Genomic DNA, 49,313 nt, shown 5'->3' on the forward strand with positions numbered 1-49,313 from the left:
ACTCACCGCGTTTTGCGCGCGGCATGAGGTGAAGCGCTTGCGCCTTCAGGTAGCGGTCGAATCGAACCGCAGTCGCCTCAACTTGACCGTCCTCGAACACACGTCGACGGACGATCCATTCGCGACGGAAGGGGGAGTAGTTCATTACGTTCGTGTCATTCATCGCTTGCCTCAATCACGTTGATCAGGGGTCCCCTTGCGCGGATGGCTTGGGGAGTAAGTGTTCCTGTCGTGCCTTGTCTGGCGAGCGTTTCCGAGGACTTATCGTTAAATGCTAGTGATACAAGTCTACGGGCGCACTTCGTGCGCCCGCCGTCCTCGACCCTGCGGGCGGCGGGCGCTCGCAGTGCTTCCTAGCTGTTGTCCGTAACCCTTCACGAACACGGCGGGCGATAGCGCGCCGTGGACGACCGAAAGGTTTGGCATGAAGGCCAGAATGCAAAGGTATGAGGTGACGGCGGACGCAGGAGGTAATACCCGCTGCTCGGTCACGCAAGCCGCGCTGAGCCGCGCGACAACCGCCCGGACTCCGCAAGGCACGCATACGCAACCCTCTCTCCGGGTACGGCGCTGACACTCCCGACGCTAGACGTCCTGAAAGACGACCGGCTTACGGAAGTACAAACGTCAACGAACGAACCAACGGCTCAGGTTGGGTTACGACGGTCTTACCTGCTGGGTGAGAAAGGGAATTTTTCGGATGATGGCCGCAGTACGACGATGGACACTGCCCGCGATGGGATCTTGGCCAAGCTCTCGTATAAATGCCCCAGCAAACGCCCTTGAGCGCGAATTGACTTCCAGCATCTGTAGCCGGAAGGGGTGATGCCATGTACTGAACACAATCGGGAGCCACGTATGGAAGCGTGGCGCGAATGTGGGGCTATTAAAGCAGCGCGCGAACGCACCGTATATGGGGAATTTCCGATTGAAGCGACGGGGAGGGGACTGATGGCGTGCATGGCGAAAGGTTTGGCGTGAAATTGAAACAGCGAGCGTGCATGAGGAGGACGCGATGCTGTAGAGACAGCCGAAACATGCGGGGGGCCATGCCGTTGGCAGAGTTGTGTGAGCTGCGGGGCCGACGATTATGCGTCGAGAAAGTCAGCCTTCAGCTTGTGGCATTCACAAACGAGTTCGACTGTCATTTCCCCAAGCTCTTCGAAGATTGCGAGCAGGAATCGGTGGGGTATTTCGTTGCCGGTGTCCGTGGTCGTGCACGTCGTGAGGGCAAGGATGCGTTCGGAGAGCGTGTTGAGTTTGTCGACGGAAGCGTGGACTAAGGAAGCTGCGGGGAGATGAAGCGTCATGCGGGGCACCTCTAACTAGCCAATCTGAGATTCCCGCCACCCGCTGCATTGCGCAGGGGTGGGCGGGCACTGGACTAGGTTTGCGAACCGCTGATGACTCGGATTTGGCGGCACGCCCGAAGGCGTCCCAATCCAGGCCCGCCCATTGAGGCAGGAAACGCATAGGTACGCGCACACAGAAGCCGCAAGAATCGCGGCTGTGTGCCCGAGAGATCATCATTCGGGTCGCAAAACCCGGTCGCGTTTGGGGCGCGACGGGAACCAGATTACCGATCCGACTTTGAGGGCACCACGCGTTCGGAGTCGCATTCTAGGTCACTCGTTGAGATTCAGAACATTCCGATGCCTCAATAGGGATTCTCCTTGGTCGACCCGGACGTGATGAGTGCCCAGAAACGAAAACGGAGCCGAAAGGCTCCGTTGACTTGTGCGCGCAGGTGACTTTATCCGTACCGTTTTACCAGCAGCCCGCTACCAATGAGACCAGCGATCGTGGCAATCACCGTAGTGGTTACGCTGGGAGTCATAGTCGCTACCGCGAGGCTTACCGAAACTGTTCCCGCGAGAACAGAGGCGAGTTTTATTAACCCGCTCGAAGCCTGTGGCCGACGTTGATACGGAGTGCTGCGATGTCTGAAGCGAGTCTTTGGAATCTTGCGCGCTTTCGCTGAGCTAGCTGCAAGCTTTTTCCGTGCGGGTGTCGCGTACATGATTCGCTCCATTCATTTCTTCGAGTGCTGACGACGGCTCGCATGCTAGCAGTCGATGCGGAGGTAATGGTGCCGCGATGCATGGGGTGCGCATGCGGCAGCGGGTACGTCGAGCGATGTGTGCTGTGTTGTTTGCCTTGATGCTGGTGACGTCACCGCGTGCGTGATTTACGCTCGGCTCGAAAGAGGGCGGGAGCTATTCTCGAAAATTTGAGATCGAGCCCAAGCAAACCCGTGCCACTGTTTCGTATCCGAGCGGGAACAAGAATTATTGGAGCGCCCAAGTTGGGTGGTTTCGTACCTGATCGGGAACGAAATGGTAGCGTGCATAGGGTTTATCCGATTTCGTTCCCGAGCGGTAACGAAATTTGATCAAGAGCGGCCTTATTGTTATATCGTATCCGCTCGGGTACGAAATATGAGCCAAATCGACTATCAGACTATAATGTTCCCGAACGGGAACGAAATGAGGTGGTGGCGATGACTGACGAACTCATCAATGGTGCGGAATCTTTGGGCCGGACGATAAGGCTCGCTAGGCTTCAGCAGGGCTTCACGCGTGACGCCTTGGCGCTGGCGACGGGCCTGTCGCCCAAGTTCATAAGCCAAGTGGAGGCAGGCAAACCGACCGCGCAGTTGGGTAAGGTGCTCCACCTCTTGAGTGAGTTGGGCGTTTCAATACGTGCCCAAATTCCAGAGCTCTATTTCGAGCCTTCGAACACTCGTATGTTGAGAGCTGCGGAACGGCTGGTCGCTAACCAATCGCCCGCTGATGTTGCGTCGAAAACGCGAAGAGCTAAAACGAACCAAGAGACTTCAGCCGCCCCCGAGACTGAGTCCTCGAAAGACGTGAAGAGGAAAGTTAAATGACGGAGCGCTCACTGAAGGTGCTTTCCAACGGACAGCACATGGGAACCCTGACCGACACCGACGGTGTTTGGTCGTTCGGGTACGCCCCGGAATGGCTTTCATTCGGGCCACGCTTTGAGTTGGCGCCAGCATTCCCCCTGAGCGAAAAAGTCGTCGTTGACGGCTCTAGTCAGCGACCGGTGCAGTGGTTTTTCGACAATCTTCTACCGGAAGAAGCCATGCGTGTTGCGCTTGCGAAGGAGGCAAAACTAGAGTCGGAGGATTCTTGGGGGTTATTGGCGTACTACGGACGCGAGTCCGCCGGATCTCTCACGTTGCTTCCCCTGAGTGAGAGCGACGACACCGGCGGTCGGCGTGAATTGCCATACGATTCTCTTGAAGCTCGTATTCAGGCGATGCCCTATGCTCCGATCACCTCCGACGCGCCAAAACGAATGAGTGCGGCCGGTGCCCAGCAAAAGTTGTTGGTGATTCTCGACACCGAGCATGGCAACCAGCTTTTTGAGCCGGAAGGGAATGAACCATCGACGCATATTCTCAAACCGGACATGCGCCACACCGGGTATCCGCATTCGGCTGTTAACGAGTTTTACACGATGCGTTTGGCCAAGGCGGTCGGCCTTCCTGTGCCGAATACGTACCTATTACGTGTCCCGTCGGCATGCTACGTGGTTGAGCGATTCGACCGAAATTTCAAGACCAGCCCTGTGCAGCGAATCCACACTCTCGATGCACTGCAACTCCTGACTCGTGACCGCACGTTCAAGTATCACTCGGCAAATGCTGAGTCTCTCTCTGCATGCATTGAGCGTCAGAGCGTAAAGGCTCTCAGCAGAACCGCCATATACCGATGGGCAGTGTTCAACGTGCTGGTAGGAAATGGGGACAACCATTTGAAGAACGTGTCGTTCTTTTCGCTGCCAAGTGGCTATGCACTGGCGCCGTTCTATGACTTGCTAAGCACGGTGGCGTATCACACGCCGGAAAACCACGGCTGGAGCCAATGGCCACATGTTGAATTGGCGATGCGAATCGGAAAGGCTACACATTTCGCTGACGTGACCCGAGAGGAGCTTGTGAAATTCGGCGAAGTGCTGTCGCTCAATGAGAAGCAGGCGACCGTCATGCTCGACGACGTCATTGCCGACGTTCAAGGGCAAGCAGAACCTCTTCGTGCGTCTATTGAGAGTGAACACAACCTATCTGGCGGAGAGGCTCGATTGCTTCGTACGATAGTCAATATGCCAATCAAGGAAATGACAGGGCGTTTGCGGGCGTGACGCTTCGCATCACACCAACTCTCGGACGGTCATGGCCAAGGTTGCTCTGTTTTCATAGCCTATTGGCCCTATTGAAGGGGGCGGGTCACCGCCCCCGCTAGCCCTCATTTGAGCACAAGCAACGCGGCGTGGGGGGGGGGGCACACAATGCGCAACTAACCCCTGTCAAGCTATCGAGATGAGCTACCAAAGTTAAACCGTCGCTTTGGCGATGCCTCGTACGACCTACCCCGCTCCTTGAACTCGATGACTTCCATTCGAGCGCCGTACAACCGAAGCAAGCGACGTACTGAATCTCCCAACGTCTTGTCGGGAATTGCCTCTACCAAGCGATTAACAGGGATGGGGGGGGCGCCAAATAGTGCAGCGTGCGCGGGCGGATTTGTAAACTCCTGTCCGACGCGACCTGCCACACCGTCGTTCGCATCTCTAGCGATGAGCCCGATGTCGATGGTCAAATGCTTGCTAGCGATCCGAAGAGCTTCCGCTAGGTCGATAGATACCGCTCGTCCGGTATTTTCTTCATTAGTTTTTTTGAGGGCAGCAGCACATACCCGCTCGGGAGTTCCATAAAGTGAGGTCGGGATAAAGATTCCTTTCTCCACTCCCTCCGAACTTTTCATTCGCTGAATCACACGAACGATTAGGCCAAGGACTAGCGCCCGGACTGCGTCCAAGGAGCCGTCCTCGTAACGTAGTCGGATAAGACAAACGATGGCCATCGTCGCAGCATCTTCATCACCCTCGCTAAGAATCTCGGCCAGCGTGGATATGAGCTCCTCATTGGATACCTGATTCTGGGCGGCGGGCGTACGCCGAAGACCAATAATTGCCACGTCCGCTGCCGACATTCTGACGGCTGGAATGCGCAGTATCTTAGCGGTCAGTGCTGTATCCGCCGCGAAGTAGCGGAGGTACTCCGTAGATAGTGGGCCAGCGCTTGCGCCCAGCGTTTCGTGCCAGCGATCAAGATACTGGCGATCGGGCCCAGCTTCAAGAAATTCTCGGATGTCAACAGTCAGTGCGTTAGCTAGTTGAACGTGTTGCTCGGCTGACGGGGTCCACTCTCTTGCCCGTTCCGCAACCAAAAACTCTTGGAATGAGCGATGCGCAAAAAATAGAATTCCTGCGTCCTTTTCCTCCGTTAACGTCGAAACGAGATACTCGGCGAGTTTTGTTTCCGGATCGATAGACTTTCCGTCAGGCAACCCATCCAGCAAAGCGCGAGGGACCTGATCGCGGTCAAAAAAACCTTGACCATCCCCCGACTTCGTCCAACACCACCACGCCAATTCCTTCTGAAATTTGAGTCTATCAGCAACGCCGATATCTCGACGTGCTTGTTTTTCTTCTACGTCTCTTTCAATGAGTCGTCGCATGAATTGAGCGTAGAGCGTGTGTTGGGTAAAGCCTCGAAGATCGAATGTCGGGTCGGACGCGAGTTCCGCAACGATCTTTGCATGCACAGGACGCCTTAGCAGATCCTCCGAAACCTCCTGCCGGATTTCTCGAAGACGTTGATCGACAAACTCTTCAGATGGAATTGTTTCGTTTGTCGTCGCGAGGTGCTTCAAATAGTTACGAAGAAATTGGGTAATTTCAGATTCATTGAAGAAATCGATTTCCACTTCCGTCCATTGTCGAAACGTGGGGTCAACAACCTGTGAATTGACTCCAAATCCACGGATACCTCTAAAAACGAGATCGCGCGCTTCCGTGGGGATTGCATTTGGTCTGCCAAGAATTAGTATTTTAGAGTTTTTTTGAATGAGTCTGTTAAATTCACGGAAGTTCGACCGAAAATCAGCGGCTGACATCGCGTGTTTCATCTCATCAAATCCGTCGAGAACAATTAAAAGTCTTCCCATCTGATTTAAATGTTCAAGCGTCCGGAATCTGAAGTCAGTTGCAGGTTGGCGGGAAGTGAATTCCTTGCCAAAAAGACCTTCCAGTTGAGTCTCGTGTACTACCTGACCAAGTCTAATTAGAACTGGCATCCGCTCAGTTGGGTCGGCGAGATACCGCCGCGCCTGCGTGGATACGAGTCTTTTGGCGAAGCTCGTTTTTCCTTTGCCGTATCCCCCCATAATAGCTAAGGGTGATGGCTTTGAATCGTAAAGCCAGTTTTCTATATAAGATGATGCGGATTGAGACTGGCCGACGAGTCTCGCTTCGACATAATATGATTCTAATTCATCCTCATTGAACAGCTCGCCAAGAATCTCAATGTACTCCCTCAACCCAAGGAGATCCGCTTCAAGTTGCCGATCTGTTTGGAAGCTGAGCCATCGCACAGAATCGACATAAGCGCGGGGGTCTGCTGATATGTCTTTCGAAGCAACTATGAGTACGTGATCGAGAAGTTTGCTTTCTACTAGCGGACCGTAGTCGCTATATATCGCGAGAAGATTATCTTTCGTCAAAGGTCTGCTGTAGTCTTTGCATTCAACGCCAAACGTAATGCGGCGACCGAACTCATTTCGAGAAAATACAATATCTACTTTTTTTGACCCCTTTCTAACTTCTGTCAGAACGTCTGGATACTTTGTTCTTAGAATGGCAGCGATGGCGTCGCGAAACTTGTCCCCGCGTTCAACCGTAGTTGGGTGATTCTGCATTCCCTCTTCTCCGGGTGATTAAGTTAATCTTTCGTTTTCCACTGTGTATGTGCCTCGAGCAGTGGCTATTTGTTGATGCATTGTAATATACAGATTTTTTGATTGCTTCAACGTAGAGGTGCTAGTGCCCAGTGCTACTGAAATCAGGAGGGGGCGTCGCCCCCCTCTCCAACTCAAGATTAATTGTCTGCTGGTCAACTTTGGGTGACGTGCACCGCAATGCTCGGATGCCCGCTGATTACCGTATTCTGCGTCGGTGCTAGTCTCGCAAGCCACAACCAACCAGAAAATCGATTCCCCATTTCGCGGATATGCGTATACCTCTTTAAGCTTGCCCAGCTTCGGTGGCCGGTTACGGCGGCTACGCGAGGTATCGACAGACCTTGCTCGAAAAGCCAACTGGTTCCTTCGTGGCGCAGGTCGTGAAATCTCAGATCCTGAATTTGCAGAAACCGGCATGCGCGTGTGAATGCTGCGCCGACGGCGTCGGTGGTGTAAGGGAAGATTCGGTCTTCGCCTTCGCGTCGTGGGATTGCAGACAGAATGCGCATTGCTTCCGGGGGAAGGTCGCACCAGATGTCGTTGCCGATCTTTTGTCCTGGGTGTTTCATGTCTCGAACGAGTATGCGGGACCCTTCCGCGTCCAAGTTCGACCACTTGATCGTCACGATTTCCTCCTGGCGTCGTGTCGAAAATATCGCGAACGGAACGATGTACTGCATCGGCGCGCTTTTCGGATGCCTTTTGCGAATCCCTACGAAGTGTTCTAGAAGTAGATCCAGCTCAGCAAAACTAGCACGTCTTTCCCGTTTGGCGGACTTGGCAGTATGGCCGAGGTGGGATAGCACTCGTCGCGCATCCCTCAAGGCTTGCTCAGACAACGGATATCCCCACGCGGGGCGCGCGACGTTGACGACCGCCCCGATGTGAGACATATAGTTGCTCGCGGTTTGAGGAAGTACGTCGAGGCTCTTCGCGAAATCAACGTAGTCGGTACTTCCCAACTGGCTGCAACGTTTCTCCCCGATAGGCGCTCGTGCGACGGCATTCAAGACTTGGGCCTTCGTTCGCCCGATTTTCTTAATCGATTCGTCGACGTACTTCTTAATCACCTCACTAAATAGAGGGTCGACCACCGCAGCGGCCTCTATGCCCCCCGGACGCGCCAACTCCTTCTCCCTCTTGACGATCCACGCCGCCGCAGCCTGCCTGCGGTCAAACGTCTTCGCCTCGGTATAGACCACCCGTCCGTCCCGCTTCAGGCGGATCTGTGCCGTATACCCTATACTTTTGTCCTTTCGTTCCCGTACTGAGATTGTTCCCATAGGTTTTCGTCGGTGCTACACGGCTTTTTTCGGTGCTACACCGTAGCACTTGGGTGCTAAAACGAGCCTAAACCGGGGCTAAAATTGGGAAATCCGGCACTACGCTTTTTGCTGTAATCGACTGTTTTGTAAGAGATTTTCAATGAATTTACCCTTCCGCCGCGTTAGCGTCGCACCGATGATGGATTGGACGGACAAGCACTGTCGTGTCTTTCACCGTCAGCTTTCGCGTCACACGTGGCTGTATACCGAGATGGTGACGACCGGTGCGCTGTTGCACGGCGACGTTGCGCGTCATCTCGATTTCGATGCCGTGGAGCATCCCGTCGCGTTGCAACTGGGCGGGAGTGAACCGCAGGATCTGGCGCGCGCGGCGAAGTTGGGCGAGCAGTGGGGGTACGACGAGATCAACCTGAATTGCGGCTGCCCGTCGGAGCGCGTGCAGCGCGGTGCGTTCGGTGCGTGTCTGATGGCTGAGCCGACGTTGGTCGCGGATTGCGTGAAGGCGATGCGCGACGTAGTGCAGGTGCCGGTGACGGTCAAGCATCGCATTGGCATCGACGACGTCGAGTCTTTCTCGTTCGTTGAGGACTTCGTGGGCAAGATCGCGGAAGCCGGATGCGCGACGTTCATCGTCCACGCACGCAACGCGATTCTCAAAGGCCTGAGTCCGAAAGAGAACCGCGAGATTCCCCCGCTGAAGTACGACTATGCCTACCGTCTCAAGCAAGTATTCCCGCAGCTTGAAATCCTGATCAACGGTGGCGTCAAAACACTCGATGAAGTCGAGCTGCATTTGCAGCACGTCGATGGCGTGATGCTGGGCCGTGAGGCGTATCACAACCCCTATGTACTCGCTGAGGTCGACGCGCGCTTTTATGGTGATGCGTCGCCGGTCAAGTCGCGTGAGGAAGTGGAAGATGCGTTGATCGAATACGCAGCCTCGCAAGTGGAGAAGGGGCAGTATCTCGGCGCGATCTCGCGTCACGCGCTGGGCTTATATCGTGGCGTGCCGGGCGCACGCGGATGGCGTCGCGTGCTGTCAGATCCGAAGCGTTTGAAGGCCGGCGTGAGTGCATTCGAAGAAGCGCGCGCTCAACTGCGTGCAGGCGCATTCTCCGAGCCTGACGAGGCACAATCGATTGTTGCGGCGTGACATATAGCGTCAAGAGGCGACGTTCGGTGACGAGCGTTCGCCGCGTGAGATGACGATGTCGCGCATCGATCGTGCACGTGAGAGAAGAAATATTTCGAAGAAGTGAAAAAAGAGTTGGCAACGCGATAAAAACGTCGCTATAATCTTGTTTCTGTTCAGCGAGCAAGTCAAAGCGCTGATCACGGCGGTGGCCGTAGCTCAGTTGGTAGAGTCCTGGATTGTGATTCCAGTCGTCGTGGGTTCGAGTCCCATCGGTCACCCCAAAATCCCCTTGTAGTTCTCAGCGTTACACGCACCTCATTTTCCCGTTCCGGGAAATTCTCCCGAAAGAAATAAAGTTCTCCGGCTCAGTCGATAGTCGACGTGTGTTCTGCTCGAACGACGGTCATCGCGTTTTTGCATGGTCGTGGGTTTCGCGCGCGTGGAATTCATCGCATCGGTCGTCACCACTCATACGTTCTCCCAACGCTGGCTCCACAGTTTTGGGCTTGCCTGGGACTAGCAGAAGGACCATGTGTCGCTTAGGCTTGACGGATTGAATCAGCCGACAAATGGAGACAACGCATGACCGACTCGACGCTTGAAGTCCGCGCCGCCACACCGGAAGATTTCGATGCATGGCGGCCGCTGTGGGACGGCTACAACCGCTTCTACGGTCGCTTCGACGCAACCGCTCTCCCGGAACACGTCACGCGCACGACCTGGTCGCGCTTCTTCGACGGATATGAGCCCATGCACGCGATCGTCGCCAAACGTGGCGAACACATGCTCGGTCTCGTTCACTTCCTTTATCACCGCAGCACGACAATGGAAGGGCCGACCTGCTACTTACAGGATTTGTTCACCGTCGAAGCAGCGCGCGGGCAGGGTGTGGGGCGCGCGCTGATCGAGGCCGTCTACGCGCATGCAAAGGCATCCAATTCGTTGCGGGTGTACTGGCACACACACGAAACGAACCTCACCGCCATGCGGCTTTACGACGGCGTCGCCGAGAAGCCGGGCTTCGTGATGTACCGCAAGAACCTTTGAATTCGCTCAGGACCGGCTGAGTTCGAACAGTTGGTCCCGCGTCAGGCGGGCGCTGCCGCTACGCAATCCCGCCCCGGCGGCAGCCACAGCCGCGAGCGTCGCCTTGTCTTCCGACGAAAGTTTTCTCGGATTCAAAGCCTCAGGCGGGATCGAGTACCACCACTGCACACCGGTAATCTGATTGCGGGATGCTTGCGTGTGCGTCAGCGGTGCTTTCGATGTATGCACCAGCGACGTCGATTTTTGCGAAAGGTACTTGTAAATAGTCTTCTGGTCCTGTTTGCCTGAGGTCTTGTTTTTCAGCGTATTCATGTCCTTGCCGTTCTCGATCAGATGCAGCACGCCGGCACCGTCGATATACGACACGTCGACATCCTTGGTCATTTCGGCGTTATCCGCATCGGTGTACTTCGAGCCGCTGAAGACTACCTCTCCCTCGGCAAGTTCGCTGGGGTGAACGTTGAGGATGGCGTCAAGCTCCGACGTAATGCCTAGAAAGGACAGTGGAATTCCCCCCTGCTTTGTGACGCCGTAGAAAGCGTCAAAGCGCGCCCCGCCAAATGGGCTGTAGTCCTTCGGCGTCCCTTGCAGATCGCTGGTGATCATGCTGAGCGTCGCGGCAATGCCGTGCCAGTCGTATGGCTGCCGGGTCTTGAAGGCTTGCCCTATGTCTACGACCCGACGGATGAACGCACTGGCTATCTCAGGCTCGAATTTCTCGACAAGCGCCAACCGGTAGCAAATCAGCAAGGCCTTTCTAGCATCGACAATGCCTGCGAGCGATTCGCTCAGCGGAATCATTCGCGCCGCAAAGGTCTTCCAATCACTTTCCCACGCATCCTCCGAAGTCGCCGACTGATACCTCGTTACCTTTTCCTGAATCTTCGGCGCGTCATCTTCGTTTCGTTTTTCTCGTGCCTCGGCCTTTGCGCCACGGATTTCGCTATTAATCGCGGCGGTCAGTGCCTTAATGTTGTGGAATTCGCGATCTTTCCAGGTGTCATCGATCAGCGTTCTCAGGGCGTTGGGCTCAGGGAACCGACGTTGATACGCTGTGACCGGCGCTGCTTGCGAGAAATCCTCGATTCCCATCAGTGTGGCGTAGCTCGTGGGAACGAATGTCTTGGGCTCTTCGGTGCTTTTGATCTTGACGCGCTGAACAGGCGCTGACGCTGCCGAATCGCGGCGGGCGATGGAGAGTTGTCGTGGAGCGCTGTCGCTAGTTCCCTCAGAAATGGAGGGATGCGCCACGTCGGTCGATAGAGAGGACGAAGTACTTGCGAGGCCGACGGCTGCAGCGCGGCTTCCCATCGCGTCTGCCTCGGCTTCGAGGCCGACGTCGTCGTTCAGGGATTGGCCGTCGGCCATCTGCATCGTGGGTTTTACGCGGCCCTGTGCCTGTTGCACGACGTGCCATGCCTCGTGCGGCAGATGCTGCTCCTGACCGGGCGCAAGGTGAATATCGCTATCCTGCGCATACGCATGGGCCTGCATCTGCGCAGGCCTGGACGAGTTGTAATGCACACGGACATGGTCCATGGCCTGGCCGGATAGTGACTCGATGCCTTGTTTGAGCCCGATGGGTAAACCGTTGCTTCGATCCGATGCCGAGGCAGTGCGCTGGACAGGTTGATGTTCCGCGGACGTGTCTTGCTGGCTGAACAAGGTCTGCATGTGCTGACGTTGCGCGACCATGCGTGGACTGGTGTCGACCAGCGCCTGCATCGACGCCGAAGGCACAGCTTGCGAGCGATTGTCGGCAGGAAGATGGCCGTGGGAGGGCGTCTCCCGGGAGGTTGCATGTGATTCGGGCAACCTCCACTGCGCCTGCTGCGGGGTCTCTTTGTACGATCTCACGGCGTCATTCTCCTGCCCGGGCGGTGCACGCCCGGCAATAGAGTGGTGAACCAGCCTGGGAAGTCTCCGGATTCTCCCAATGCCCCCGATGCCAGGCGATTTGGGATGTCCGTTCAAATCGATGGCGTAGTATCGCAAAATCGATCAAAAGTTGTCACCGAACCGATCACGACGCCAACGTTTGATCTATATCTAATTCCACGCTCGAAGGGTGACGTCGGGCCGCACAGGGCCGTCCATAATGGATTTGTCATGTTTTCATGACCCTGTCTTCCCGGTGCCCATGGTGCCTCATGCGTACCGGTTTTGAAGCCCGCCTCCCTCAGGCGGGCTTTTTTTATGTCGGGAACAATCCGGGATATACGCTTTGCGTAACGCTACGATGTGCCCTATGAAATTCGAACGTGCTACGATTTTTTGCAACGCAGGGCGTTTTTCGACTTTCAGGACAGTGTGGAGGCAGCAATGAGTACCTTTTTGCACGGTGGCCTCGGCTTGGGCAGTGACGGCGAGTCCGTGCGTTTCAATGTGCATGTCGACGGCAAAGTCTGGACGTGTCAGATCGGTCGTGCGGCACTCAATCGCCTGTCCGGCGTCGATGCCGGGGGCGAAGCGCTATTCGATCAGTTCGTCGACGTCGAAGATGAAATCGTCGACCTCGCCGCCAAGGCGATTGCGCAGGGCGCTAAAGTCGAGCCAATCGAAGTCGGCACGCAATGAGCGTTTAATATTCCAACTGAACGTCGCAACACCTTGTCGCCAGACAGGCGACATCCCGCTAACCGGAAACACGGGGTTCTTCATGAGCTACGCATCGCATGAGCAGGTCTACGATTACCGCGCAGGCTATCGAATTCGCGTTCAGGCTTTCCAGAGCGAGTACGCCGGGCCGTGGGACTATCTGGTGCAAGTGCTGCGACACGACAAGCCGGAAGGGCCAGAAGTGCGCTCTCCCGACGGTCATCGCGACAACCGGCTCGACGCCGAAATGGCCGGACGCAAGGCCGGTGAGCGCATCGTCGACGAACTACTCGGTGACGGGGACGCGTGACCCTTCGCGCGCCCTTAGCCAGCTTCCGTCTCGCCACGCAAACGCCATATCCCGTCCGCCGAGACGACGGCGCGTCCGTCTTCTGCGAGCTTATCCAGATGCGCGCGCAGCGAACGTCGCGCAACACCGTGCCGTGTCGCTGGCACGTCCGCATAGACCACCGGCGTGAGCGTGTCGATGGTCGCAGGGCCGATGTCCGCGAGTGCCGCCAGAGTGCTCGCTTCCCGCGCAATCCGATGTGCCACCAGCCGCGCGATGCGCTGCGTCGGACGATCCATCACGAAACCATGCCCCGGCGCGAGCCACTGTGGCGCCAACGCGGCCAACTTTTCCAGCGATGCCAGATAGGTCGCCATATGGCCATCCGGCGGGTTGATGACGACCGTCGAGCCTTGCATCACGTGATCGCCGGTGAAAACCAGCTTTGCGTCGTCAAGCGAATAGCACAGATGATTCGCCGCATGCCCCGGCGTATGGATGGCGCGCAGTATGCGTCCGTCCGGCAGCGTCACTCCGTCGCCGTCGTAGAGGGAAACCTCCGGCACGAATGCCGTGTCTTGCCCTTCGTCATGACACGCTTGCATGCCATACGTCACAGCCCCTGTCTTCGCCTTTAACAACCGCGCACCGGGCGAATGGTCGCGATGCGTATGCGTGACGAAAATCTGTCGGATGACGCCCGGCGCTGCACGCAGGATCGTCTCGGTGTGCACGGGATCATCGGGGCCGGGGTCGATGACCGCCCATTCGTTCTGCGGCCCGCCGCCAATCAGATAGGTGTTGGTGCCGGGACCAGTCATCATCCCCGGATTCGATGCGGTGACGCGAAGCACACCGGGCATAAGCGTCACGACGTTTCCCGGCACGATGTCGTAGCTGCCGGTGCCTTGCTCCCGTGGATCGGTCAGCGTGAGTTCGGCCCACGCGGGCTCGTCCGGCGTGACGGGCCAGCGGCCGCGTTTGCCGTTGGCGAGGCGCGGCTGGATGCGCGGAATTTCGTGCCGCGCAGCCAGCATCGATGCCGTCGCCATCGCTCGCTCGGCAGTGCCCATACTTTCGAGCCACTGGAGCAGTTTTCGCGTGGGCGGCAGCAGACGCAGCTGGTCCGCGTGCGTCAGCGCATAGTGCGGACGCATCCACCGGTGTGCAGCAGTCTCGATCTGATCGACTTCGACCGATTGGCCTTCGGGGAGCATTGCCAGAAAGAAGCGCGTGTCGAAGCGCTTCGGCAACGCGAGCGGCGTGACCCAGTGACTCAGATAGTGCAGACGGTCGGGTGCCAGCCAAACGTTGGACGCATGGCACAACGATGCGATATCGATCTTGGCATCGTGCAGGGCGTCAAGTTGCGCGTGCATGTCGTCGAGAGCGGAGGTGTCGATGGGCAGACCCGTAGCGTCGACCGCGAACAACACCCCGGTTTCCTCGAAGCATTCGCGGATGGCCGCGACGTAGTAGTCGAGGCCATGATCGGTCAGTTGAAGATGTTCGCTCGCCGTGGCGTCGTCCAGACCGATGCACACTGCGTGCCCTTGCCGATCAGCCGCATCGACGACGCCGCCGGGAAACACGTAGGCATCGGAGCTGAAATCACCGGCCCGGACGGCGCGCCGTAACAGCAGCACTTCCAGACCACTCGGGCGTTCGCGTAATACGACGAGACTCGCGGCCATCCGTAGGGACGTTGGCGAGCGCTGTGAGGGCGGCTGGGTAGGAGAAGGATGCTGGCCGTCAGGCGTAGACGGTTGCGCTTCAGGACGATCTGCCATGAGACGTGCGCACTGAAGGCGCGCGATATCGGAAAGTCCCTAGTGTGCCATCGGAATAGAGACGCCGCAGGCGGGGCGATCCCCAACTTGCGGCGCGATGTGTATCAGGCTGCGTCGTTCGCGGCTTGCGTCGACACCATCGTCACATCGTGACGAGGGCGATAGTTCTGTGCAGACGGCATGCGCGCAGCGACCTCACGCAGCCATTGGGCGGTCAGCTCCGGCTGCGTGACGGGGAGCATGTGGCCGCCGTCGACGAGCGTGAGTTGCGCCCGCGGGCTCGCCACCGGCAGGGTCTCGCCGTGCTGATGGTAGTTGAGAACGCGGTCGCTGCGGCCGTAAAGCACATCGACGGGCACCGCCAGGTCGTCGTATCTTGCCGCGAGCCTGCGCATGTCCCGCTCCGCTGCAAGGATGTCGACGCTGCTTGCTTCGAAGTTGCCGGGGCGATAGCCCAGCACGCCGCCGCCGCGAATGAGGAAGTCCTCCGGCGCGTCTTCAGGGCCGAAGACATACGTGAGCGTCGTGCGGCCCGTCATCATGCCGACCGGCACGGCAAGCGTGCGTCCAACCCAGCGACGCCACCAGGCACTCCGGATGGCGAGTGCACGGAAGGGCGCAGGCACTTCGGATACTGGTTGCGTCAGCGGCGCGATCAGCGCGAGCGCGCCTACGCGTTGCGGATGGTCGAGCGCGAGCGCCAGCGATACCGCACCGCCCAGCGAATGCCCGACCACCAGCGGACGGTCCAGCGCAAGCGCGTCGATCAGTTGCGCAACGACGTTCGCCTGCCATGCGATGGAGGCGTCGTGTTGCGGCCCACGTGTGGAATAGCCGGAGCCGGGGCGGTCGACGAGCACCACGCGATGCGTGCGCGCCAGCGCGGCCAGCGGCAAATAAGCGAAGTTGCGCAATTGCCCGGAGAGCCCGTGAATGAACACGATGGCGGGGCCGTGTCCGAAATCGACGTAATGCAGTCGTTCGCCGTCGATGTCGATAAACTGCCCGTCCGGCGGCACGGCCGCTTCGGCGCGTCTGGCGACGCGACGCGTAAAACGCATCAGCACGAGCACTCCAGCGGCGAAGGCGATAACGAGGCAGGCGAGCAAGTAGACGATGAGCATGGTGTCGGGCCGAAGAGCAGGCAAAGAGGGATGCGTAAAACGTGCGCGTCGAAACGCATCCTAACAAGGTGTTGCGAGGTCCGACGATGCGACGACACGTTGCAGCGTTGCGCGCCGCTCGAAACGCATCGCGCCGTCGTCGACGCTGGCCCAGCGCATCAGTCGCAAATCGCGCAGGTAGTTCTGATAGAACACCCACGGCTTGCGTCCGCCTTGCCGGGGCAGCGCACCAGCAGCGCGTTGAATGTACCCCGACGTCAGACCGATGGCGGGCAACTCACCGTGCTCACCTTCACGCAGATAGGGCACACACGTGTCGGCGTCGTGCGCATTCATATGGTTGATCAGACGGCAGACGTACTGTGCGATCAGCTCCGCCTTGAGTGTCCACGAGGCATTCGTATAACCGAAGACCGACGCAAGATTCGGCACGCCGCTGTACATCATCCCCTTGTAGGCCACAGTGTCGGAGAGCGTGACGGGCTGGCCGTCGACCCGCAATCGCGCACCGCCCATCAGTTGCACGCGCAGGCCGGTTGCCGTCACCACGATGTCGGCGTCGAGCGTCTTGCCGCTTTTGAGCGTAAGACCGGCAGGGGTGAACGCCGTGATTTCGTCGGTGACGATTTCGGCACGCCCGCTGCGCAACGCCTTGAAGATGTCGCCATTTGGTGCGAGGCACAGCCGCTGATCCCACGGGTTGTAGCGCGGGGTCAGATCGCGCTCGACGTCGGCATGCCCCTGCGCCTGTTGCGCCGCGCGCTTGATCAGTACGCGGCGGATGGCGTTCGGCCAGCGTCGCGCTGCATTGTAGAAACCGAGCGTGATCAGCACGTTCTTCGTGCGCACGAGCCGGTGCGCGACCCCTGCAGGCAGCCACTTGCGCAGACGTTCGGCGACGCCATCGCGCTGCGGCATGGACAGGATGTAGCTCGGCGAGCGCTGCAACATCGTGACGTGCGACGCACTCGTCGCCATGCTCGGCAGCAGGGTGACGGCCGTCGCGCCGCTGCCGATGATGATGACGCGCTTGTCGCGATAGTCGAGATCGGCGGGCCAATGCTGCGGGTGGACCACGGTGCCGCCGAACGTCTCCATGCCGGGCCAGGTGGGCGCGTGGCCGGCGTCGTAGGCGTAGTAGCCGCTGCACATGAAGAGGAAGCGGCACGTAAGCGTCTCGGTGTCGCGATGACCGTCCTCGTGCGTGCGCTCGACGTCGAGCGTCCATCGGGCGACGCCGGAGTCCCAGCGCGCTTCGCTCACTTTGTGTCCGTAACGGATCACCTCGTCGAGACCTTCGGCGCGGGCCGTCTCCTTGAGATAGTCGAGAATCTCTCCGCCGTCGGCGATGGCCTGATCGCTCGCCCACGGACGGAAGCTGAAGCCGAGCGTGTACATGTCGGAGTCGGAGCGCACGCCGGGATAGCGGAATAAATCCCACGTGCCGCCCAGCGACTGACGGGCTTCGAGCATCGCGAATCGGGTGCCGGGACAGCGCTCGCGCAGATAGTGCGCGGCGGCAATGCCCGAGAGTCCTGCGCCCACAATGACGACGTCCAGATCTCTGCGCGTGCGCGACGTGCTGGCTATATCGGAAACGGTCGTGTTTGTCGTCATGACGAAATTCTCCGGCCGGAAATCTTCAGTTCGTGGATGATTCGGTCGCGGCGGCGCGTGCGCTCGCAGCGGCCGCAGACGGTTTGCCCGACATGGCCGAGCGCCGGTAGAACCAGACGACCATCGCCTGGTAACTTGCGCCGAGCAGGCGGGCGAGCTTGTCGACGCGGCGCGCGTCGGCGCCCACGAGTACGCGCCGCGCATTGCGCTGGATCCCCGCGAGCATCTGGCGCGCGGCAGCGTCGGCGCTCGTCACATCGATCAGCTTGTTGGCGCGACGGCGATGCGTTTGCGCGTCGATGCCGGTGAACGCGGCAATACTTTCGTCGATGCGCGATGCCGTCACGATATTGGTGGCGACGCCCCCCGGATGCACGCATGTGCACGACACAGGGGAGCCCGCTAGTTCCAGTTCCATACGCAGCGCCTCGGTAAAACCGCGCACGGCGAACTTGCTTGCGTTATAGGCCGATTGCGTCGGCATGGCGATGATGCCGAAGAGACTCGATGTGTTGACGATGTGACCCTCTCCGGCGGCGGTGAGGTAGGGGAGGAACGCTTGTGTGCCGTGCACCACACCCCAGAAGTTGATGTTCATCAGCCACTCGATGTCTTCATGACGTGCGGTCGCGACCGGTACGGACAACGACACGCCCGCATTGTTGAAGACGAGGTTGATCTTGCCGTGTGCGGCGGCGGTGTCGTGTGCCCACGCAAAGACGGCGTCGCGATCGGCGACGTCGAGGCGTTGCGACGTCACGCGTGCGCCGAGCGCACGACAGGCGATGGCAGTGTGCGTGACGCTGGCTTCGTCGATATCGGATAACGCGAGATGCGCACCCCGGCGTGCCAGTTCAAGGGCGAGCGAGCGTCCCATACCCGATCCCGCACCCGTGATGGCCGCCACCTTGTCCGTGAACGTCTTCATCGTGCTGTCTCCCTGTCTCCCTGCCTCCCCTGGGGGAGGCTTGTCGCGCGTCGCCATTTATGGTTTTGAGTCGTCTCGCGGCGGCGCTCGCGTTGCCTATAATGAGGTCACGCAAATTTGGTGTTGAGTGTCACCACTTTAGTTTTCCGTTGAGGTGATGTCAAATAGCGAAATGGAACAAGGACTCGAATCGAAGGATGTCGCGCCAATGGCCCGGGAGGGCGGGCGGCGCTATGGCGGGGTGGCACAGGCGCAGCGGGAACAGGTCCGCCGCACCGCGCTGCTCGACGCCGCCACCGAGGTGTTCGGCACTGTCGGCTTTCGCCGCGCCACCGTGCGCTCGGTGTGCAGTCTGGCCAAGCTCAACGACCGGTACTTTTACGCGGCGTTCGACAACATGGAGCATCTGCTGCGAGCGACATACGCGCATCACGCGCAGACGCTGCTCGAACGGTTGCAGACGGCCATCGCTGACAGCGCACCGACGCTCGACGCGCGGCTCGACGCTGGCCTGAACACCTTCTTCGCGTTCCTGCGTCAACCACAGGCGGCCCGCGTGTTGCTGCTTGAAGTGATGGGCGTAAGCCCGGAGACGGATCTGACCTATCAGCGCTATATTTTCGAATTCGCGAAGCTGATCCTCGCCATGGCCGAGACGCCGCCGACCGATGACGACGCGCAGGCACAGGCCCGGATCGTCGGGCTGGCGCTGGTGGGCGCGATGACGAACGCGGGAACGGCGTGGGTCCTCATGGGCTATCAGGACACGCAGGCGTGCATGGTGGCGAGCTGCCGTCGCGTGCTGCGAGGTGCGCTGATGTGAGTTGCCTGACCTGGCTGACTTAGCGCGCGACGGTCCGCTGCGACCGGTGCGCGGGGGGGGCATCGATGCTGCGAGGTGCCGCAGCGACGGCATGGCTCGCTACAATACGGCTTTCGCGTACGACGGCTGTGAAGCGGCTAAGGGCTTGTCGTCCCCCGTCGTCCTCCCAAATTTCTCACTCTCCAAAGGTCGCAAATGACCACTATCGGAACCCCGCTGTCGCCGAGCGCGACGAAGGTCATGTTGTTGGGTGCTGGCGAACTCGGCCGTGAAGTGCTGATCGCCTTGCAGCGTCTCGGTGTCGAGACGATTGCCGTGGATCGCTACGAGAACGCCCCCGGCCAGCAGGTGGCGCATCATTCGCGCACCATCGCGATGACCGATCCCGAACAGCTCAAAGCAATGATCGAAGCCGAGAAGCCCGATCTCGTCGTCCCGGAAATCGAAGCCATCGCCACGCCGATGCTCGAAGCTCTGGAGGCGGACGGCGTGGTGCGCGTGATTCCGACGGCGCGCGCCGCGCGTCTGACGATGGATCGCGAGGGCATTCGTCGTCTGGCCGCCGAGACGTTGGGCCTGCCAACGAGCCCGTATCAGTTCTGCGATTCGCTGGAAGAACTGCAAGCGGCTATCGACGGCGGCATCGGCTATCCGTGCATCGTCAAGCCGGTGATGAGCAGCTCGGGTAAAGGGCAGAGCAAGATCGACAGCCCGGCTGAAGTGAAAGCCGCCTGGGATTACGCCATGGCAGGCGGACGCGTGAGTCACGGCCGCATCATCGTCGAAGGCTTTATCGACTTCGATTACGAGATCACGCTGCTGACCGTGCGTGCACGAGGCGCCGATGCGCAGGTTGAGACGCACTTCTGTGCACCGATCGGCCATAAGCAGGTGAGTGGCGATTACGTGGAGAGCTGGCAGCCGCATCCGATGTCGTCCGTCGCACTTGAACGCGCGCGTGTCATTGCACGTGAGGTGACGAACAACCTGGGCGGGCAGGGCATCTTCGGTGTCGAGCTGTTCGTGAAGGGCGACGACGTGTGGTTCAGCGAAGTGAGCCCGCGTCCGCACGACACGGGCATGGTGACCATGATCACGCAGTGGCAGAACGAGTTCGAACTGCATGCGCGGGCGATTCTCGGACTGCCGGTGAACACCACGTTGAAGACGCCGGGCGCGAGTGCCGTGATCTATGGCGGCGTAGACGCCAAGGGTATCGTGTTCGATGGCGTCGATCAGGCGTTGCAGGTGCCGCAGACGGACATTCGCCTGTTCGGCAAGCCGGAGAGCTTTGTGAAGCGTCGTATGGGCGTGGCGCTGGCGTACGACGAGAATCTGGACGTCGCGCGCAGCAATGCCGTGGAAGCGGCGAGTCGGGTGAAACCGCGCGCCGTCTAAGCATCCATCCGGTTGCATCCCGTAACGAAAAAACCCCGCCTTGGCGGGGTTTTCAGTTCGGGCAGTCGCTAGGGTCTAGCGTGCTGCCCGAGACGCGTCGATCGCGTTTGCGACCGCTCAGCGAATCACAGACCTTAGATGGCCTGGATGTTGCTGGCTTGCTTACCCTTCGGTCCCATCTTCACTTCGAAGCTGACCTTCTGGTTTTCTTGCAGCGACTTGAAGCCCTTCGATTGGATTTCCGAGAAGTGAGCGAAGAGATCGTCACCACCTTCGTCCGGCGTAATGAAACCAAAACCCTTGGCGTCGTTGAACCACTTGACGGTACCAGTTGCCATTTCTTAAATCCTTAAAGTTTTCAAATGAGCGAGCGAGATGCTCAGCGAGCGCATGACATTAAAGCTGATCAGGTACAACCGAGTTGACGCAGAGGGCGACATTAGATGACACAAGACTCGCCATACAACGTTCATGCACCCGTTTTTTTACGGGAAAGGTGGGAAGGTGTCAAGCAGGGAAACTGTGGGATTGTTGATCCACGCCAGTTTCCAGCCGATTTTCGCTGCGTTGCGACATGCAATCGGTCATGCCGGACGGCCGGACGTCGTCCTAATCGCTGTTCTTTCCTATCGTTCCGGGATCCACGCTCAGTCACCTCGCTTTGTCGTAATCCAGATTCCGAATCATTGGGTTGCGCGTCAACGCGTTTTGCATTGTCGGTGGGTGACGGCTTCCCGTTTGCCGGGAAGTTGGGATGGTGAAGTGAGAAGTGAGCGATGTTTGCTTGCGTTTCACTGAACGTCTTAAGCATTCGATAAATACCCCGTCCGAGAGGGCGCATGTGGCGTGGGCACAACGGGGGAGTGACTTCGCCACGTGTCACCGGATCGTCACCGTGCTATGCGTGCGGCGCTACCTCCCGATAAGTGGCGATCAGACAGGTGTCGAACGCAAAGCGGTCGGCCGACCGCCCGGAAATCCCATGTCGGTCGGTTGAGGGTTTTGTGCGTCGCGACACGGTTGTCGTAGAAAGTAGGTATTTTCCCTAGTCAGACAGAAACCGCACGCCATTGCTCGCTTTCGAGACGTCAAAATAGATTCTCATTACCCTCAGTTTTGGTAAATGCCTGCCGTTAACGGCCTCATGGTCGCCTTACGACGGCGTTGCAACACGCGCATTTGCGAGGCCATCATCGTGGGGCAAACACGCTAGGCGGCCGCGCAGTGCCGCGTGTCTTTCGAGACCTTACGTGGCAACCAATCAGGCACCGACGCTCGACTCTTTGCAATCGCTGCTGGCGACCGTCCAGCGCAACGAGCGCTCGCTAAAACGTTTTCAGGACATCGAGCTGGCACTCATGGGCGCGCCGGACTTCGGTCAATTCCTGGAGGTGGTGCTCAATCGTCTGCGTCACGACTTCGACCTGTCGGGTGTGCGTCTGATGCTCGCTGAGGTCGACGATACCCTTCGCGATCTGATCGACACGGCCGAAGGCATCCGCGCCCTCGACGGCGGTCTGTGCATCGCGCAGGACGCCGGGACGTTTTCCGCCGTCTGCGGCAACGGTCAGCTCTGGATCGGCGCACCGCGGGAGCGACACGCGGCGCTGTTCGGTGCGCGTGCGCCGGCGAGTGCCGTCGTCATGCCGCTGGCGCGTAACGGACGCTACATCGGTGTGATCGCACTGGGCAGTCGCGACGCACGCCGCTTCGCCCCCGACATGGCCACCGACTTTCTCGAACGGTTCGGCGCAGTCGTCGCCGTGTGTCTCGAGAACATGTGGAACCGCGAGCGCCTCAAGCGTATCGGTCTGACGGACCCGCTCACGGGCTTGTCCAACCGTCGCTACTTCGATCAGCGTCTTCGAGAGGAAGTCATTCGGGGCGCGCGCTATGGTGCACCGCTCGCGTGCCTGCTCATCGACATCGACCATTTCAAGCGTGTCAACGACAGTCACGGTCATGCGACCGGCGATCGCGCGCTACGTGCCGCAAGTGTCTGCATGCGTGCGCAATTGCGGGTGACGGATACTCTCGCGCGATACGGCGGGGAAGAGTTCGCCGCACTCCTGGTGCAGACCGAGCAGAACTGGGCGGGGACGGTGGCCGAGCGGGTGCGCCGTGCGGTGGCGCGGCTGGAGGTGCCCGACGACGACGGGATTCTCGTGCCGCTCACCATTTCCATTGGATTGGCCAGCGTCGATCCGCGTGACATCGCCGATCCGGAGTCGCTGCCCATGCGCCTGCTGGGCGCTGCCGACGCCGCGCTCTACGCCGCGAAGCGCTCGGGACGCGACCGCGTGGTCGTCGCCCCGACGGCGAGCCTGCGTTAACCGACCGAACCTTACATCGATCCGATCCGGGTCGTGTCGGGCTGTTATCGAACGCTGAACCAGCCGATCAGCAACGACACCGTCACCACTGACAGAACTGTCGAAATCAGGATGGCGCGCGAAGCGACGGCCGCCTCGCGTCCGTACAACTGCGCCAGCATGAACGGCCCGGTGCCGATGGGCAGTGCCGACAGCAGCAACGCACTGTGCGCCCAGATCGTTGGCAGATCGAACACGCGAAACGCCAGAAACGCGGTAATGGCGGGCTGAAAAATCAGCTTGAGTCCGACGAGGCGTCCCACGGCGCGCGCGATCCGCGGCTCTTTCGCCACCCCCGAACTTTGCGCGAGGAACATGCCGATGGCGACCAGTGCGCAAGGGCTGGCCGCACCGCCGAGCAACGTCGTGAAGTGAAGTGCGGGGGCGGGTAGCGTGATGCCGAACGCCGCGAATGCCATACCGGCGAACGGCGAGACGACCAGCGGATTGCGAATGAGCGCACGCGCAACGAAACCCGCGGTGCGACGCCAGTTCGGCGTGGCTTGCAGATCCGTTTCGATGATCCCGATGGAAATGGCGAAGAGCACCGTCGCCGTGAGCAGCATGGCGACAACGACTGCTGGGACGCTCGCTGGACCGAACGCTACGAGGCACAGCGGCAGCCCCATGAAGCCTGCGTTCGGGTACGCCGCGCCCATGCCCTCAATGCTCGCGTCGGTCAGGCGTCCGCGTACCGTCCGGTCGAGCAGAAACGACAGCGCGAAGGTCGCGGCCATCCCGCCCCCGAACGCGCCCAGAAAACCGGGATTGACGAGCTCGGCCCACGTGATCTGCGCCATCGACTGAAACAGGACGGCGGGCAATGCAAGATAGACGACGAAGCGATTGAGCGCATCGAGCGCGGCATCGCCGAGCCAGGCCCGGCGGGCGCAGAGATACCCCAGGAAGATCAGCCCGAAGACGGGCAGGGCGGCGGAGATAACGGCTTGCATGGGTTGCTTCGTCAGTCCATCAGTTCGATTGCGCGAGACGGATCAGCCATTCGCGACGCGCATTGCCACCGTCGGCTTCCGTGTGTTCGCGGGCGGCGGTTTCGGCACCGTTGGCATCGCCAGCCGCAATGCGCGCGACGATTTCCCCATGCTCATGCCACACGACTTCTTGCATCGGCATCGCGCCCAGAGTTGCGGCCATCGCGCGCATGATATGCGGCCACTGCGGGGCCACCGTCTGTGCAATCAGCGGGTTGCCTGAGGCGTCGTGCAAAGCCGTGTGGAAGGCGACTTCGATGCGGACCTGTCGTGCCACCGGCGTTCCCTTGGTCATGGCCATGCCAGCGGCGACGGCGTCTTCCAGACGGCGCATCGCATCGTCCGGCAATGTGCCTTCGGCGCGACGCATGGCGGCCAGTCGCGCGGCCAGGCTATCGAGCGCCGTGCGCACTTGATAGAGCTGACGCAGATGGTCCGCATCGATCGGGGCCACTTCGAGCCCCTGACGTCCACTGTCGCACACCAGTCCGTCGCGCTTGAGCAACTGCAATGCATGGCTCACAGGTTGACGCGATACGCCCAGCGAGTCGGCCAGTTCGGCTTGCCGGATGCGCTCACCGGGCGGGAGCGTGAGGTCGGCGATGGCGTCGCGCAGCCGCGAGTACACCTGATCGATGAGCACCGGCGAGCTGACGAGCGGCGCGAGCGGGGCCATTGGGGACGGCATCGCGTCAGTCGTCGGAGAGACGTTACGGTCGACGTCAACGGCCTCGTTGGCGGACGAGGCGGAGGATGAAGCGGGCTGTGGCATGGCATTCCGGCGTTGGCCGGTATCCGTGATATCTGGAATTCCGAATTCTACGCTCGATGGAGGCTGTCGACGCGATTTATTTCCGTGGACGCCGGTTTAGGGGAGGTCGTTGAGTAGGGCGGGGATGGGAAGGAGAGACGGAAAGTGGCGCGGCGGCGAGACGGCGGCCCGCTGCCGCACTCCAGAATTACTCGCTCGGATCAAGTTCCGGCGGCGAGACGGAGGCGGCGCGCGCCGGCGTCTGAAGCAGCGTCTGCATGGTGATGCGGGTGCGCTGGAGACGCCGGGCCAGTGCCCAGGCTTCGGCTTCGGTCTCGAACAGGCCAACGATCAGATGCGGTTCGGCGGCGAAGCCATCTGAAAACAGGCCGATGTTCTTGGCGATCATTTCACTCGCCCGCTCGACCGAGACAGTGTACTGACGCGGTGAGCGGTACTGGTTGACGACAACGGCGAAGGCGCGGGAGAACGCGTCGGACATTCGGAAACCTCCTCTGTCTGTGTGGCGCGACACCTCGGCGTTGCACGTCGGAGGCACGCACATGGCGTTGCACTTCCGGTGATTGTAGGCGATGGGGCGGCGAGTGTCGGAGCAAAACGATGACGGTGCAAACACTGAGGAAACAGACCGTCGGTTCGCTTGGACATTCCCATAAAAAAAGCCGCCGAGCGGGTCGGCGGCGCAACAGAGAGGGTGACAGCGCAACCGAAGTTGCCGTAATTCAGATTAAATCGTGGCGATGACAATGCCATGACCGACGCACGTACGTTATCGGTCGATGGCGCGCGAGCGCCGACAGCGCGCGCGTTTCACATCGCGAACCGCAGACGGCCTGCGAAGGGGCATCGAGGAGCGAGGTTTGGGAAATCCTGGAGGAAAAGCTATCCGCCGCGCGCATCGCGCGTTCTTCACCCAACCTCGTTCGATAGTGACTGAAGCGTGTGCCGGCTACACGAGCACAGGCAACGCCTCCACCACAAGGAACGCAACGAGCGCCCCAACCACCGCACCGACGGCACGCAGACCGTAACGGGTCGAGCGCGTGGCCACGGGGATCCCGCCAATGAGTAGCGCACCGGCCACTGCCATCGGCAGGAACAAGGTCAGGTCGTAGAGATTGAAGTGGATTGCAGGCATCTTTCTTATCTCCTCTCCTATGTGCTTTTCCACTATAGGACGGTCTTCGGCGATGCCCAAATTTGGTGCGACGCAGCATGTTGCTGCGCTTACTCAGTCTTCCTGACGAACGGCGTGCATCTTGCGACGTGCGTTCCACATCGCCATGTCTTTGCGGGTGCGGATGCGTTCGCTGACGTTGATGCCCGTAGGCTGCGAGCGCGATGAGGAGGCGGCAACCTCGTTGGCTTCGCTGCGCGCCTGTACCATCATGACGAGCGTAAACAACGAGGCGGCAAGCGCCAGCAGGATCAGTTTCATATGGCCCCCGGTCAATCTCTGGTGAATCTGGTCTGTCTTTTGTTTGTCGTACGTCGTTGCCATCGTCCTGACCGGCTCGCCTCAAAGGGGAGCCGTGCCGGCGATCATGCCGCGACGCTTCTGTCATGCACTGCTGAGGGACTTCGGTGCCGCAACTGCCTGATGGGGCGGGGGGCTCGGGATGTCTCACATCAACGGCATCATAGTCTGCCAATGTGACAACTTTCCCGGACTTCCCAGACTCAGGGCGTGCAGCGGCGCAGCACGCCTTGAAACGTATAGCGACACACGCAGCGAAAAGTTTAGAAATCGTGAGACTTTTTTGTCGACACGGGCCAACGGCGCCTCAGTGACATGCCGATGCGCCTGCGGCCCGTGCCAAACCCGTCATGCGAAGGGAAGGTACGGCTTAAGGTTGCCTGGAAATGCCGTCGTTCAGGCGGCCTCGTGCCACATTCTCGGGCAACGCCATGGCCGCGAGCGACGCCAGTGCGGCCCCCGCCTGCGCCAACTCATGCATGACGTCGGGCGACGTGCCGAGTGAAACCGCAAGGCCCGTGAGGCCCGCCCACGTCGACGGTTCCAGCAGCCGGGACAAGAGAAAGCGCATGGTCAGTCCTCCGTCGACGAATCGTCCAGCGACGTCTTCCCGCTGAAGTAGAACGGCGTCATGTCGATATGCGAGGTCGTCGCTTTCTGCCCAAGCCCTTCACGTGCCGCATTCGCCAGCACACCGTTGTCCTGGTCGATGGTCCAGGTGAACAGGCCACCAAGCCCGTTGCGCCTGACGTAGTCTCCCTTGGCACGCACGGTGCGTGGCGTGTCGAGCGACATGAACATGCCCGTCGACGGCTGGTACAGGAAGTCGGCATCGGCCACCGTATCGGTGTACAGAATGAAGCCGTTGCGCGCTGCGCCGTGCTCCAGATCGAGGTAATTGCGCAGCACGTCGTAATACTCCGTTGTCCCTGATTCGAATGTGCCGGTGGTGATGTCGTCGCCCGCGGAGTAGGTCCCGGAGAGGGCTGCGACCTGCGCAATCTGCGCCTGAAGTGCGTTGCGCGAGTACGCCGCATAACCGATGTGCACTTTGGCGAGGGGAACGCCTGCCTGACGCAGCCAGTTGACTGCGCGATCGATCGAGAAGCCGTCGGGCGCCACCGGATCCGTGTCGTGAAGATTCGTGTGATGGGCGAGCGTGGGGGCCCACGGTGTGCCGAAGAAGTCGTACGTCATCAGATTCAGGCGTGACACGCCCGCAGCGATCAGCCCCGGCAGATTGGCCTTCTGCATGTCGGCCACGTTGGCCGATGCCGCAATCGAGATTTCGACATCCTTGCGACCGGCGGCCATTAGCGCCTGCTTCAGATCGCTCACGAGCGCTGCGTAGTTCGGTCCGTCCGAGTCGTCGTAGACGTTGCCGTCATCACCCGGCGAGCCGGGATACTCCCAGTCGATGTTGACCTCGGTAAACATCGGGAAGCGGCGCAGCAGATCGACGACACTCGCGCAGAACGTCTTGCGTCGCGCGCTGCTGCCCGCCAGCCCGTGAAAGGCCTGACTCATCGTCCAGCCGCCGATGGCGATGGCGAGTTTCAGTGCCGGGTTCTTCGCGTGTAGCAGGCGCAAACCGCCGAGTACACCCTGTGCCCGCGACTGCTGGAACATCGGCATCACGTCGTTGCTCACCCAGCCGGGAAAGCCGCAATTGCGATAGGAAAGCACGTCCCCCCAACTGTCGACGAAAGTGGCCTGATCCGGTTTGCGCACGAAATCGGTGGCCGCACGGGCGATGGTCTGCGCCTTCTCGCCCTGATCGCCCACGATGCCCGCGAATCCGATGATCAGCCGGTCATAAGCAAATGGATCGAGCAGCATCAGATCGACGCCACGTCCGGCTGCGTCGTTGCTGAAGTCGCCGTCGAGGCGTCCATCGTATTGCGACCAGTCGGTGTAATAGCCGGAGACTTCGAGGGCGTTCTTCGCGTAACGGTTGTAGACGCGCTTGGCGACACGCGCCGACGTGTACGACAGTTGCGTCGTGCTCGTCGCCGGATCGAATCCGTTCTGCGCATAGGTGGTTGCCGTCGCGCCATCGAACGGATCTGTGGGGTAGACGAGTTCGCTGGCGGCGTCGGTGGCGGACGCAGCGGAAGCGGGAGACGAATTGCGCGGTGCAGTCATGATGTGGCTCCTGAGAGTGAATGGACAGGTGCCGTTGTCGGGGCGATGAAGCATGCGGCTCGCGGCGACATCGGCGAGACCAGCGTCGCGTTCGCTCAGCGGCTTCGCCAGCGCAAATGACGTGTCAGCGTGCGCAGGGCGCGTGGGAGCGTCGTCGGTAGCCAGTTCCTAAGGCGGTCGGGCCTGCCTGTCGACGCGCGGGGTGCGCAGGGTGCGGGTGACGTCGAAGAAGTATCCGGTGCTTCGGTCGAGGGCGCAGTGTCAGCCTCGACGCAAGGCTCGAAGCGATAACCGATGCGTGGCACCGTCACGATATGGCGATGCAACCCGAGTGGAATCAGCTTGCGGCGCAGGCGCGAGACCACCTGCATCAGATTGGTGTCGTCCTGATCGGGACGCGTCGGCCACAGCATCGCGATCAGCGTACGTTTGTCATGCGCGACGTTGGCGGGCGAGCGCAATGCACACAGCAGGCGGTACTCGATCTGCGGAATCCGGACGATCACGCCGTGTCGCCGCACCTCGCCGTGCCCGTCGCATGCGACACCGTGCGAGAGCGGCGGTGTGCACGATGCTGATGTCGTGGCATCGACGACGGTCACACCGTCATCACTGCGGTCTGCGGGCACCGGCGAGGTTTCGCGCGCAGTGTCATCCACCGAATTCGTATCCGAAACAGTCACTGCCACTGACGAAGGGGCGTCGAAGCGATAGCCGAAGCGCGCCACCGTCACAATGGCGCGTTGCAAGCCGAGCGGGGCGAGCGAGCGTCGCAGGCGGGAGACGAGTTGCACGAGCGCGGCGTCTTCCATCCACTGCGCGCGTTTGCCCCACAGGGCCGACATCAGCGCATGCTTGTCGAGCGCGGTGCCTGCACGGGCGGCGAGCAGGACCAACAAACGCTTTTCCTGCTCCGACAGGCGCGCGGCGATGCCGTCGCGTTGTACAAGATTGGTGACGTCGTCCAGATCGAACGGTGACATCGGCATGGGGTGCTCCTGGTATCGAATACGGGAGGCTCACCGTAGCGACGGGCGCTCACCTGTCACAAGACGACAAGCGCGACATAGCCACCGTCGTTAGGTACATTGATCGGCGAGATGTGCTCGTCGAGTGCCTAGCCAATGTCACGCGTCACATCGCGAGGTAAGATAGCTGTCATATTTCCTGGATTTCGCCATGCTCGAACTCATTTCCGAACACCGCTGCTTTGGTGGCGTGCAGCGCTTCTATCGCCACACTTCGTCCGTGATCGGTCTGCCGATGCGTTTTTCGGTGTTTGTGCCGCCGCAAGCGCGTGACGGACGCGCCGTGCCCGCGCTCTTCTATCTCGCGGGCCTCACGTGTACGGAAGAAACGTTCATGATCAAGGGCGGCGCGCAGTGGCTGGCCGCAGAACACGGGGTGGCCCTCATCACCCCTGACACCAGTCCGCGAGGTGCAGGCGTGCCCGGCGAGACCGACGCGTGGGATTTTGGCGTCGGCGCTGGCTTCTATCTCGACGCTACGCAAGACCCATGGTCGAAGCACTACCGGATGTACAGCTATATCGTCGACGAACTGTACGGCCTCGTCACGCAGTCGCTACCTATCGACGCCGAACGTATCGGCATCTTCGGTCACTCGATGGGTGGTCATGGCGCGCTGACGCTGGCGCTTCGCAACCCCGGCAAGTTCCGTTCAGTGTCGGCGTTCGCACCGATCGCCGCGCCGATGCATTGCCCGTGGGGCGAAAAAGCGTTCACCGGCTATCTGGGGATGGACCGTGAGACGTGGCGTCAGTACGATGCCAGCGAACTGATCTTGAAGGCGGGAACGGCGGTGTTTCCGGGCGGCATTCTGATCGATCAGGGCCTGAACGATCAATTCCTTGAAGCGCAGTTGCATCCGGACATCTTCGAGCGCGCCTGCCAGAAGGCGGGGCAGCCGTTGAATCTGCGCCGTCACAACGGCTACGATCACGGCTACTACTTCATCCAGACGTTCATGGCAGATCATCTGTCGCATCACGCCGAGCATCTGCGCGCGTACTGATCCGCCGTCTTCCTATCAATCGTACTGCGACGTCACACCGCCCGCGCTTCGTAATGGCGCGGCGGCGTGACGATCTCGTCCTGCGCGCGCACGATCTCCAGTTCGTATCGTCCCGCGAGGTGCGTGACGGACAGCACCGCATCGACGGCCGCGAGCGTATGTTCGAACGCCGCCCGCACCGTATCGCCCTTGAGCAAGCGCGCGAGAAATACACCTGACGTCAGATCGCCGACACCGACCGGGTGACGAGAGAAAGGGTAGAGCGGGCGCGAACCGTGCCACGCTTCGTCGCGCGTCACCACCAGCATGTCGAAGCGATCCGCAGACTTGCCGGTGTACTCCAAATGCTTGACGAGCACCATCTTCGGTCCGCGCGCGAGCAGGGCGCGACAGGCGGCGACGGCGTCGTCGAACGAATCGATGGGATGTTGCGAGAGCTTTTCGAGTTCGAGATGGTTGGGCGTCATGATGTCCGCGATCTCGGGCATATGCTCGACCAGATACTGCTCGATGCCCGGCTTGACCTGACAGCCTTTCTCCGGATGGCCCATTACCGGGTCGCAAAGATAAATCGCGGCCGGATTGGCCTGCTTGACGCGTTGCACGGCTGCGCGCACGAAGCCCGCCTGTTCCGGCGCGCCGAGATAGCCTGAGAGCACGGCGTCGCAGTTACCCAGTTCGCCGATGTCCGCGATGCCGTCGACGAGTCGCAGGATCTCGTCGCTCGGCAATGCCTGTCCCGTCCACTTGCCGTATTGCGTGTGGTTCGAGAACTGCACAGTGTTGATCGGCCAGACGTTCACGCCGAGACGTCGCATAGGAAACTCCGCGGCGCTGTTGCCTGCGTGGCCGAACACGACGTGGGACTGGATGCTGAGGACGTTTTTCATGTTGGGGGGACGGAAAGCGGGGGGGGCGCTCGAAGCGTAGCGCACAGAGTACGACAACAATACCCGGAAACTACGCAGAATGGACAACGCCCGCAAGCGGCACGTCCCGAGTCAGGAAAACCGGGGACGTGGGCATTGCGGGCGAGGTTTAAACGTTGGCAAGTGTTGCGCAGTCGAGTCCGCAACTAGCGGTGGATGCGCGGCGCGAGGCCATCACACCTGCCGTCGGCGCGGCGGTCGACGCTTGGCGTCGAACTGATTACTTCTTCGACGTCATGACGGCCTCGGCGACGTTCTTCGGGGCTTCGGCGTAGTGCTTGAACTCCATCGTGTACGTGGCGCGTCCTTGTGTGAGCGAGCGCAGCGACGTCGAGTAGCCGAACATCTCGGAGAGCGGCACTTCCGCGCGCACGATCTTTCCGCCGCCCACGATGTCGTCCATGCCTTGCATGATGCCGCGACGCCCGGAGAGGTCGCCCATCACGTTGCCCATGAACTCCTCGGGGGTCTCGACTTCCACCGCCATCATCGGTTCGAGCAGCACCGGCTCGGCGCGGCGCATGGCTTCCTTGAAAGCCATCGAACCGGCCATGCGGAACGCGTTTTCGTTCGAGTCGACGTCGTGGTACGAGCCGAACGTCAGCGTGACCTTCACGTTCACGACCGGATAGCCAGCGACGACACCGTTGTTGAGCGTTTCGCGAATACCCTTGTCCACCGCCGGGATGTACTCGCGCGGCACCACGCCACCCTTGATGGCGTCGACGAATTCGTACGGATGTTCCTTATCCGGTTCGAGCGTGATGACCACGTCGCCGTACTGGCCACGTCCGCCCGACTGCTTGACGAACTTACCCTGCACGTCCTCGACTTTCTTGCGGACGGTTTCGCGATACGCGACCTGCGGTTTACCGACGGTCGCCTCCACGCCGAACTCGCGGCGCATGCGGTCGACCAGAATTTCCAGGTGCAGCTCGCCCATGCCGGAGATGATTGTCTGGCCCGATTCTTCGTCGGTCTGTACGCGGAACGACGGATCTTCCTGCGCCAGACGATTGAGCGCGAGGCCCATCTTCTCCTGGTCGGCCTTGGTCTTCGGCTCGACCGCCTGCGAGATCACCGGCTCCGGAAACTCCATCTTTTCCAGAATGATGATGTGGTTCGGATCGCACAGCGTATCGCCGGTCGTCGCTTCCTTCAGGCCCACGGCGGCGGCGATGTCGCCCGCACGCACTTCCTTGAGTTCCTGACGCGTGTTCGCATGCATCTGCAAGATGCGGCCCAGACGTTCCTTCTTGCCCTTGAGCGGGTTAAGCACGGTGCCGCCCGACTCGATGACGCCGGAATACACGCGGAAGAAGATCAACTGACCGACGAACGGGTCCGTCATGATCTTGAAGGCGAGTGCCGAGAACGGCTCGTCGTCCGACGGATGCCGTTCGATCTCCTTGTCGTTCTCGTCGTGACCGGCGATGGCGGGCACGTCGACCGGCGAGGGCAGGTACTCGATCACGGCGTCGAGCATGGCCTGCACGCCCTTGTTCTTGAAGGCCGTGCCGCACAGCATGGGCACGATCTCACCGGCGACCGTGCGCTTGCGCAGCCCGGCCTTGATCTCGTCCTCGGTCAGCGTGTCGCCGCCCAGATACTTTTCGAGCAACGTCTCATCGGCTTCGGCGGCAGCCTCGATCATCTTCTCGTGCCACTCTTGCGCGAGATCCTTGAGGTCGTCGGGAATATCGATGTACTCGAACTTCACACCTTTCGATTCTTCGTCCCAGACGATGCCTTTCATCTTCACGAGATCGACGACGCCCTGGAAATGATCTTCGGCGCCGATGGGGATCTGCAGCGGCACGGCATTGCCACGCAGACGTTCGTGAATCTGCTTGTGCACGCGAAAGAAGTCGGCGCCCACGCGGTCCATCTTGTTGACGAACGCGATGCGCGGCACCTTGTACTTGTTGGCCTGACGCCAGACGGTTTCCGACTGTGGCTGCACGCCGCCGACCGAGTCGTAGACCATGCAGGCACCATCGAGCACACGCATCGAGCGCTCGACTTCAATGGTGAAGTCGACGTGTCCCGGTGTGTCGATGATGTTGATGCGGTGTTCGGGAAAGTTGCCGGCCATGCCGCGCCAGAAGCAGGTCGTCGCGGCGGACGTGATCGTGATGCCGCGCTCTTGTTCCTGCTCCATCCAGTCCATCGTGGCAGCGCCTTCGTGGACTTCGCCCAGCTTGTGATTGACGCCCGTGTAGAACAGGATCCGCTCGGTCGTCGTTGTCTTGCCAGCGTCGATGTGAGCGCTGATGCCGATATTCCGGTAGCGCTCGATGGGGGTCTTTCGGGCCACAGTGCACCTCTTTTCAGACGGTGAGGAAAAGGAACGGGAGCAGCCATCATACTCCAATGTCCCGATACCTCGCTGACGCTCACTTCGTCCGCAAGTCCAGCGCAGACGGGGCTTTGCGGCGAGGGCGCGGCCATGCGTCGCACGGTGCACGAGCGCAAAAAAAGCAAAGCCCCGGCGCGCAGGCCGGGGCTTTGGCGTTGTTGGCCAGGTTGACGTCTAGGCGACCGCTAATGCGGCAAGGCTTGCCGCAGAGAGCACGACATCAGGCCACCTGGCGTTCACGCGAAAATGCCAGCACGGCACCGCGCGGGCCATTGGACGCGATGCCAGCACCGTCGTCGTAACCGACGTTTGCCGTGTCGCCACCCGGCAGACGAAAGACCGCCACGGCCTCACGCAGATTGCGCGCCTGATCTTCGAGCGAGCCAGCGGCCGCCGTCGCTTCTTCGACCAGTGCGGCATTTTGCTGCGTGACCTGATCCATCTGCATCACGGCCGTGTTGACCTGCTCGATACCGCCCGACTGTTCGCTCGATGCAGCCGAGATTTCGCCCATGATGTCCGTCACGCGCTGCACAGCCTGCACGATTTCCGTCATCGTGCGGCCTGCATCGCGCACTTGCGACGAGCCATCCTCGACTTTGCCCACGGATGTCTCGATGAGCGACTTGATCTCCTTGGCCGCCGCAGCGCTGCGTTGGGCGAGGGTGCGCACTTCACCTGCGACGACGGCGAAACCGCGTCCCTGTTCACCGGCGCGCGCTGCTTCGACGGCCGCATTCAGCGCGAGGATGTTGGTCTGGAAAGCGATGCCGTCGATCACACCGATGATGTCGTTGATCTTCGTCGAGCTGGCCGCGATTTCTTGCATCGAGCTTACGGCACGTTCGACCACGCGGCCGCCTTCACTCGCGATCTCCGAAGCGTTCGCCGCGAGTTGGCTCGCCTGACGCGCATTGTCGGCGTTCTGTTTGACGGTGGCCGTCAACTGCTCCATGGACGACGCCGTTTCTTCGAGCGACGCGGCCTGCTCCTCCGTGCGCGACGAAAGGTCGGTGTTACCCGCCAGCAGTTCGCCCGAGGCCGAGGCGATGGCGGCGGTGCCGCTGCGCACACGTCGCACGATCTGATCGAGGCTTTCGTTCATGTGCTTGAGGGCCGCCATCAGTTGACCGGTTTCGTCGCGGCTGGTGACTTCGATGCGGCTCGTCAGATCGCCTTGCGCGACGCGCTCGGCCACTTCGACGGCGCGTGCGATCGGACGCGTGATGCTGCGCGTGACCGAGTACGCTGCGCCGATGCCGACGACTGCGGCGACCGCGCCGAGCGCAACCAGCAGCCATTTGGCGAAGGCGATGTCGGCAGCCGTGGTGGCACCCGTTTCGTCCACGATCTTCTGTTGCAATGTGACGAGATCGGCGGCTTCGGTCTGCATGGCGTCGAGCGCGGGCAGCGCTTCGCGTTCAACGAGACCGATGGCGTCTGCGCGCTGGTCGGCATTCAGGTCGGCGATGACCTTGTTGCGCGACGCCTGGAATGCATCATTGTGCTTACGCAGACTCGTGATCAATTCCTTGCCGCGCCCCGACGTCACATATTTGTCGAGTACCTCCTGCGCCGCAGCAATGCGGCCTAGATTGGCGTCGATGCGTTCGTTGAAGGTTTTACGTTGCGCAGGATCCTGCGCGGTGGCGACTTCGAGCATGCGCCGGGCGTTGCCGCGCACCATGGCGTCGATACTGTGCGCGGCGTCGGCTTTCGCCCACGCGCGGGTGAGCAACTCTTCGTTGGAGCGTTCGATGGCGATGAAGCGCACCAGCGCAATGACCAGCATGGTCAGCAGCAGCAACAGCAGGGTGCCGAAGCCAATGGCCAGCCGGGTTCGGATCTTGAGGTCGGCGATTCGCATAGGGAGAGACTCCTTGTAGTGATTGGATGCCAGGACAACACGGGTGACGTGTAACTGTCGGCGTTTTCGAGGAGTGGTCGCCGGTCGGCTGCGTAAAAGCATCGGTACCCGGATCAGGCGCGACGCGACGCAGCTCACGCGCCGGGAGCGACACGTGTGACATGTCCGGCGACGCGTGACGGGGGGATTCGATGAAGCCAGTCCGTCTGATTTCGTATACGACCGGAAATATGCGAACTGAAGGCTACTTTTAGCGCGAAGGGGTAAACGACGAGTTGAGCAAAAAATCGGGACGTGCGGCGCGCGACGCACGCGATGTTGTCGAACGCAACGATTCAGGCGGCTTGATGCGATGTGGCCGCCGAATTCGTGCGCTTCGGCTCAACTGCGTGCGAGTTAGAGCAATCAGACAAAACGTACGGCATAGATCGGCGGTAAGTGTGCCGACAGCGATTGCCATTGTTCGCCCGCGTTGTCGCTGATCCATAGCGCGCCGGTGGTCGAACCCATCGCGAGCGTGCGGCCGGTGGCGTCGATATCGAGTCCGTGCCGGTAAATGAGATCGTAGGAGGGTGTCTCGGGCAAACCGTGCGAGAGCGCGGTGAACGACTCGCCGCCATCGCGCGTACGTGTGACGACGAGACGTGCGTCGACGGGAATGCGGCACGCGTCGCGTTGCGCGGGGGCAAACCACGCGACATCGGGGTCATGGGGATCGACCACTACCGCGAAGCCGAAACTCGACGGTGCGGCCTGAATGCGTCGCCAGGTCGCGCCGTAGTCGAGTGTGCGGAAAATGCCGTTGTGATGCTGGGCCCACAACGCGTTGGGGGCGTCGCGACACTGCACGAGGCGGTGAACGTCCTGTGCGTTCGGATCGAGACGTCGCTCGGGTGGCATGTAGTCGGCTTCCATGCCCGAGGCGGCGAGCGCCCATGTCTGACCATCGTCGCGCGTGCGCCAGACACCGCCGGTCGACACGGCGACCATCACCTGTCGGCTGTCGTGCGGATCGATGCAGATCGAATGGATGCCCGCGTGATCGTAGCCGCCGCCCATCCATTCGGCACGTTCCGGTCGATCCCACAAACTCTCGATCAGTTGCCAGCTTTGCCCGTGATCGCCGGAGCGAAACAGGCCGCCGGGAATGGTGCCCGCCCACAGCACGCCGGGCGCGTCGGAGCCTGCCGCTTCGAGGGACCAGAGAAGCGCCACCGAGGGCGCTTGTGCCGCTGATGCGGCGGACTCGGGCGCTTGCGCGAACGCGGGCGGTGCAAGTTCCGACCACGTGCTTGCGTCACGCGCGCGGCGCCACAGCTTCACGCCGAAGTGACCGAGGTTGAGCGCCGCGTAGTCGCTGCCGTCGCGGGCGTCGTGCAACACCATGCTGACCGGCTCGCCAGGAAAGTCCGGGGTGCTCGACGTCAATCGCCATTCAACGCCGTCGCGCTGCCATGTGAACAAACCCTTTCGTGTAGCGACCAGAAGGGTCGCGCCAATGACATGTTCCATGTTGTCTCTCCTCATCCGCCCGAAAGCGCCTGCGCGACGTAGACGCTGCTCGCGCCGGTCAGTGCATCGCCCAGGGTGCGACGATCGCGAATCAGCCGACCGTCCACAAAGACGGCGACGTGCGGGCGCAAACGTCCCTGATCGTTGAACAGATAACCGCGCAGCGCCGGGGTTTGCGCCACGCATTGCGCAAGCGCGTCGTGCACGTTCGCGCCGTCGACGTGTTGCTCGTCGACGGGCACGTGACGTTGGATAGCGGGCGCAAAAGTGACGGTCGCCATGTCGGGCTTGTGGGTGTTTTGTGAGCTGTCGCTCGCTTGTGCGTTGTCTTGCTGCCGATAAGCGCTCGAAAGGTCTGCGTGTGAGGCTGTCCATCGTCGGCAGTGAGACTTTCAGTGTAGACAATGAGGATCATCCGCGGCGGCAGCGTCCCGGATTCGTGGTTGGAGTGTTGCGTGTGCGCCGCGCTATGTATGCCAGGAAATAACGCATGCTGCGGACGAGCGCGATATGCGGGGCGCGATTTGGTGTCCTTTGCATGACGGTCGACGAGTTTCGATGCGCGTGAAGCGTGATCGTAGGGTGCGGCCTCGCATATCGGACACTCCCCAACCCCATTCACCCCGTTATGTTTCACCATTATCGGAGTGCCCGCGAGCGCGGTGCCCTAACCGAAACCAGGAGGAAACAATGGCGAGAACGAAAGGAAAGGACATCGGGATAGGACGTTGGTCGGATAACGCGGCCAGGCGTCAATGGCGTTTGCACAAGGACGGCGAGCCATCGGCCAAGGAAGACCCGACGGTGCGGCGTCCGCCCGAACTGGCGAAGTGCGAGGGGCATTTCGTCTGGAGCGTGCGACAAGCGGCCTTCATAGGTCGCGACGACGATGCGCGTGACACGCGTGAACCGCGCGATTCGCGGGGCCTGCTCAAAGGCGGCGTGCGTCACTATGCGCCCTGTACGGCGCACGCGAAGCGCTTCGGCAGCGTGGCGCAAGCGAGGGCGGCGGGAGATACGCTGGTGGGCGACGTCCTGATCATGTACGGCTACGCCGCCAACGGCCCGCTATACATCGTAGGGCGATGACGGTGTAGCCGATTCGGCGCTCGGACTGAGGCAGATTGATTTGGCGGGCTGCTTCGGCGGGTTGCTTTGGATTACTTGCCGAGTTCGTGACCGATCACGCCGCCGACGACGGCGCCGCCGATGGTCCCGGCGGTGCTGCCGCCGGTGGCTTCGTGACCGATGACGCCGCCTGCCGCTGCGCCACCCAGCGTGCACCCGATGATGGACGAACCCATCGCAAGCGCGGTGATGACAACGAGAATCGACTTGGCCATTTTCATGATGCGTCTCCTGTAGCAATTGCCGGGCGCGCATCGCGCGGCAGCATGACCTCAGCTTAGTGCGCGGGTGTTTTGCGTACTATCGGCAGCGACTGAATTGGCTGTAGGAATTGGACGACATGGGGTTGGGCCTCGTCTTTCCTGTTGCGGACGGTTAGGCTGGGCGCTTCACTTGACAAGGGATTCGGGCTACCGGCCCATGAGCCACCCGACGATCGACGCCCGATGGCCAGACCCTATGCGAGTGACTTGATGCAGAACATAGCCAGGAAAAACCACGACGCTCCCTCTTGCTCGAAACGCCGGATCCTTTAGCTCGGCATTGCTCGCATCCCGGAGCATGAAGTCTCCTCCTTCGTAACGTCCTCCGTCAGAGAGCATGATGACCACCGTTAGCACTCTGTGCAGTGGCGTGGGAGGATCGTGTGGTTGATCGGCGCTCGGGGCGCTGTCGCGATGCCAGTTGAAGAAGTCGCCTGCTTTGTAAGTGCTGAATTGCGTGCCCTGCATCTCGGCGATGTCGTACTGCCAGAGATCACGGTTGGCGAGGCATCCGTAATGAAGGCAGATCCGGGAAATCCAGTGTGCCTTGTCGAAGAATCCGACTTTCGATTTTCTGACCTTGTCGTTGTACACGGGACCTGCGGCAGCGGATTCGACTGCGGCATCCGATAAGGCGATCGCTGTGGGGAGGTGATCGTTTTGACACTGCCAGAGAACGGTGGGAGATCAGCCGGAAACCCCCGCTGGGTGCGGCTTCTGGCAGTTTTGTAGTGCCAAAGCGGCACCAAATGATTTTGCGAGAAACTGCCGCAAAATGAGTACTTTTTGCGGGGTTTTTGACACATGCTTGCGCGGGGATTGATAGCGTTCGTGGGACAGCGAGTGCCGGTGGTTCCCACAAGAGGTTCTGTAGGTCAGAAGCCAAGCCCTGTGGGCCTCGGAGCGCTAGTCCGCGGTTGACCATGATCCCTCGTCGATGTTCGCGACGACCCGGAATATGGGGCTGTCCTGAGGCACACTTCGATCCAATTAAGTGGCAACTCTGGACGTCCAGCTAGATGGAGTTGCGACTCTCTCGCAAGTGATTGAAATAAAATAGATTTCGCGCTATTTCAACAAAAGGGCTTGGTGCGAGAACCGCAACCAAATCGCAACTCTTAAATATCTCAACAAAACGCAACTAAGACGTATCTCAGGCAGGCGGCGGGGGATCATTTGCCACGCTGGGGATCTGCTCGGACGTCATCGCGAGAGCGCAGAATTGCCCTAGGTGTCCCGCATAGCACGATTCAAGATTCGCTAGTAACCGACGCTTGCTGGCACGCACCTCTTTCCTGTTGGTGCTATCCAGTTGCCTCGTGTGCCGCAAGACTAATAGGAAGCGCAGCGCGAAACTTGCAGCGCACATCTGGAGCGCAATTGGGGCTGGAGGTAGCTTGTCATCCTGCTCCCAGGCTATCAAAGTAGAAATAGCAATGCCTGCACACGCGGCGCATGTGGCAAGGGAAAAACCAAAGTACGTCCGAGCGGTGCGTAGCCGCTTGCCGAGCGTCGAGTAGATAAACCCCTTGCCGTGCCGGTCACTTCGCCGCCTAGACTTACGCGGCCTTGCTGGGTTTGGCCTTCGGGCCGCATTTCCGCACAACGGCTTTGAGGGTCATTTCAACGGCTTCCTGACCTTCAGGAGACGCTGACCGGAAGTCGGTCAGCATGGCCGATTCGCGGGGTGTCATCGCGGACGGCTCCATGTGCTGGCGCTGACCGGTCAGGATGTAGACCGTATCCCCGCCGAATGCGGCCAAGTCTTCTAGTTTGTTGAGGGGGATGTTTCCCTTCTCTACCCAGTTGTAGACGGTATTCCGGGCAGCCCCAAGCATCTTGGCCACGGTGCTGACGCCGCCAAGCCGCTCTACTTCCTCCAACAGCCTCTCTCCGCATTTGCCCATAATTTTGCGCGAAAACATTTACATGCTCAAAATATTGAGCAATAATCAAGTCAACACAGTCACCGACTGAGTGTAATTGAACAAGTTTACCCGAGAGGTTGATAAATATGCGCAAGGAGTTCCGGAAAGCAGCCCTTCGAGATAAGGGCTATACGGCGGCGAGGCTTGCCGACGAAATGGGTGTTGGGCGCTCGATGGTTACTCAGGTTCTCAACGAAAAAGCTACGTCACATCGCATCCAAGTTCGCGCCGCAGAAATCATCGGGAAGTCGTTCGAGGAAGTCTGGCCGCCGTGCAGCGAGTTCGCGCTGCGGCGTAAGAAGCAAAGCGACGCAGCTGCTGCTGCGTAATTTTGGTGAACATCAGAAATTCGCGAAGCAATAGCGCCATGCAACGAATCAAATCGCACTATTCCGCCACCGAGCTGGCTGTCATGAGTTTGCCCGGCTTGCCTAGTACGGAGTTTGGCATCCGGAAGCGCGCAGCCAAAGAGGTTTGGAGCGTGCGGCAACGGAGTAAGGGGAAGGGGTTTGAATATGCGCTCGACAGCCTGCCAGCAGAGGCGCAAGTGGAAATCCGCTATCGTGCCGCATCGATGCTGCTTGCTAGCGAGCCGATTGCCGATAGCGAGCCGCTCCGCCGTGAGCGGCAACTCAGCCTGGTCGAAACCGACACGCAGCGCCTGCGTGCAGATGCCCGCAAGGGCATTCTGTCGATGCTTGATCGCATCATGACGCACTGCCGCGTCTCGCGCGAAGCGGCCATGCATACGTTGCTGACGCAGGCACGCCTTGGCACGCTCGACGATTACCTGACGGCCATGCTTCGCGCCGCCAAAGATCCGCGCGGCCGCAAGGGCGACGAATTCCCGAGCATCCGTTCGCTCAAGCGTTATCTGGACCTCGGGAAACAAGGCCGCCTTGCACCAAAGATCTCAAAGGCGAGCTTCGTGATCCCTGTGTGGGCCAAGCTGTTCCTCGAACACTATCAGCAGCCGCAGAAACCGTCGGTGAATCAGGCCTATCACGAGTTCACCAAGGTATGTGGCGTACAACAGGTCGCCTACTCTATCCCGAGCATCCATCAGGTACGCGCGTTCCTGCGCAAGCTCGGCGCGGTGACGTTACAGACCGGGCGGCTGGGCTCACGTGAGCTCAAGAGCATGCTGCCTTTCGTTCGGCGCACGTTCGACAAGCTGCTGCCCAACGACATCTGGTCGGCCGACGGTCACACGTTTGATGCGGAGGTACAGCACCCGCTGCACGGTCGGAATTTCCGCCCTGAGATCACGTCGATCATCGACATCGCCACGCGTCGCGCGGTGGGCATTTCGCTCGATCTTGCCGAGTCGTCGTTTGCCGTGCTCGACGCGCTGAGCACCGCCGTGCTCCAGTGCGGCGTGCTGAGCATGCTGTACGTCGATAACGGTTCTGGCTACAACAACGCGCTGCTCAAGGACGAAGGCATCGGCGTGCAGGGCCGCCTTGGCTTTGTCGTCACGCACTCGATCCCCTACAACTCGCAGGCACGGGGTGTGGTGGAGCGGCTGCACAAGACGCTGTGGGTGGCCGCCGCGAAAAAGCTGCCGACATACATGGGGGCGGACATGGACCGGCAGGCCAAGCATGGCGTGTACAAGATCACCCGTGCCGCCATCAAGGACGGCGGGGCCACGCCCATGATGAGCTGGGAAGCGTTCATCGAGTTCTGCCAGGCGCAGCTCGAGGAGTACAACAATCGCCCCCACAGCACGTTACCGGTCATTCGGGATGCAAACACCGGCAAGCGTCGGCACCTGTCACCCAACGAAGCGTGGGCGGCGCATGTCGCCCAAGGCTGGCAGCCCGACATGCTCGACGAGCGCGATGCGCGCGCGGTGTTTCGCCCGCGCATCACGCGTACCGTGGCGCGTGGCGAGGTTCGGTGGCTCAACCACCACTATTCGAATCCGGAGCTGCTCGAATTTCATGGAGACGAAGTACAGGTCGCCTATGACATCAACGATGCGAAATACGTCTGGATTTACGCGCTCGACGGCCGCTACATCTGTCAGGCCGAAGCCGGTGCCAACGAGCGGGAGTACATGCCGCAATCTGCGGTCGAGCAGGCCCGTGAGAAGCGTGCCGATGCGCGGCTGAAGCGGGTGGACGCCCGACGCGACGAGATCGAGGCCGAGCGGCGCGGCCATCGGGCGCTGCCGATGCAGACGCCGGACGTGCTGGACATTCCGGGTATCGGTCAGATTTCGCGGGAAGCGTTGCAGGCACGCGTCATCGACGTGCCTGCCGTCGAAGTCGAGCCGGTCGCAGTGGTCGCGCCCGTGCTGCCGTTAGCGGAAGTCATCGAATTACCGGAGACGGAAACGGAATCGCAGCGATTTGCTCGTTGGAAGTCGCTCGACCAATTCATTTCAAGCGGTGGGACACCAGACGCGGAGCAATTGTGGTGGCACGGAACGTACCAAGAGAGCAGAGAATTCGCGGCGCAGAAGCGCCGCGAGGAAGAAGCTGGCGAGTTCCCGCTCGCCAACAACATGTAACACCAATCAAATCAAGGTGAATGATGACACAACACGAGTCGAAAAGTAAATCCGCAGCTTCCATTGCGCAGATCGCCAACCTCGGCATGTGCGACATCGCGATTGAGCGCGCGGTATCGCGTAGCGCCAACCTGCCGGGCCTTGTCTGCTTTTATGGCCCGTCTGGCTGGGGCAAGAGCATGGCCGCGAACTATGTCGCCAACACACGTCGCGCCCGCTACGTGCAAGCGAAGTCTGTCTGGACGAAGAAGCACTTCCTGAAGTCGGTGCTGTTCGAGATGGGCATCAAGCCTGCCGCGACGGTGCCGGAGATGACTGACCAGGTCGGCGAGGAGCTGGCGACGAGCGGCCGCCCGTTGATCATCGATGAGATGGATCACCTGGTCGACCGTAACGCGGTGGAACTGGTGCGCGATCTATACGAGTCGAGCCACGCGCCGATCCTGATGATCGGCGAGGAAGGGTTGCCTGCCAAGCTAAAGAAGTGGGAGCGCATGCATGGCCGCGTGCTCGCTTGGGTGCCTGCACAGCCGGTCACGCTGGAGGATGCGTACAAGCTTCTGCCGCTCTATTGCCCTGGCGTCGAGGTTGCGGAAGACATGCTGGCGAAGCTTGTCGAGCAATCGCACGGATCTGTGCGCCGCGTGTGTATCAATCTGGAGCGGTTCCAGGAAGAGGCAAAGGTGCATGGCTTCAGGCGCGTCGATGTTGCCGCGTGGGGCAAGAGAGAGTTGTACACCGGCGATGCGCCGAAGCGGAGGATCTGATCATGGCTCGCAAACCTGCAAATTTGGAACTGACCGGCGGCAAGGGGCTGCGCCAGCGCATTTGGGAGGAGATCCGTCGCACACGCGATGACTTCACGAAACACTCCATTGAACTGGCCACGTGCGTTCAGCCGGAAACGATTAAGACCTACCTGAAATCGTTGGAGCTGGGTGGCGTAATCGCTGCGGTGGGCGAGCGGCGAGCCGTAGTCGACCGCAAGCATTACCGACTCGTACGCGACATGGGTGTCGAGGCCCCTCGTCTTGACCGGCAGGGCAAGCCCGTCACGCAATCCCGAGGTACCGAAAACATGTGGCGCACGATGCGCATCATGCCGGACTTCACCCCGCGTGAATTGGCGCTTCGCGCGTCTACGCCGGACACGGTTGTTGCCGAAGAGTCAGCGAAGTCCTATGTCAAATGCCTTGCGCAAGCGGGCTATTTGGTTGTCATCGACCCGGGCCATAGCTTCATTCCAGGTAAGGGAGCGAAACAGGCGCGGTACCGACTGGTGAAGCGAAAGGGGCCGCGCCCGCCGATGATTCAGCGTACCAAGTCCGTCTACGACCCGAACGTCGGCAAGATCGTATGGCAGGAGGAACCCAATCATGACGCCTGTTGATGAGTTGAGATTGCTTCGTGAGGCTGTCGCGGAAGAATCGCAGGCGGTGGTGGCCCGTCGACTCGGGGTGTCGAGATCGTCAATCTGCATGCTCTTGAGCGGCAAATATCCGGGCAACACTGCAAAGATGATGGAGCGGGTGCGCACCAACCTCCGGTTTGTGCACTGCCCGCACGATGACATCACGATTTCCCTCGATGAATGCCGCTCCTTTGCCACTGAGCGGCCGCCGATCAACAAGCCCGAGCAACTTCGGCACTGGCGGGCATGCCAAAGCTGCCCGAATCGCCCGAGGCGAACCACCGACGCAAAGGAGTAAGTGATGAACACTCAATTTTCGGCCAATCTCACGGGCGAAACGGCTGCGAGCCTCAAGTCCAGTCCCGCGCTTATTCTGCGCACCTTGGACGAACTGGAGGCGAAGGGCTTGGTGGCTTTGGGATTTGAACACACGGTTCACATGTCGCCAACTGTGCAGCTCAGGCCAACCCGCGAATGTGTCGCGAAGGTCATGGATGGTACTGCTGTGTATTACGTCGAGTCCTATATCGACGGTGTCCGAACCCGGAAAGGTCAGTTTCGGCTGAACAACGTTCGCGTCATCTGGACTGAGAAGGAGGAGATCGCCTAACCCCAGCCAAACACAATTTTTCAGCAGAAATACGCAACATTTTATTAGGATTACTAAATGACTCACACTGAAACCATCCTCAAATACATTGTGGAGCACCCCGGATCATCGGCGGCCCAGGTCGCTGACGGCTGCAATCTGAGCATTGACGATATCGGCGACCTGCTTCTCCCGTCCATCGCTAACGGCAAGGTGATCAAGGACGCCCAGGGGCGCGGATCGCTTGTTTTCTACCACCCGTCCCAATCCCTCGTCAATGAGTTGGGTGCCTCGGTCGCGCCTCCAGCCCGTGGCCGTCCCCGGAAGGCCGTCGCGCAGGCCACGTCTGACGACGGCGACTTCTCGTGCGGCTTCTACACGGACGGGCGCTTGTGTATCACGAAGAAGAGCAAGGAGATCTTCCTGACATCCGGCGAGCGTGCGTCGCTCGTTGGTTTCCTCGACGCCATCAACATCGACCTCATCACTGGAGCTTCGCAATGACAGTCCAACAAGGCCCGACCATCGTCAATCCCATTTTGCTCCATAGCGCAGACGAGCTGCGCGCCGAATTGAGCCGGGTCAACGGTGAGCTGATCGCGCATTCGACTCAACTGTCCACGATTCACGGCAAGTATCAGTTGATGGCGTTGTTCACCAATCATGTCTATCGGCAACATCTGCGCGGCGATTTTCGTGGGGTGGCCGCACTCCTCCAGAGGCAACTTGAAGTCATTCCGGAGGTTCGGGAAGTGCTCGAAGAGGCGAATGACTTTTCCGACTACTGCCACATCGAGCATTGGGAGAAATCGGCTCGCTCCGCCACTGTCGGTGAGCCTATGCCGGAATACAAGTCCGGTTTCGAAGACCCTTGGCAACTTGGCGGCGTGGCAGTGCTGCAACTCAAGCTTGACGACGCCCACCGGGCGGGCATTGAGCAGGCATTGCGCTACGAGCGACTTGAAGCCTCGCTGAAGACCCTTGGCAACGGCGTGTGGCCATTCGTCACTGCTCACCTTGAGGGTGACCAGGCTGGTGTACTCGAAGCCGTCGCGACCTTTGTCGAGACATACGTCCGTAGCAGCCCTCGCCACTAAGTAGGCCGAATTCAGGAGGTATCAAATGGAACAAGAAATTCCCGATGGATTTGCGTGCGACGCGCATGGTCGGCTTATCCCCAGGGGGATGGTCAAGCCCATTGACGAACTGCGTGACCAAACGGTGCGAGCTTTGGTGAAAGAAGCGCTGCGCGTTCAGGCGGAACTGATGGAGTACAAGATGCGCGCCTTTACTGATATCGAGGCGTTTGTTGCCGCGAGCTTCGAGCAGTACGGCGTGAAATCCGGCGGAGCCAAAGGAAACGTCACGTTGATGACGTTCGATGGTCGCTACAAGGTCGTTCGCCAGATCGCGGAACGCATCCAGTTCAGTGAGCAGTTGCAAGCAGCCAAGGAACTCATTGACGAGTGCCTGCGCGAGTGGACGAAGGATAGCGACGGCAAGGTCAAGGCCATCATCAATGAGGCTTTTCAGGTCGACAAAGAAGGCAACGTGAATACCGGCCGCGTGCTCGGATTGCGACGTCTGAACATTGACGACCCGAAGTGGGCTACAGCGATGCGCGCCATTGTCGACAGCATTCGTGTGACGGGCACAAAGCCGTATGTCCGGATCTACGAGCGCGACGAGTCCACGAAAGAGTACAAGGCGATCAGCCTGGATATCGCTGCTATCTAATCCATCGGAGACTGTCATGAGTTTGAGCAAAGAGCAGCGGGCCGAACTGGAGGAAGAACTTACCATGCCTTACGGGCGCGTCGACCTGATGTGCGACGGCTTCAAGGTCACGCTTTCGGTGCAACTGTGGAAACGCCTGGTCTATCGAGTCTTCACCTACGTGAACGGCGAGTATTCGTACCGGTGGGCATGGAACGAATCGCCGTTGCCGGAGCAGAAATTCCTGCGAAAGTCAGTCCGCAAGGTCTGTTCGGCGAAGACCCGGCGCGCTGCGGAGAAGGCTTGCGGCAAGCGCTACGTGAAGAAGGATCCGTTCTACAGCGGCACGGTGACGTACTTCATGCCCGACTGGCCGAATGGCCGCTCCGCCATCAATCACCTGTGCAAGGTCTGCGAAAGCGTCGAGGTGGTTACCCCAAGTCAGCGCACGACGTTTAGCGTGAAACTTGGTGGTGACGCACCCCCTGCTTCGGAGGTGACGCCATGACGGCCGACATGTACGTGATCATCTTCGGGTTGGTCTCGTTCGGCTGGATTTGCCGCCGTGACTTGCACCGTTGGTTCTGGAGGAAAAAGTGATATCGGGCAAGTTGCTGACCCTGATCCATGTTGCCCGGCAGAAACTCGGCATGGACGACGACACGTACCGTGCAATGCTTTTTGAGGTGGCGGGAGTCAGGTCAGCCAAGGACTTGACTCCGGCGACGGTCGAGCGAGTGCTGCGTCACATGAAACGCTCCGGCTTTGTGCCAAAAGAGTCGCTCGGCCGTCGCCCCAAGGTCGCCAATATCCACGAGCCGAAGCTGCGAAAGATCGAAGCTCTACTCGCGGACGCCGGACGATCTTGGAGCTACATCACGAAAGGGATGGTAAAGCGCATCTGCAAGGTGGACGCCATCGAGTTTTGCCAGGGCGAAGAACTGACCATGCTTATCGCCGCGTTGCAGAAGGATGCGGATAGGAGGCGCAATGGACTTCGGCGACGTTGAACACCTCCTTCCCGAGGTGGCTCAATTGTTGGTTCGGGTGATTGGCATTTCCAAGGCGACGCGTCTCGTGGAGCAACTGGGCGGCACCACCTTCCCGGTGCCGGTTTATCTGACAACGCGGCGGGACGGTGAGGCAAGTTTCGAGGCGTTAGCGGAGATTGTTGGTCGTCGCGCCGCGACCGATATCTCGAAGTACTTCGGCGGGAACAATCTGTATGTCCCGAAGTGCCAGCGGGCGATGCGTGAGTTGCGCGGGCGTGCCATTCGCAATGAGTTTGACAAACTGGCGCGGGAATACGGCTCACGTGGGAGTGTGGCGAAACTGGCGAAGCAATACCGTATCGCAGACCGTCACGTGTGGCGTATCCTGAAAATGACAGACGACGTACCGCACGACGATCAGGGCACGTTGTTCTGACTCTCTCCAGTAATACCTTTCGGCCCCGCCTCAGTGCGGGGCTTTTTCATTGGTGGTGACATCGGGCATCACGCACAAGCGCTACCACAAACGTAAAGTTACTTCGTGATGTCGCATGTCACCACATGACACGAACAGGAGTAACTCGATGGCACGAATTTCAGCGGAGGTAGCGGGCGGCGCGAACGCTATCGCGCTGCTCGATACCGTAGCGCGCAGCGAGATCGATGCGTGGACGCTCGCCAATAGCGACGACGGCTACAACGTCCTGGTCGGCTCGCACGGCCCCACGCGCAAGAGCTGCGGCGGCGAGTTCGCACCGGCGCTCCTCACGTTCCCCTCGTATGAAACGCACCCGAACGTGCTGAATCGGGCGCTTGATTCGACGGCCGCTGGCCGCTATCAATTGCTGCATCGCTGGTTCGCGCCTTACGCCAAGGAACTGAATCTTCCGGACTTCAGCCCGCTCTCGCAGGACATGATCGCGATTCAGCAGATCCGTGAGCGCGGCGCACTGGAGCTGATTCAGCACGGGCAATTCGCGATGGCGATTGCCGCCTGCTCGAATATCTGGGCGTCGCTGCCCGGCAACAGCTACGGCCAGCACGAGAACAGCCTTGCCTCGCTCGCCGAGATCTACAAGGCGTGCGGTGGCCAGATCGCGGTCGGTTGAGGTGCGGCGATGAAACTGCGCGAACTGATCACCGATGCGAGCGGCCGACTCAGCCACTTACAGCTATGGCCGAGCATCGCATCGGCCGCAGCAACGGCTGTATTCCTCTACCAGGGCTTTACCCATCAACTCACGATCTACACGTGGCTGATCTACCTCGGCTGCGTTGGTGGCTATTCCGCTGTCGGCCAGTGGATCGTCGCCTGGCAGTCGATGCGCGGTTCGCGCGACGCATCGAAAGAATCGTTGCTACCGAGTGAAAAGCCGCCGTAGTGCCAAAACCGGCGCAAAGACTCTTCTAACTATCGATACATGAACGACCATGCAACCCACAA

Annotated in this window: 50 protein-coding genes, 1 tRNA gene and 1 pseudogene (1 of these 52 cut by a window edge); 26 read left to right on the forward strand and 26 right to left on the reverse strand. The window is 60.2% G+C overall.

Annotated elements, in window-relative coordinates; all coding sequences use genetic code 11:
- Together PAN31117_RS13680 and PAN31117_RS13685 are read right to left on the reverse strand one after the other, a co-directional pair.
- Positions 1-145, reverse strand: partial view of a rolling circle replication-associated protein gene (locus PAN31117_RS13680; protein ID WP_246189068.1) — the 5' portion only. Its footprint begins 638 nt before the window's first position; the window shows 145 of its 783 coding nt (coding positions 1-145); its start codon is at positions 143-145; the stop codon falls past the left edge of the window.
- 943 nt (positions 146-1,088) lie between these two features.
- Entirely contained in the window at positions 1,089-1,310 is a 222-nt protein-coding gene (locus PAN31117_RS13685) for a hypothetical protein (RefSeq protein WP_044454370.1), read from the reverse strand.
- A 1,190-nt stretch (positions 1,311-2,500) separates the two neighbouring features.
- Between PAN31117_RS13685 and PAN31117_RS27500 the strand changes: the two are divergent.
- Positions 2,501-2,767 (forward strand): annotated as a pseudogene (locus PAN31117_RS27500) (helix-turn-helix domain-containing protein); the annotation flags it as partial.
- 119 nt (positions 2,768-2,886) lie between these two features.
- On the forward strand, positions 2,887-4,170 hold the full coding sequence (locus PAN31117_RS13695; RefSeq protein ID WP_150738648.1) for a HipA domain-containing protein: 1,284 nt from the start codon (positions 2,887-2,889) through the stop codon (positions 4,168-4,170).
- Between the two features lie 170 nt (positions 4,171-4,340).
- On the opposite strand, the gene PAN31117_RS13700 is transcribed toward PAN31117_RS13695, so the two are convergent.
- Together PAN31117_RS13700 and PAN31117_RS13705 are read right to left on the reverse strand one after the other, a co-directional pair.
- Complete coding sequence (locus tag PAN31117_RS13700) at positions 4,341-6,788, reverse strand: NACHT domain-containing protein (protein ID WP_150738649.1); 2,448 nt, start codon at positions 6,786-6,788, stop codon at positions 4,341-4,343.
- Between the two features lie 194 nt (positions 6,789-6,982).
- Positions 6,983-8,113: a site-specific integrase gene (locus PAN31117_RS13705; RefSeq protein WP_150738650.1), complete on the reverse strand. Its 1,131-nt coding sequence runs from the start codon at positions 8,111-8,113 to the stop codon at positions 6,983-6,985.
- Between the two features lie 142 nt (positions 8,114-8,255).
- Between PAN31117_RS13705 and dusA the strand changes: the two genes are divergently transcribed.
- From dusA to PAN31117_RS13720, 3 genes are all read left to right on the forward strand, one after another.
- On the forward strand, positions 8,256-9,269 hold the full coding sequence (gene dusA / locus PAN31117_RS13710) for a tRNA dihydrouridine(20/20a) synthase DusA (protein ID WP_150738651.1): 1,014 nt from the start codon (positions 8,256-8,258) through the stop codon (positions 9,267-9,269).
- 187 nt (positions 9,270-9,456) lie between these two features.
- Positions 9,457-9,532: transfer RNA gene (locus tag PAN31117_RS13715), tRNA-His, on the forward strand.
- Positions 9,533-9,833: 301 nt separating this feature from the next.
- Complete coding sequence (locus PAN31117_RS13720; RefSeq protein ID WP_150738652.1) at positions 9,834-10,298, forward strand: GNAT family N-acetyltransferase; 465 nt, start codon at positions 9,834-9,836, stop codon at positions 10,296-10,298.
- Positions 10,299-10,304: 6 nt separating this feature from the next.
- Here the strand turns inward: PAN31117_RS13720 and PAN31117_RS13725 are convergent, their stop codons facing one another.
- A complete protein-coding gene (locus PAN31117_RS13725; RefSeq protein ID WP_246189069.1) occupies positions 10,305-12,155 on the reverse strand; it encodes an eCIS core domain-containing protein in 1,851 nt (616 codons plus the stop codon).
- A 465-nt stretch (positions 12,156-12,620) separates the two neighbouring features.
- Here PAN31117_RS13725 and PAN31117_RS13730 point away from each other — a divergent pair, with 465 nt between their 5' ends.
- A complete protein-coding gene (locus PAN31117_RS13730) occupies positions 12,621-12,875 on the forward strand; it encodes a DUF1488 family protein (protein ID WP_150738653.1) in 255 nt (84 codons plus the stop codon).
- A gap of 82 nt (positions 12,876-12,957) precedes the next feature.
- Positions 12,958-13,206, forward strand: coding sequence for a hypothetical protein (locus tag PAN31117_RS13735; protein ID WP_150738654.1), 249 nt, complete (start codon positions 12,958-12,960; stop codon positions 13,204-13,206).
- A gap of 14 nt (positions 13,207-13,220) precedes the next feature.
- Here PAN31117_RS13735 and PAN31117_RS13740 read toward each other — a convergent pair whose 3' ends face one another.
- The 4 genes from PAN31117_RS13740 to PAN31117_RS13755 all read right to left on the reverse strand — a co-directional run bounded on the left by PAN31117_RS13740 (position 13,221) and on the right by PAN31117_RS13755 (position 18,644).
- The gene (locus tag PAN31117_RS13740; RefSeq protein WP_150738655.1) at positions 13,221-14,975 is read right to left on the reverse strand and encodes an MBL fold metallo-hydrolase; all 1,755 of its coding nucleotides are present in this window, start codon (positions 14,973-14,975) and stop codon (positions 13,221-13,223) included.
- A 104-nt stretch (positions 14,976-15,079) separates the two neighbouring features.
- Positions 15,080-16,099 carry an alpha/beta fold hydrolase gene (locus PAN31117_RS13745; protein WP_150738656.1) on the reverse strand — a complete coding sequence of 340 codons (1,020 nt, stop codon included), beginning with the start codon at positions 16,097-16,099 and terminating at the stop codon, positions 15,080-15,082.
- A gap of 60 nt (positions 16,100-16,159) precedes the next feature.
- Positions 16,160-17,716, reverse strand: coding sequence for a flavin-containing monooxygenase (locus PAN31117_RS13750; RefSeq protein ID WP_150738657.1), 1,557 nt, complete (start codon positions 17,714-17,716; stop codon positions 16,160-16,162).
- A 25-nt stretch (positions 17,717-17,741) separates the two neighbouring features.
- Positions 17,742-18,644 (reverse strand): SDR family NAD(P)-dependent oxidoreductase, encoded by a 903-nt coding sequence (locus PAN31117_RS13755; RefSeq protein WP_150738658.1) that lies wholly within the window; start codon positions 18,642-18,644, stop codon positions 17,742-17,744.
- A 172-nt stretch (positions 18,645-18,816) separates the two neighbouring features.
- Here PAN31117_RS13755 and PAN31117_RS13760 point away from each other — a divergent pair, with 172 nt between their 5' ends.
- Positions 18,817-19,467, forward strand: coding sequence for a TetR/AcrR family transcriptional regulator (locus PAN31117_RS13760; protein ID WP_246189070.1), 651 nt, complete (start codon positions 18,817-18,819; stop codon positions 19,465-19,467).
- Positions 19,468-19,662: 195 nt separating this feature from the next.
- Positions 19,663-20,865 carry a formate-dependent phosphoribosylglycinamide formyltransferase gene (gene purT / locus PAN31117_RS13765; RefSeq protein ID WP_150738660.1) on the forward strand — a complete coding sequence of 401 codons (1,203 nt, stop codon included), beginning with the start codon at positions 19,663-19,665 and terminating at the stop codon, positions 20,863-20,865.
- Between the two features lie 134 nt (positions 20,866-20,999).
- Here the strand turns inward: purT and PAN31117_RS13770 are convergent, their stop codons facing one another.
- The gene (locus tag PAN31117_RS13770) at positions 21,000-21,203 is read right to left on the reverse strand and encodes a cold-shock protein (RefSeq protein WP_150738661.1); all 204 of its coding nucleotides are present in this window, start codon (positions 21,201-21,203) and stop codon (positions 21,000-21,002) included.
- Between the two features lie 912 nt (positions 21,204-22,115).
- Between PAN31117_RS13770 and PAN31117_RS13775 the strand changes: the two genes are divergently transcribed.
- On the forward strand, positions 22,116-23,198 hold the full coding sequence (locus tag PAN31117_RS13775; RefSeq protein WP_246189071.1) for a GGDEF domain-containing protein: 1,083 nt from the start codon (positions 22,116-22,118) through the stop codon (positions 23,196-23,198).
- Positions 23,199-23,242: 44 nt separating this feature from the next.
- Here the strand turns inward: PAN31117_RS13775 and PAN31117_RS13780 are convergent, their stop codons facing one another.
- From PAN31117_RS13780 to PAN31117_RS13815, 8 genes are all read right to left on the reverse strand, one after another.
- Positions 23,243-24,190: an AEC family transporter gene (locus tag PAN31117_RS13780; RefSeq protein WP_150738662.1), complete on the reverse strand. Its 948-nt coding sequence runs from the start codon at positions 24,188-24,190 to the stop codon at positions 23,243-23,245.
- A 19-nt stretch (positions 24,191-24,209) separates the two neighbouring features.
- On the reverse strand, positions 24,210-25,001 hold the full coding sequence (locus PAN31117_RS13785; protein WP_246189072.1) for a GntR family transcriptional regulator: 792 nt from the start codon (positions 24,999-25,001) through the stop codon (positions 24,210-24,212).
- A 187-nt stretch (positions 25,002-25,188) separates the two neighbouring features.
- Entirely contained in the window at positions 25,189-25,482 is a 294-nt protein-coding gene (locus PAN31117_RS13790; RefSeq protein WP_150738663.1) for a hypothetical protein, read from the reverse strand.
- Between the two features lie 468 nt (positions 25,483-25,950).
- Positions 25,951-26,139: a hypothetical protein gene (locus tag PAN31117_RS13795; protein ID WP_150738664.1), complete on the reverse strand. Its 189-nt coding sequence runs from the start codon at positions 26,137-26,139 to the stop codon at positions 25,951-25,953.
- A 93-nt stretch (positions 26,140-26,232) separates the two neighbouring features.
- Positions 26,233-26,502, reverse strand: a complete 270-nt coding sequence (locus tag PAN31117_RS13800) for a hypothetical protein (RefSeq protein WP_150738665.1) — start codon at positions 26,500-26,502, stop codon at positions 26,233-26,235.
- A gap of 346 nt (positions 26,503-26,848) precedes the next feature.
- Positions 26,849-27,049 carry a hypothetical protein gene (locus PAN31117_RS13805; protein WP_150738666.1) on the reverse strand — a complete coding sequence of 67 codons (201 nt, stop codon included), beginning with the start codon at positions 27,047-27,049 and terminating at the stop codon, positions 26,849-26,851.
- Positions 27,050-27,051: 2 nt separating this feature from the next.
- On the reverse strand, positions 27,052-28,623 hold the full coding sequence (locus PAN31117_RS13810) for a glycoside hydrolase family 18 protein (RefSeq protein ID WP_150738667.1): 1,572 nt from the start codon (positions 28,621-28,623) through the stop codon (positions 27,052-27,054).
- A 95-nt stretch (positions 28,624-28,718) separates the two neighbouring features.
- Positions 28,719-29,612 carry a winged helix-turn-helix domain-containing protein gene (locus PAN31117_RS13815; protein WP_150738668.1) on the reverse strand — a complete coding sequence of 298 codons (894 nt, stop codon included), beginning with the start codon at positions 29,610-29,612 and terminating at the stop codon, positions 28,719-28,721.
- A gap of 190 nt (positions 29,613-29,802) precedes the next feature.
- Between PAN31117_RS13815 and fghA the strand changes: the two genes are divergently transcribed.
- Positions 29,803-30,657 (forward strand): S-formylglutathione hydrolase, encoded by an 855-nt coding sequence (fghA, locus tag PAN31117_RS13820; RefSeq protein WP_150738669.1) that lies wholly within the window; start codon positions 29,803-29,805, stop codon positions 30,655-30,657.
- A gap of 32 nt (positions 30,658-30,689) precedes the next feature.
- Here the strand turns inward: fghA and pdxY are convergent, their stop codons facing one another.
- The 5 genes from pdxY to PAN31117_RS13845 form a co-directional block, all read right to left on the reverse strand.
- A complete protein-coding gene (gene pdxY, locus PAN31117_RS13825) occupies positions 30,690-31,547 on the reverse strand; it encodes a pyridoxal kinase PdxY (protein WP_150738670.1) in 858 nt (285 codons plus the stop codon).
- Positions 31,548-31,806: 259 nt separating this feature from the next.
- Positions 31,807-33,903 carry an elongation factor G gene (gene fusA, locus PAN31117_RS13830; RefSeq protein WP_150738671.1) on the reverse strand — a complete coding sequence of 699 codons (2,097 nt, stop codon included), beginning with the start codon at positions 33,901-33,903 and terminating at the stop codon, positions 31,807-31,809.
- 262 nt (positions 33,904-34,165) lie between these two features.
- Positions 34,166-35,812, reverse strand: a complete 1,647-nt coding sequence (locus PAN31117_RS13835; RefSeq protein WP_150738672.1) for a methyl-accepting chemotaxis protein — start codon at positions 35,810-35,812, stop codon at positions 34,166-34,168.
- Positions 35,813-36,217: 405 nt separating this feature from the next.
- Positions 36,218-37,324 (reverse strand): VPS10 domain-containing protein, encoded by a 1,107-nt coding sequence (locus tag PAN31117_RS13840; RefSeq protein WP_370855756.1) that lies wholly within the window; start codon positions 37,322-37,324, stop codon positions 36,218-36,220.
- Between the two features lie 11 nt (positions 37,325-37,335).
- Positions 37,336-37,605 carry a MoaD/ThiS family protein gene (locus PAN31117_RS13845; RefSeq protein ID WP_150738673.1) on the reverse strand — a complete coding sequence of 90 codons (270 nt, stop codon included), beginning with the start codon at positions 37,603-37,605 and terminating at the stop codon, positions 37,336-37,338.
- Between the two features lie 409 nt (positions 37,606-38,014).
- On the opposite strand from PAN31117_RS13845, the gene PAN31117_RS13850 reads away from it, so the two are divergent.
- A complete protein-coding gene (locus tag PAN31117_RS13850) occupies positions 38,015-38,413 on the forward strand; it encodes a hypothetical protein (protein ID WP_150738674.1) in 399 nt (132 codons plus the stop codon).
- A 71-nt stretch (positions 38,414-38,484) separates the two neighbouring features.
- Here PAN31117_RS13850 and PAN31117_RS13855 read toward each other — a convergent pair whose 3' ends face one another.
- The 3 genes from PAN31117_RS13855 to PAN31117_RS13865 form a co-directional block, all read right to left on the reverse strand.
- Complete coding sequence (locus PAN31117_RS13855; RefSeq protein WP_044455446.1) at positions 38,485-38,673, reverse strand: glycine zipper 2TM domain-containing protein; 189 nt, start codon at positions 38,671-38,673, stop codon at positions 38,485-38,487.
- A 189-nt stretch (positions 38,674-38,862) separates the two neighbouring features.
- Positions 38,863-39,309 (reverse strand): 2OG-Fe(II) oxygenase, encoded by a 447-nt coding sequence (locus tag PAN31117_RS13860; protein WP_150738675.1) that lies wholly within the window; start codon positions 39,307-39,309, stop codon positions 38,863-38,865.
- Between the two features lie 965 nt (positions 39,310-40,274).
- The gene (locus PAN31117_RS13865; RefSeq protein ID WP_150738676.1) at positions 40,275-40,640 is read right to left on the reverse strand and encodes a carph-isopro domain-containing protein; all 366 of its coding nucleotides are present in this window, start codon (positions 40,638-40,640) and stop codon (positions 40,275-40,277) included.
- An 89-nt stretch (positions 40,641-40,729) separates the two neighbouring features.
- Between PAN31117_RS13865 and PAN31117_RS13870 the strand changes: the two genes are divergently transcribed.
- The 14 genes from PAN31117_RS13870 to PAN31117_RS13935 all read left to right on the forward strand — a co-directional run bounded on the left by PAN31117_RS13870 (position 40,730) and on the right by PAN31117_RS13935 (position 49,251).
- Positions 40,730-40,972, forward strand: a complete 243-nt coding sequence (locus PAN31117_RS13870) for a helix-turn-helix domain-containing protein (RefSeq protein ID WP_150738677.1) — start codon at positions 40,730-40,732, stop codon at positions 40,970-40,972.
- A gap of 38 nt (positions 40,973-41,010) precedes the next feature.
- On the forward strand, positions 41,011-43,161 hold the full coding sequence (locus PAN31117_RS13875; RefSeq protein WP_150738678.1) for a Mu transposase C-terminal domain-containing protein: 2,151 nt from the start codon (positions 41,011-41,013) through the stop codon (positions 43,159-43,161).
- A gap of 20 nt (positions 43,162-43,181) precedes the next feature.
- Complete coding sequence (locus PAN31117_RS13880; protein ID WP_217429656.1) at positions 43,182-43,928, forward strand: AAA family ATPase; 747 nt, start codon at positions 43,182-43,184, stop codon at positions 43,926-43,928.
- Positions 43,929-43,930: 2 nt separating this feature from the next.
- Complete coding sequence (locus PAN31117_RS13885; protein ID WP_150738679.1) at positions 43,931-44,551, forward strand: hypothetical protein; 621 nt, start codon at positions 43,931-43,933, stop codon at positions 44,549-44,551.
- Positions 44,538-44,870: a helix-turn-helix domain-containing protein gene (locus PAN31117_RS13890; RefSeq protein WP_150738680.1), complete on the forward strand. Its 333-nt coding sequence runs from the start codon at positions 44,538-44,540 to the stop codon at positions 44,868-44,870. The genes PAN31117_RS13885 and PAN31117_RS13890 overlap by 14 nt, the downstream gene beginning before the upstream one ends.
- Positions 44,871-44,873: 3 nt before the next feature.
- A complete protein-coding gene (locus PAN31117_RS13895) occupies positions 44,874-45,182 on the forward strand; it encodes an HI_1482 family protein (protein ID WP_150738681.1) in 309 nt (102 codons plus the stop codon).
- Between the two features lie 57 nt (positions 45,183-45,239).
- Positions 45,240-45,665 (forward strand): hypothetical protein, encoded by a 426-nt coding sequence (locus PAN31117_RS13900; protein ID WP_150738682.1) that lies wholly within the window; start codon positions 45,240-45,242, stop codon positions 45,663-45,665.
- Positions 45,662-46,258: a hypothetical protein gene (locus tag PAN31117_RS13905; RefSeq protein WP_150738683.1), complete on the forward strand. Its 597-nt coding sequence runs from the start codon at positions 45,662-45,664 to the stop codon at positions 46,256-46,258. The genes PAN31117_RS13900 and PAN31117_RS13905 overlap by 4 nt, the downstream gene beginning before the upstream one ends.
- A 25-nt stretch (positions 46,259-46,283) precedes the next feature.
- The gene (locus tag PAN31117_RS13910; protein ID WP_150738684.1) at positions 46,284-46,898 is read left to right on the forward strand and encodes a DUF3164 family protein; all 615 of its coding nucleotides are present in this window, start codon (positions 46,284-46,286) and stop codon (positions 46,896-46,898) included.
- 16 nt (positions 46,899-46,914) lie between these two features.
- Complete coding sequence (locus PAN31117_RS13915) at positions 46,915-47,385, forward strand: hypothetical protein (protein WP_150738685.1); 471 nt, start codon at positions 46,915-46,917, stop codon at positions 47,383-47,385.
- A gap of 70 nt (positions 47,386-47,455) precedes the next feature.
- Positions 47,456-47,887 (forward strand): gp16 family protein, encoded by a 432-nt coding sequence (locus PAN31117_RS13920; RefSeq protein WP_246189073.1) that lies wholly within the window; start codon positions 47,456-47,458, stop codon positions 47,885-47,887.
- On the forward strand, positions 47,868-48,305 hold the full coding sequence (locus PAN31117_RS13925; RefSeq protein WP_150738686.1) for a Mor transcription activator family protein: 438 nt from the start codon (positions 47,868-47,870) through the stop codon (positions 48,303-48,305). Before PAN31117_RS13920 ends, PAN31117_RS13925 begins: the two co-directional genes overlap by 20 nt.
- A gap of 148 nt (positions 48,306-48,453) precedes the next feature.
- Positions 48,454-48,978 (forward strand): glycoside hydrolase family 24 protein, encoded by a 525-nt coding sequence (locus tag PAN31117_RS13930; protein WP_150738687.1) that lies wholly within the window; start codon positions 48,454-48,456, stop codon positions 48,976-48,978.
- 9 nt (positions 48,979-48,987) lie between these two features.
- Positions 48,988-49,251 carry a hypothetical protein gene (locus tag PAN31117_RS13935; RefSeq protein ID WP_150738688.1) on the forward strand — a complete coding sequence of 88 codons (264 nt, stop codon included), beginning with the start codon at positions 48,988-48,990 and terminating at the stop codon, positions 49,249-49,251.
- Positions 49,252-49,313: the final 62 nt, after the last annotated feature.

This window comes from Pandoraea anapnoica, assembly GCF_902459765.1.
Taxonomy (GTDB): Bacteria; Pseudomonadota; Gammaproteobacteria; order Burkholderiales; family Burkholderiaceae; genus Pandoraea; species Pandoraea anapnoica.

Bases quoted from the DNA above. Each gene is read 5' to 3' on its own strand.
- PAN31117_RS13685 (WP_044454370.1), bottom strand. From the start codon at position 1,310: ATGACGCTTCATCTCCCCGCAGCTTCCTTAGTCCACGCTTCCGTCGAC.
- PAN31117_RS13695 (WP_150738648.1), top strand. From the start codon at position 2,887: ATGACGGAGCGCTCACTGAAGGTGCTTTCCAACGGACAGCACATGGGA.
- PAN31117_RS13700 (WP_150738649.1), bottom strand. From the start codon at position 6,788: ATGCAGAATCACCCAACTACGGTTGAACGCGGGGACAAGTTTCGCGAC.
- PAN31117_RS13705 (WP_150738650.1), bottom strand. From the start codon at position 8,113: ATGGGAACAATCTCAGTACGGGAACGAAAGGACAAAAGTATAGGGTAT.
- dusA (WP_150738651.1), top strand. From the start codon at position 8,256: ATGAATTTACCCTTCCGCCGCGTTAGCGTCGCACCGATGATGGATTGG.
- PAN31117_RS13720 (WP_150738652.1), top strand. From the start codon at position 9,834: ATGACCGACTCGACGCTTGAAGTCCGCGCCGCCACACCGGAAGATTTC.
- PAN31117_RS13730 (WP_150738653.1), top strand. From the start codon at position 12,621: ATGAGTACCTTTTTGCACGGTGGCCTCGGCTTGGGCAGTGACGGCGAG.
- PAN31117_RS13735 (WP_150738654.1), top strand. From the start codon at position 12,958: ATGAGCTACGCATCGCATGAGCAGGTCTACGATTACCGCGCAGGCTAT.
- PAN31117_RS13740 (WP_150738655.1), bottom strand. From the start codon at position 14,975: ATGGCAGATCGTCCTGAAGCGCAACCGTCTACGCCTGACGGCCAGCAT.
- PAN31117_RS13745 (WP_150738656.1), bottom strand. From the start codon at position 16,099: ATGCTCATCGTCTACTTGCTCGCCTGCCTCGTTATCGCCTTCGCCGCT.
- PAN31117_RS13750 (WP_150738657.1), bottom strand. From the start codon at position 17,716: ATGACGACAAACACGACCGTTTCCGATATAGCCAGCACGTCGCGCACG.
- PAN31117_RS13755 (WP_150738658.1), bottom strand. From the start codon at position 18,644: ATGAAGACGTTCACGGACAAGGTGGCGGCCATCACGGGTGCGGGATCG.
- PAN31117_RS13760 (WP_246189070.1), top strand. From the start codon at position 18,817: ATGGAACAAGGACTCGAATCGAAGGATGTCGCGCCAATGGCCCGGGAG.
- purT (WP_150738660.1), top strand. From the start codon at position 19,663: ATGACCACTATCGGAACCCCGCTGTCGCCGAGCGCGACGAAGGTCATG.
- PAN31117_RS13770 (WP_150738661.1), bottom strand. From the start codon at position 21,203: ATGGCAACTGGTACCGTCAAGTGGTTCAACGACGCCAAGGGTTTTGGT.
- PAN31117_RS13780 (WP_150738662.1), bottom strand. From the start codon at position 24,190: ATGCAAGCCGTTATCTCCGCCGCCCTGCCCGTCTTCGGGCTGATCTTC.
- PAN31117_RS13785 (WP_246189072.1), bottom strand. From the start codon at position 25,001: ATGCCACAGCCCGCTTCATCCTCCGCCTCGTCCGCCAACGAGGCCGTT.
- PAN31117_RS13790 (WP_150738663.1), bottom strand. From the start codon at position 25,482: ATGTCCGACGCGTTCTCCCGCGCCTTCGCCGTTGTCGTCAACCAGTAC.
- PAN31117_RS13795 (WP_150738664.1), bottom strand. From the start codon at position 26,139: ATGCCTGCAATCCACTTCAATCTCTACGACCTGACCTTGTTCCTGCCG.
- PAN31117_RS13800 (WP_150738665.1), bottom strand. From the start codon at position 26,502: ATGGCAACGACGTACGACAAACAAAAGACAGACCAGATTCACCAGAGA.
- PAN31117_RS13805 (WP_150738666.1), bottom strand. From the start codon at position 27,049: ATGCGCTTTCTCTTGTCCCGGCTGCTGGAACCGTCGACGTGGGCGGGC.
- PAN31117_RS13810 (WP_150738667.1), bottom strand. From the start codon at position 28,623: ATGACTGCACCGCGCAATTCGTCTCCCGCTTCCGCTGCGTCCGCCACC.
- PAN31117_RS13815 (WP_150738668.1), bottom strand. From the start codon at position 29,612: ATGCCGATGTCACCGTTCGATCTGGACGACGTCACCAATCTTGTACAA.
- fghA (WP_150738669.1), top strand. From the start codon at position 29,803: ATGCTCGAACTCATTTCCGAACACCGCTGCTTTGGTGGCGTGCAGCGC.
- pdxY (WP_150738670.1), bottom strand. From the start codon at position 31,547: ATGAAAAACGTCCTCAGCATCCAGTCCCACGTCGTGTTCGGCCACGCA.
- PAN31117_RS13835 (WP_150738672.1), bottom strand. From the start codon at position 35,812: ATGCGAATCGCCGACCTCAAGATCCGAACCCGGCTGGCCATTGGCTTC.
- PAN31117_RS13840 (WP_370855756.1), bottom strand. From the start codon at position 37,324: ATGGAACATGTCATTGGCGCGACCCTTCTGGTCGCTACACGAAAGGGT.
- PAN31117_RS13845 (WP_150738673.1), bottom strand. From the start codon at position 37,605: ATGGCGACCGTCACTTTTGCGCCCGCTATCCAACGTCACGTGCCCGTC.
- PAN31117_RS13850 (WP_150738674.1), top strand. From the start codon at position 38,015: ATGGCGAGAACGAAAGGAAAGGACATCGGGATAGGACGTTGGTCGGAT.
- PAN31117_RS13855 (WP_044455446.1), bottom strand. From the start codon at position 38,673: ATGAAAATGGCCAAGTCGATTCTCGTTGTCATCACCGCGCTTGCGATG.
- PAN31117_RS13865 (WP_150738676.1), bottom strand. From the start codon at position 40,640: ATGTTTTCGCGCAAAATTATGGGCAAATGCGGAGAGAGGCTGTTGGAG.
- PAN31117_RS13870 (WP_150738677.1), top strand. From the start codon at position 40,730: ATGCGCAAGGAGTTCCGGAAAGCAGCCCTTCGAGATAAGGGCTATACG.
- PAN31117_RS13875 (WP_150738678.1), top strand. From the start codon at position 41,011: ATGCAACGAATCAAATCGCACTATTCCGCCACCGAGCTGGCTGTCATG.
- PAN31117_RS13880 (WP_217429656.1), top strand. From the start codon at position 43,182: ATGATGACACAACACGAGTCGAAAAGTAAATCCGCAGCTTCCATTGCG.
- PAN31117_RS13885 (WP_150738679.1), top strand. From the start codon at position 43,931: ATGGCTCGCAAACCTGCAAATTTGGAACTGACCGGCGGCAAGGGGCTG.
- PAN31117_RS13890 (WP_150738680.1), top strand. From the start codon at position 44,538: ATGACGCCTGTTGATGAGTTGAGATTGCTTCGTGAGGCTGTCGCGGAA.
- PAN31117_RS13895 (WP_150738681.1), top strand. From the start codon at position 44,874: ATGAACACTCAATTTTCGGCCAATCTCACGGGCGAAACGGCTGCGAGC.
- PAN31117_RS13900 (WP_150738682.1), top strand. From the start codon at position 45,240: ATGACTCACACTGAAACCATCCTCAAATACATTGTGGAGCACCCCGGA.
- PAN31117_RS13905 (WP_150738683.1), top strand. From the start codon at position 45,662: ATGACAGTCCAACAAGGCCCGACCATCGTCAATCCCATTTTGCTCCAT.
- PAN31117_RS13910 (WP_150738684.1), top strand. From the start codon at position 46,284: ATGGAACAAGAAATTCCCGATGGATTTGCGTGCGACGCGCATGGTCGG.
- PAN31117_RS13915 (WP_150738685.1), top strand. From the start codon at position 46,915: ATGAGTTTGAGCAAAGAGCAGCGGGCCGAACTGGAGGAAGAACTTACC.
- PAN31117_RS13925 (WP_150738686.1), top strand. From the start codon at position 47,868: ATGGACTTCGGCGACGTTGAACACCTCCTTCCCGAGGTGGCTCAATTG.
- PAN31117_RS13930 (WP_150738687.1), top strand. From the start codon at position 48,454: ATGGCACGAATTTCAGCGGAGGTAGCGGGCGGCGCGAACGCTATCGCG.
- PAN31117_RS13935 (WP_150738688.1), top strand. From the start codon at position 48,988: ATGAAACTGCGCGAACTGATCACCGATGCGAGCGGCCGACTCAGCCAC.